The following is a 57671-nucleotide window of genomic DNA, read 5'->3' on the forward strand; positions in this document are numbered from 1 at the left end:
CGAGGCTCGCCCGTTGAAATCGTTGCTGCATAGCTGATCCTCCGATGAACCAGCAGAAGCATCATCCTCAACAGCAGCAAATGTGAGTCAGAGCCGAAAATCCACCCCTTTGTTTCACTCTGTACACGTTACATTTATTCGTCACTCACGGGTGTACCCTGAGGTGTTTTGGGCAAAATGCGGTCGCGAAAGTCAACCGCTTCAGCCAGTGAAAAAGTCAGGACGTGCGCAACAAATTAAGTCTTTCCCCCTCCGGGTCATCCCTGAAGTAGGATTGGAGGCTTGATAGAAACCTTGATGTCTCCGACCTCAGCGCCTCGACCAATTGAATAGAGGCACCAGCATTCTCGATAGCCGTTTGCAATTCGGCCAATCTCTGCCGATCGAAGGATGAGAGAGGAAGGATCTTCGCCTCCCTCAGCAGCAACAGACATTCGTGCGCCCGCAGGACGGTGGTGAATGCCTGACACATTGGACCCAACAGCGATCGGTCTTCTATCCAATTGCGACCTTTGAAGATTTCTTGGGTGACACGCTGCCCAGCGCCTAAACAGTCAAATTCAATGCATCCGCGAAAACCAAGCTCGGCGCGTCGGAGATGGATGGTGCATGCGGCGCAGTCGTCGAGATGCGGGCAGGGGTGACCTGCCGCTTTGTCGATGGCGAACAAGCTGGATCGGTCGAAGGAGAGAGCGAGGCAGCAAAGCCCGGCGCATCGCGCACAGTCGGCGCGAAGATCAAGATTTTCCATTGTGAGATTCCCAGACGCACAATCGACGTCGCAAGCCGGGACGACTGCGCTAGATCGAATCTGCGATAGGGAAAATTTCCTCGCCGGGCGCGAGGCACGGCGAAGTAGAAGTGTTCTATCCGGCGTCGGTAACGATGTCCAGTCTTCCGCTCAACCAATTCACCCGCTCGAACATTTCAAACGAAATAAAAGCGAATTACTCCTGTCTCCACGTAACCGGGTGACCGAAGTCTCTTCGAGAACCAAGTCGTGGTCTGGCGGATGTGTTTGCGGATCGGTCCGCTATACGTGCGTCGGCGATCAGCAACGCGTTACCGTCTGCCACTGCCTCTGGTGCCAACGCCGCACCGGTTCCAGGTCCGGGGTGGAAGCACTGCTCCAAGAAGGCAATATCGAATTTTCCGGCATCGAACCTGCGAGGTATCGTCATTTGTCCGACGAGTCGGGACGATGGCTGGACGATTATTTCTGCCCACGGTGCGGTTCGAACCTGGGTCTCACGCCACAAGCCGTGGCCGGGTATCCGGACCGTGCCTGCCGGCACGCTCGACGATTCCGGTTCACTCGATTCAAAGCGGACGAGCTGTCGTCACCTATTCACGCGCTCTCGACGGAATAGGAGTGATCTCAGCGCCGAAGTGGAGGCATACGAACGATACTTTCGAGCTTAGCCGCTCATTCGAGCCGCTTTCTAAATTGTCGCAGGGCCCCAATAAAGGCCGGACACTTGCGCCCCGAGTTTTGCGGCGCGCAATTAAATTTTCATATCATCGCCCCACACCGGCACATCAGTGCTTCAGAGCTCGCGTCGCAATAAAGCTGGGAACGTATCGCTCCAAAGCAAATCTGGGCGTCGGATGATACTCTTCAAAAAAGCCATCGATGACGAAGCCGGCCAATATTTGGCCGCCGATCTGAGTTTGAAGATCATGCCCGAAGATAAGAGGGGCGCTACGCTCTCGTTTGTTGGTCAGCTCTTCGGTATTCAAGTCAGCTATATCGGAATATGGGACCTTGTACCGAAGACGGATACAATCGTCACTCACGTCAGCTAGGCTTCTTGCCGCGACGAATAGTACGGGATTGAAGAAGCTGGCGAGAAGCACTCCGCCCTTACGAAGAACTCTGTAGCTTTCATTCCAAACAGATTGGATATCCGGTACATACTGATTTGATATCGGATGCAGAATCAGGTCAAATGAGCCATCTGAAAAGATCGATAAGTCGCGCATATCACCCTGAACAATCTTTAATGTCAGGCCGTCTCTAACGGCAACCTCGGCATCCTTGGCAAGCTGTTTGCTGGACAGGTCGAAGACCGTCACCTTTGCACCGGCCGCCGCAAGAACCGGCGCTTGCTGTCCGCCGGCAGATGCAAGGCAAAGAATCTCCTTGCCTGCGACTTTGCCAAGCCAATCAGTTGCTAGAGGCGAGGGGGTCAGATGGACTTTCCAATCGCCACGGCGCGCGAAAGCAACGGTTTCAGTTGCGACGGGTTGGGACCAGGGCCCTTTGCGGTCTGCCTCCAGGTCCCAAGCTGTCTGATTATGCATAAGTACGTCATATTGGTCAGATGAATGATTACTCATGGGGAGGGCCTTTCATCGATCGTGGAGATCATTGGAGGTCGGCAGCCAGTTGCCTGATGGGCATGTTTGCGCCCATTCATGACGCCGCGGATTTCAGTTGCAGCTTGATGAAGTTGCTGGTGCTGGGAATGTGAGGGTTACTTTAGCCGGCTGTGATGGTATAACTACCTTAAATTTGCCAAAATATACCGTGAAATCGCCATGCGCCGACCCACCTTGACCCAAAATGCGATAGCGTCATTTCCTGACGATGAGATGGTGCTGGCTGTCGAATGGCACGAAGACGCAGCCCGCAAAACTTCTATGCATGCGCATGCGGCAGGCCAGATTATTGGAAGCCGGGAGGGGCTACTGTCTGTTCGAACGACATCGGGCTGGTGGATTGTCCCGAGGACCCATTCCATCTGGATGCCGCCCCATGTTCCTCATGCAGTTCATTCGCATGGGCCCTTCCGTGGGTGGAGTATCTATGTATCGCAGCGTCATTGCGAAGCGTTGCCAACCCTGCCGAAAACACTTTATGTCAGTTCTCTTCTGGAGGAGCTTGTGCGAAGAGCTGTGCGATGGGATAACTCAGCGCGCACACCGTCTCAGCGTCATCTCGCGCAGGTCATTGTCGATGAAATTGCGGAGCTTCGGGAGGATCCTCTTGGCTTGCCGAACCCGAGCAGCGGCCCTATCAGCCGTGTCACGGATCAAATATTGGCGAATTTGTCTGACGATCGTTCGATCAATGAGTTGGCGGCCTTGGGAGGTCTGAGTGCGCGGACCCTGGCGCGTCTGTTCACGCGGGAGACGGGAATGGGGATGGTTGCGTGGCGTCAGCGCGCGAAGGTCTTAAGTGCGATAGCAATGTTAGCGGACGGCGCTCCAGTCACGATGATTGCGTTGGACCTCGGCTATGACAATGTCAGTGCCTTCATCGCGATGTTTCGCAGGGTGATGGGCGTGACACCGGGTCAATATCAGAGCAGCGGTGGGCTTCACGAGATGCGTGGTCGGAAAAGCGGGTTCTAGGCTCGAATCTCATCAAGAGCAGATGCTCCAAAAGCTGAGAGGCCGGTTGGTATCGGACTTTGTTAAGATGACGGTGGGCGTTGCTGATCCATCCAGGCTTCGCCGGCTCGAGAGCATAACGCCGGTCCTCCGATACCGCGATTGCTACAAGGTTTTTCGCTGGCTCGTGCAGTCGCGCGCGCATTTTCTCTCCGTGCAACGGCCGGCGATGACCCGTCATAATGATCTCAGACTCCAAATCTTCCAGTAGCCACACCGATTTCTCGACCTCGTCCCAGTTGGGCGTCAGATAGCGCGGCGGTCCATGCATTTCAGGTCTTTGTGTGATAATTCCGTAGACTGACCCCTGACCAATGGTGACCATTGCTTCGCCGGCTATCAGAGGGACACCGTTTGTATATGGGTCAGAATGCGGACATCATGCTTTAACCGTCTACAGATCGACCGCAATCCGACGGCTGGCATCGAAGCGGACGGTACTGCACTTTATATGGACCGGATGACACCGTGCTCGCGCTGGTCGGTCTTGAACGGTACCGCACCCGAGTGGCACTAATTCCCAAACGCTATTTTATCCTGGGAGCGCTTGTGCTTGCGCCTTAATTGTCCTTCTGCTCGCGCATGGATTTTGTGCGCCAACCGGGTGACCTGCTTTCTCGGGTTCGACGCTGTCGCCCACGTCGAAGGTGGTTGCCCCCTCGGGATAGTCGCCGCTCAAGGCACGGATACGATCAGTTACGTGTCGAACCCGAGCGCCCCTGTCGATCAGGATCAGGGTTCCGGCCTACCGCGGGGCAGTTATACCTCTACGGGTTGGGACGTGATCATCAAACAGTTGAATCAGGCTCAACCTCCTCTGAGGCCGCCGACGCTCTCGAAAAAGCTGGCGCTGCCGCCACCGATCCAGAGTGGGTGGATGGCGCTTGCCTCCGACATGATATCCGTCAGCGCTCAATCGCAAGGCATGCGAAGCCAGGACGAGGCAGTCAAAGGAGCCATGGCGCAGTGACGAGCCAAGAGAGGAAAGGCATGTCGGATCATTACATCGCAGTATCCGGCCTCTGTTCCCGCCGCTGGCGTGCAATAGATGGCCGATAACGAGCAGCACCTGCTTCCCGCAAACCCTAAGAGGTGTCAATGCATTTCGTCGTTAGAAGTATAGCCGTCATGTGCGTGGCTTCTCTGTTCGCGGGGTGCACCACCGCGGGTCCGAGGAACACCGGAGCACAGGCCGCGAATGCAAGTGGCAGCCCTAATTCTGCGGCCATAGCGGGTATAACGGAGACTGACCGAAAGATGGTCGCTGCGGGCCTCGATCCGCCCGAAATCCTGAAGTACGACGCAGAGATTGCCGAGATGATTCCGGAGGGCGAGGATATTATCGCCAAAGGCGATAAGGTGCGTGGTACGGCATGGAAGAAAAAGTACAACGCCGTTATGAAGGCACGATACAATTCGATTCAACGGTTTTCTGCGAATTCAATCGCGGCAGCTCATGCCATAACGAACACTTTTGGTGGCATAGGTCGACCAGTTGATCAGTCTCCAGGGCCAGCTCAATCGGACTCGCGGGACCCCAATCTTCCTGATGGGTTCAGCGATTGGTGCCAAAATCCCGCCGACCCTACCCAGTTGGTGCCCTGTAATCATTAGGGCTCGTCGCCTGCGGCAGAGTGCGGCGTCATTACGTCGGCTTGCGACAAACAGTGCATGCAAGCCGGCAATCCAACTTACATAGAGCGTAATCCTGTCACCAGGGTCGCGGCCAGCACGATCGTCGCAATGGTTCCGCAGTGATGTTGAAAGAAATATCGATCACAGAAATGGCCAACGTCCGTCATGCCGGATCCGCCCGAGGTGCGCGAGGAACTGTTCATGCTATGACAAGAGCGTCGGAAGTATTGCGCTATGAATACAGAATGGAGAGACGATGACGATATTTGGTAAGCTCGCAGCGGTAGTGCTGACCGTGTCAGCGATGACCACACCTGTCATGGCCGGCCCGGCAAAAACAATTGCTTCGCTCGATCTGTCGAAGCCGTTCGCAACGCCTTCGCCGTGGCGCTTCGTCGCCACGCAGGAGCCGCCAGTGAACGACACACCTTCCGGCGATATGGAGGACGGGCTCATCACACTGTGCCTCAGTAAAGATGACGGCCGAACTTGCCTACCTCAGCTTGATATGCTCCTGTTACCGCCCGGCGGTGATGCCAAGAGCGATTTCGTTCAGCCGCACTATATCGGAACGCCGACCCTCGTACATCCAGCAGACGGTGTCGTGCTGCTCCGCCTCGACGTGAGCAGCTTGTATGCGGCGAACGGAGACCAGCTGCGTGCCATGGCGTTGTTCGGTTACGATCGCACCCGTGACGTCTTCGTGCCTGCTTACCGATCTGTGGTCGGGCACAATAATAACCAAGAGATTCGCTACGTCGACACAGGGCCGCTTCGGGGCTACGTCATCTCCGTCGAGCCAACCCAAAACGCGCCCTTTGGCTATTGGGTGACCGTGAGCCAACTCACGGGCGCCACCTACCGGGATGTGCTGCACTTTCGCAGCGCGACGCGTTATGGCGACAACAATCAGCTTGCCGTCATCGATGCGGAGATGCCGAACATCCAGCAGCGCCTCGGGCTGTGGCATCCGGGCCAGCCTCTACCGCTGCCGGCCAAAGGCTGTGCCCGGCCACATATGGCGAAGGGGGCGCTATGGTGTTCTTGACGCGGTGCGCGGTCAACCGAGGTGTCGTTCTGATCACCGGCTGTGAATCGGCGTCGCCGAATGACCCCACTCATCTTTGAAATATCAACTGCTTGTCACGCCGATTAGCTCCTAATCATCGCGCCGATTCACAAACTGCCATTCGGCAGACGCCTCGTCAGATTAGTTGCGCTGCAGTTGCTGCAAGGGTGATAGTAGCTTGTCTTCTCAGTCACGTCCGTAGCTCGATATCATACGAGCGTCTTGCTGATTGAAATAATATAACCCGACGACAGACGCTGCCGAGGCCGCGAAAGAAGCAGGCGCAGCCTCGGAGGAAAACGAAACATCTGGAATAAAAATAGCTATTCATACTGGATGGCAGCGAGAGCTGGCGACAGCGCTTTATTCGGCTCAATGCCGCGGCCCATGTATCTCAAGAACGGCCGGGGCGTCATGCCGCGCCGGCAATTTTCTCGGATCGATCACGGATGACCTTTAATACAACGCTATGGAAATCGTTCAGGAACACTTTCCCCCAAAAATCGCAGTAAATGTTGATTGGCGTTGCAATTCGATAACGCGTCGTCAAGGTGAGACGCGTTCTGCCGCCCGGGAGCGGCTGGAGATCGTAGGCGCCGCCCGTCAGTTTGAGATAGGCACTGTCGACTTTGATGTGCGCTTCCACTGCGGCGGGGATGGCGTCGGGAGCGAAGTGGAACTTCCAGGCAAGTGAACGATTCTCGTCCCAATGCGTGATGATTTCCTGAAACCTGATGCCTCGTGTCCATTGCAATTGGCGCACCCCGTCGACGCCGCGGCTGTCCAATCGTGCGTCCACAGGCTGTGGTAGACCAAGCAAGTTATGAGAGAACGTCCATGACAGCTCCTCCGGCCGAACATTCGGGATTTCTATCGTCTGATTCCATACGAGATCGGGTGGCGCAGCAATATCAATCGTCGTCGTGACCGAGCCTTCATGCGGTTCATAGGAGATATGCGGCTCCATCGGTAGAACGATCAAAGGCAAAGCGATAACCAAAGTCGATGAGCGCCGGGAACGGAAGAAACGGATGGTGACCAGCGTCAAGGCCGATCCGAGTGCCGAAAAGCCCATGAAAAAAGGAGCTGCCATCACCACGCACATGCCAGCTTCATTAAAGAAGATTATGGTGAGGACGATAAGAATGGCAATAATCATCCAGATTACACGGACATGATGCCAAAGCTTGCTTTTGGCACGTGGATCTAAAATGCATGATCCCACGCTTGCGATCGCCATTGGCATGAATATCAGCCCCGCAAAAAAGGGCAGGGCATCCCAGTAGTCCGACGCCCAGATCACAATATAGAGCAACAGGCCGTATACCAGCGCCGCAAGCGTTGCGGCGAGCAGCCTTTCAACTGCTGCCGGGTGCGGACTTTTCGATGACATCGTCATGTGGGAACCGTTCAACTTCACGAATAGCCAGACTAGGAGGACGGGACGTTATCTCTATTGACCTGACGAGGCCTGCGCTGACCGGCTGCAATTATTGATTTGGGCTTGTTTGTCCACAGGAGTCGCAGATGGGGCAGAGTTCGTGGATCCCGTTAGCCTCCCATCGGAGAAGCCCCCTCTTCGATCTTCTTGAGAGCATCGAGGATCGTACGCGCCGCTCCATTGTGATTCCGCGCCGCGACGGAACCCCTACAGCATGAGGAATTACAAACAGTTATTATGCGTCTCGTTGTCATGACCCCTTGCCGATTTACATCTCTGGTCCGGCACGCTGGACTATGGCCACGCCAGCTAAACGAGCCGGTCGCTGTGAATCGGCGTCGCCAAATGACTCCACCCATCTTTGAAATGTCAATTGTTTGTCACGCCGATTGGCTCTTAATCACCGCGTTAATTCACCGCTTAGCGCTAATGTGTATCAGCAACGGCGGCAACATGATGCGCCACGTCAGCGACCAGCGAAGGCATCAATTTAGCGTCTGTCCTCGTCATGGATCGCTTTCCATGTGTGCAAAAGCCGCTAAAACTTAAGAGCGGTATCAGAAAAGAAATCAGCGAGAGGATGCATGGCTTTCAAAATTCTCACGATTGCCCTTCTGTGTATCGCCGTCATAATTCTGGCAGCGCTATATCTAATGTTCCAACAACCTCGCCAGTCCTATCGGGTATCATCGCCATCTCCTCTATCGCGAGAAGCTGCAGTTGGTCGCGTTGTTATCAACGCGGCCCAACGCGATCCGGCACTGGCGGCGTTGATGCGTTCAGCCCTTCAAGCCGCGCCAGAGGAGGACCGCGCTCTAGCTGCCGACCTCATAGTAGCGCTGCCGAAGCAATAACTCTTAGATTGATTATTCTACTTCACGCAATCCAAAGTTATGAAGCGCCGAAAAGGCAGGGTCATTCGCTGTAGAGAGCAAGTATGTGGCTTGGGCAACAGGTTCATCTACTTCTGATATCGCATCAGCGGTGAGAAAATATGTTACCAGCACAAGCATTTAGCTTCCCGCAGCGCCAGCCAAAGGTTCAACGGTGGTTCGAGTCCGTCAAGGGGTTTCATTGTGACTTCCGCGCTCTACTTTGGAAAGATTGCCGTGCTCGTTCTCAGGAGCTGGGCCGGGTCTTGTGTAAGTCCTCACGAGCGGTAATCGACGTGGCTCGGGCCGGCGAGGGTTTCTTATTGACCTGTTCATCGGGTTGGAATCCCAACTTTCTGTGAGAGCCGCGCGCAACCATGATCGAAACAGCACGCCTTACGAAAGGCAGTCGCAGGAGGCCGCGGCTAGGAGATCACAGTAGAGCGGATCGCCGCCGCAAGCGTCTTGAGCGAACCGCGTGCTGGTCGATCAGTCACGGCCGAATAAAGCATCACATCGCGCGACGGCAGCGATGGCAATCCAAGCTGGGAGCCGACGTCCACCGTTCCGATTGGCGCCACGCGCCGGCCGAGTGGCGCAACTGCTAGACCAGCCGCAACTGCAGCACCAATGGTCGGAATGCCACCGCCGACGAACGCTTCAGTCCAAGAAATTCCGGCCGCGTCGAGTGCTGCCGTTGCCATGCTGCGCACACTGCATGGTTCAGCCTGTGTAGCGAGGCGGAGCGGTTCGCCGGAGTGGTGCTCAAAATCTGGTGCAGCCATCCAGCCAAATGTCTCTTCAAGGATGATCTCACCGTCGCGGCGGCGATTGTCGCGAAGTAGCACGATCGCCGCATCGAGCACACCGCGATCGAAATCATCGAGAATCTCCCGCGACATCGAGACTCGCATTTCCATGACCAGTCCAGGCTCGGCGCGGCTCATGCGCTTCAGCAAGCTCGGCAATTCGGCTCCGACGACATGGTGGCTTATCCCCACAACCAATCGGCGCGGCTTGATTGCGAAAGAGCCAACCGCGCCTTGATGTGCGGCTACCAGCGCCCGCGCCGGTCCGAGGAAGGTGGCACCGTCCGCTGATAACCGTACCATACGTGGTGTGCGTTCAAGCAGCCTGCGACCGAGCCTATCCTCAAGCCGTTTGATTTTTAGGCTCATCATGGACTGCGTACTCTCCATCGCCTCGGCCGCGCGGGTGAAGCTCTTGAGATCGGCCACCAACACGAATGCCTGCACTGCCTCTATATCGAGTGCCTTCATACTCACACCATTGGAATTCCGTATTTCTGAAATATAATGTCATGTCATTTTCGAATGATCAATCTGTCGTTATCGTGAAATCACTATGGCGGACGGGCGGCAGGTGCCGGTTGTTCATGTCTCGTTCCGGCATCCTTGCCGTTTAGAAAGGCCACCAGCATGACCAAGCCTCGCGCGCTTCTCTTTGATACGTTCGGCACCATCGTGGATTGGCGCACGAGCCTGATCGACGAACTGACGGCATTCGGCCTTGAGCGAGGCGTCGACGCCGACTGGACTGGACTGGTCGATGCTTGGCGCGGAAACTACGTGTCGTCGATGGATGAGGTCCGAAAGGGGCTGCGCCCGTGGACGAAGCTCGATGATTTGCATCGTGCAACGCTGGACAAGCTCGTGGCGGCGTTGGACATCAGCGGCCTATCGGAAGGCGACCTCCGCCACATCAACAAAGGCTGGCATCGTCTCCGTCCGTGGCCCGATTCCGTATCGGGGCTAACTCGACTCAAGCAGCACTTCATCATCGCGCCGCTATCGAACGGCAACGTATCCCTGCTGCTCAACATGGCGAAGCACGCAGGACTTCCCTGGGACATGATCTTCGGTTCGGACCTGTTTCATTATTTCAAACCCGACCGCGAGACTTATCTTGGCGCATGCGAATTGCTTGACCTAGAGCCGGGTCAGGTCATGCTCTGCGCGGCCCACAATAGCGATTTGCGTATGGCCGCGTCCCTCGGCTTGCGAACGGCCTTTATCGCGCGACCGACGGAATATGGACCACATCAGAACCAGGATTTCGAGGCCGACGGCGCCTGGGATTTCATCGTGACCAGCGTTGAGAGCTTGGCGGATCAACTGACCGAAGGGTTTCGGTGAACGCTACGCGCCTGCCCGATATCGCAAGTTTGTCAACGGCATCTTTGCGATAGAATCGATCAGCCCCAAGTGCAATTCTGGTCAAGGCGTTGCGACACTTAACACTGCATGAACTCTAGCGAGCGACCTGCTTCTCTGCAGGCAAAGCTCCGCCACTACCGCGTCCTCGCGACGACAATTTTCAGATGTGAGGGTCGGTAAGCTTTCATTCTCACCGCGAAGTCCGTCGCAAGTCACCCTGAGCAGAGCTATGCGGTATTTCAGTCTAACGAGATCAGCCGAGGCTAATCTTCTGCCTCTGTATTTCGCATCCTGGCATCAGCAGCTTTAAGCCGTTCGCCAGCATGTCTCCGGCCTCGTCGAGCGCTTCCTCCGGCATGCTCCTCAAGCTCTCCAAAATGAACCACATGCGCCCCCCGTTAGGGCGGCCCAGCCTGGTCCGCGTACCTTGTCGCCAGTTCCAGCGCCGGCAAGTGACGCCGACATCATCTCGCCAGATGACCTCTCCCTTGGAGGGGGTCTCGATCACAGCTTCGCCGTTCATCACGGTGTCAAATGGCTCTGTTCCATCGGATACCGATAGCCTCGGCTTTCCGACATATGCATCGAAATTCTCGCCGCCCACCGGAATGGCAAACCGCAGGCTGATGGCATTGTAAAGGTCGACGAGCGGATTGATGGACGGAATTCGGCCGTCTCTCTCAACCCGCTTCCTCAACGCCTGAGCCGAGCACGGCGTTCGATTGGGCTTTGCACCAAATCTAGCGTAGACTTCGTTCCAGCCGGACAGATGAGCTTCGCTCCAGGCGGGACCGCCTGCCTGCACGAGGTCGCAGGCCTCTTCCAGGAGGTTGGGCCCCATGCTGCCCTGACCGGCGTTCGTTGCATCGACAAGTATGCTGATTGCCCGAAAGTCGGGAGCAATGTCTGCGATTTGCTTGTCGATGATCGGAAATTTCAACATGCCGTCTAGCTCTTATTGACCAATTTGGTCTACAATAATGACCATGGAAAAGAAAATCAATATATCGACCGAATCGGTAGCTGATATTGAACGCGTCAGCGTCACCGTATCCCAAAACCTCAAGCTGTTCAGACGTCAGAGTGGGTTTACCCTTGATGAATTGTCTAAACGCTCCGGGGTCAGCAAAGGGATGCTTGTCGAGATCGAAAAGGGTACAGCCAATCCCAGCATCGCCACCCTGTGCAGAGCAGCGACGGCCTTGGGGGTTTCTGTCGCCGATTTCGTCGGTGTCGCGTCTACAGTCCCAGTACGAATTGTTCTGCCGGAGGACGCATCGACGCTTTGGCGTGGGCCAAACGGAGGAAGCGCAACTCTTTTGGTGGGAACGCATGGGCCGGATGAAATCGAGCTCTGGCGCTGGACGATGTATCCCGGAGAGATGTTTGAATCTCCAGGGCACTCCCCGGGAACCCTGGAACTCCTCAACATAGAGTTCGGTGAGCTAACCCTGCGCGTCGATGACGACGAGTTTCTCGTTCAGTCAGGCTCGTCAGTCCTGGCTCGGACCGAGGGCAGGCATGCGTATCTCAACTGCGGCAAGACGGAACTCCGTTTTGTGATGGCAGTGGCCGAACTTCAACGTCCGCGGGTGCGTACAAGCCTCTAGAGGGAGTCTAAGAGACATGCCGATGACGTCTCGCCGACGTTGCCATGAACCATCCATCTCGGGAAAATGCAATCAAGGGGCGGATTCCGTGACGTTGGAGGGCGCGAATGCCCTCCAAGCGCTCGACATTTCGTCAATCGTCGTGCTCCTGCGATCCTAGGTCGTCTTAACGACGAACTCCTTAGAAGTGTCAGCGATCGTGAGCGCTGTCGTGACCTTCAGAAGGGATAGTGCTGAGCGGAATCTTCAATCGTGATCCACCGAAGATCGGTGAATTCGGCAATCGCCGCCTTACCGCCAAAGCGGCCATAACCACTGCCTTTGACACCACCGAAGGGCATTTGTGCCTCGTCATGCAGGGTCGGGCCGTTGATGTGGCAAATGCCTGACTGGATGCGGCCAGCCACAGCAAGCGCCCGCTGCACGTCGCGGCTGAAGATGGCGGACGAGAGGCCGTACTCCGTATCGTTGGCAACGCGCACCGCCTCATCCTCGTCCGCCACGCGGATGATCGGCTTTACGGGACCGAAGGATTCCTCCGAATAGACCCGCATGTCAGGCGTGACAAAATCGAGCAAAGTCGCTTCGACCACGGTACCGCTGCGCTTGCCGCCGGCAACCAGCTTGGCGCCCTTGGCCTCAGCGTCGGCGATCAACTCCTCCATCTTCTTGGCGGCTTCAAGGCTGATCAGTGAGCCGAGGACAACATGGCCGCGCGGATCGCCGGCGGGCAGAACGGCTGCACGCGCCGCAAGCTTGGCGACGAAAGCATCCGCGATCGCCTGATGCACGATGATGCGTTCGGTCGACATGCAGATCTGGCCCTGGTGCATAAAGGCACCGAAGATCGCCGCGTTGACGGCGCCATCGATATCCGCATCCTCAAGCACGACGAGCGGCGCCTTGCCACCGAGTTCCAGAAGAGCGGGCTTCAGGTGCTTGCCGCTCAGCTCGGCAATGATTTTACCGACCTTGGTCGAGCCGGTGAAGTTGACACGACGGACGGCGGGATGGGCAATCAACGCCTCGACGATACCAGGCGCGTCTTCCGGCGCATTGGTGATGACATTGATGACGCCGGCGGGCAGACCCGCCGCCGTCAGCGCCGTCGCGATCAGCCGCTGCGTGCCGGGGCATTGCTCGGAGGCTTTGAGGATCACGGTGTTGCCGCAGGCGATCGGCATGGCAATGGCGCGCGTTGCCAGGATCACAGGCGCGTTCCAGGGTGCGATGGCAAGGCAGACGCCGGCGGCCTGACGCACGCCCATGGCAAGCGTGCCGGGCTTGTCGGATGGGATGATCTCGCCACCGATCTGCGTCGTCATGGCCGCGGCCTCACGCAGGATATTGGCCGCGAGCATGACGTTGAAGCCGGCCCACGGCGCCGTCGCCCCCGTCTCCTCCATCATCAGCTTGGTAAACTCGCCGACCTTGGCATCCATGATATCGGCGGCCTTGGCGAGGATCGCACGGCGCTGCCCGGGGCCTGTGCTCGACCATGCGGAAAAGGCGCTGGAGGCAGCCTCGACCGCGGCGGCGACATCCTCAGGCCCTGCCGCTGGCGCCGTGCTGGCGATCTCTCCCGTAAAGGGATCTCGGCGGTCGTAGGTGCGGCCGCTGGCGGCCGGCTTGTCGACGCCGTTGATGAGAAGGGAAATGTTCATCTCTTGTCTCCTGATGAGGATGGTATTTAAAGCGCATTGCGATCTGTCAGATTCGCCATTTGCGCTTTAAGTTATTGATTTGTCGTATGTCGTTATCGAAAGACCGCTACGCATTTTTGCCCGACACGTTTCAGAAGCCGAGCACGTCCGCATTGATGGAAGCTTCCAGCCCGCCATCAACAGGCAGGTTGGCGCCGTTGATCCAGCGCGCGCCGTCCGAGCAGAGGAACAGGATGGCGGGCGCGATATCAGCCGATGTGCCAGCGCGGCCGACACGGGTGATATCGCTGTCGACACGGGCATCGCCGAGCACGGCTCGGAACTGTTTCAGGATCGGCGTCTCGACCGGACCGGGGCTGACAGCGTTGACGCGAATGCCGTGCTCCTTGAAGAGAGGCTGATGCGCGGCGCGCATCGTCCAAAGCAGCAGCAGTTCCTTGGAAAGCGGATAGCCCTCCTCGTTCTTCAGTCCGTACTCGCTGACCAGAGAGGCCACATCCGGAAAACCTTCGATTGCCGTCAGGTTCTTGGCCCGTTCCAGATTGGCGCGCCAGCCATAGCCGGCGATCGAGGCGACGTTGACGATCGCTCCACCCTCACGCAGCCGCGGTGCAACGGCTTCCGAAAGAGCGCGCAGGCCGTAGAAATTGACGGCGAGCGTCGCAACGACGCCGGTGCTTCCCGAGAGGCCGGCGACGTTGGCCAAGGCATCGATGCGACTGGGCAATTGCCTGACGATGTCCTCGACGCCGGCGGCGGTTGAGATATCCCCCTTGATGAAGGAGCTGATGCTCGATGTCGGCTCCCGGACATCGACGCCGATGACATCGGCTCCCATCTGCCCCGCAAGCTCCGCGGCACGCGCGCCGATGCCCGAAGCAACGCCGGTAATGAGGATGGTCTTGCCGAAAAGCATGATTTTACCTTTCCCATGAAACGCAGCGAAAGTTCGCCGCTATTGCTTATCCTTGAAGAGATCAGAAAATGTCAGTCGGTAGCCCACGGGCAGGAGCTGCAGATCGAAGCGTCGCTCGATCTCGCCCCAGAGGCCGCGCGGCAAATAGAGGGAGAAGAGCACCGCCGTCGCGCCAAGGCCGACCAGATACCAGACCCCTGTTCCACCGAAGACAGTCTCGATGACGAAGAAGAGAATGGCTCCGAGGATCGCGCCCTCGAACTTGCCGATGCCGCCGACCAGCACCATGAAGATCATGTAGGCGGTCCACTGCACGCTGAAATAGGTCTTTGGCTGGAAGGTGACGGCCGTTGCCAGCCACAGGCCACCCGCAACGGCAATGCCGAAGGCGGCGAGAACAAAGAGCAGGCGTTTCGTCGCCGCCACGCGGACGCCGACGGAGGTTGCCGCATCCTCATTGTCACGGATCGCCTGCATGGCGGCTCCTGCCTTGCTCCGCATCAAAGCAAAGAGCGCGCCGAGGAGAGTGACCATGGCCGCCAGCGCCAGCCAATAGATCGCGACGCGACGCATGGAGCTGTCATAGCCGTTCAAGGAAATCAGCGAGGTCCCGGTTTCGCCCTGAATGAGCCGGTCGAGATTGACGAGCAGATGAGCAAGCTCGGCCAGCACCCACATGCCAATGGCAAACTCGCCCCCCTTCAGCCGCAACATCAGCCATGAAAGCGGCAGCGATATTACACCGGTAACGACTGCGGCGGCGACGAGCGAGACGAAGGGGTCGAGCCCCGCATCAGCCAGGCGAATGGTGAAATAGGCGCCAAGGCCGAAAAACACCTGCTGGCCGACGGAGACGAGGCCGCCGAAACCCGCTAGCGCATTCCACATGGCCGCCAGGATCACGTAGATGAAGAGAGCCGTCATGCGATCGGTGACACCGGCACTGGAGACGGCTGGCACTGCGGCGAGGAGGCCGATCGCCACCATCATGGCAGCCAGGGTCAATCGTGAGGATGCGGTCCAGCGCTCGACGGAAATTCCGGGTGCGATCGTGCTCATGACGGGCTCCGAAGAAGCGTGCGGATTTTACCGAGGCGCAGGAAGCCGAACTGGTGCAGCCGCACGAAGAGAACAAGAAGGAAAGCGATGTGGCCGCCGATCAGAAAGCCCTGCGGGTGGATCTGGGCGCCGATCGATTGCGCTAGGCCAAGCACGATGCCGCCGAGCAAAGTTCCCCAGAGCGAACCGGCGCCGCCGATGACGGCTGCCTCGAAGGCAAACAGCAGCTGCGGTCCGCCCGAATAAGGGTTGAAGGTCGCCCGCATGGCCAGAAACGCACCGGCAATGCCGACTGTCACCATGGTAATCGCGGTCGCAATGGCATTGACGCGGCGTGCATCGATGCCGACGAGGCCTGCGGTATCCGCATCCTCCGCCGTGGCGCGGATGGAGCGGCCGACGGCGAAACGGCTCAGGAAGAGCTGCAGCCCGCCGATGATGACGATTGCCGTCACCATCATCAGGACGGCAAGCTTGCCGACGAAGACGTGACCGGGCAGCTGCCAGGACGCATAGGAGAGATTGCCGATAAATGGCGCGAGCGAGCGCGTATCCGCCCCGAATTGCTCGAACAGCAGGTTATCGATAACGATCGACAGGCCGAAGGTCGTCAGGATCGGCAGCAATGTTCCACCGCGCGCGCTGCGCTCCAGCACGAAGCGCTGCAGCAACCAGCCGAGCGCCGCCATGAAAGGCAGGATGATCAGAAGGCCATAGAAAGGCGGAATGCCCAGTTTTGCCGCCAGCAGCCAGAGCCCATAAGCGGCAACGACGGCAAGGCTGCCATGCGCGAGATTGATGATGCGCATGACGGAGAACATGAAGGACAGGCCGCAGGCAATGACCGCATAGTAGCCACCGAGCAGAATGCCCTGGATGAGGGTGTTGGTCACGAAACGCTCCTCTCGGCTGTCGCCCGGTGCAGGCCGAAATAGGCCTGGGTCACTTCCGCGCGCGTGACGCCATTCGCCGGCCTGTCAAGCACTATACTACCCTCCAGCATGCAGATGACACGAGTTGCGACGCCCATGGCGCGCGCCAGATCCTGCTCGACGAGTAGGATAGTCGTGCCCGAAGACAAGAGCCCTTGCAGTTGCTGGTAGACCCGATCGACGACGAGCGGCGACAGGCCGAGCGAGACTTCGTCGAGCAGGAGAATGTCGGGGTTGCTCATTAACGCCCGCCCGATCGCCGTTGCCTGCTGCTCGCCGCCCGACAGATGGCCCGTCTTGGCGTGTCGGCGCGGCTTCAGGTTCGGAAAGGCATCGAAGACCCGCTCGATCGTCCACTCACCCTTGCGGCCGGCGCTGGTGCCGAGCAGCAGATTTTCCTCGACCGTCATCTGTGAGAACAATCGCCGTCCTTCGGGAACGAGCGCAATGCCCCTGGCGATGCGCTTGTGCGCGGGGACAGCCGTAACATCGTCGCCATCGAGCAGGATCTGGCCGGCATCAGGCAGATGCGCACCGGCGATTGAACGCAGCAGCGTCGTCTTGCCCGCGCCATTGGCGCCGACAAGCGCCAGTACCTCGCCCTTGGCAAGATCGAAACTGATGCCGCGCACCGCCTGCAGCAGACCGTGCCGGACATCAAGGTTGCGAATGGAAAGAATGCTCATGCAGGCGCTCCCCCAAGATAGGCGCGCACCACTTCGGCATCGCTCATGACCGCCTTCGGATCACCATCGGCGATGATCTTGCCGGCATCCATGCAGATTAGCCGTTCGACGACCTGCAGGAGAATGTGAACGATATGCTCGATCCAGACGATGCCGATGCCGCGCCGCCGCAGTTCGAGAATAGTGCCGACGAGTTCGCTCGCTTCGCCGTCTGTCAGCCCGCCGCCGATTTCGTCGAGCAGCAGTAGCCGCGGACCGGTTGCAAGCGCGCGCGCCAGCTCAAGCCGCTTGCGATCGAGCAGGCCGAGTGTGTCGGCGCGGCGATTGGCGACGCTGAGCATGCCGCAGAGTTGTAGAGAATCGACAGCGCGCTCATAGGCCTCGTCACGGTTCGATGTCTTCCCATGCGACGCGGCGACGAAAACGTTCTCGAATGTCGTCATGCCGCTAAAGGGTTTGGGAATCTGATGCGTCCTGACGAGGCCCGACCGGCAGCGGTCCGCCGCCGTCAGTGCAGTCACGTTGCGGCCGTTAAAGGTGATCGTTCCGGCATTTAGCGGAAACGCGCCTGCAAGCGCACTCAGCAGGGTCGTCTTGCCCGCTCCGTTCGGGCCGACGATGCCGACGGCATCACCGTCTCCCATGGAAAAGTCGAGATTTTCGAGGACCACAAGCGCCCCGAAGCGCTTGTGGATTCCCTTGGCCGAGAGAAACTCCCCTCCCAGCCGATGTCCTTCTTGTTCCTGCACGATAGCCTTACCCATTGTAAGCGATGAGCTTGGCGGCAACCGGGACATTCGGATCGGTGGCGTGTTCGGTCACAACATAGTCGAGTGCGAATTTCGAGCCGGTCGGCGCCTTGACCCATTGCGTGCCGATGATCGGGCCAGGGGAGACATTGGCGACGGGACCGCTGGTAAAATCCACCTTGCCAGCAATCGTCGTCGTCTTCAGCGTGCTCATCGCTTTCGCAACAGCCTCCTTGCTCTTTGCATCCGAGGCGGCTTTGAGCGCATCGAAGCCCGCATCGATAAGCGACAGGCTCGCGCCAAGCTGCTGCGTCCATTGCTTGCCGCTTGCCGCCTCGTAGCCATCGGCAAGCTCAGGCCCGGAAACGCCCGTCAGCGACGACTTATAGGGGAAAGCCTTATGCCAATAGGCGGCACTGGCGATATTCATGCCGAGATCGCCGAGCGCCTCGATATCGGACGGGAACAGTCCGGTCTTGGCGACCTGGCAGATCTTGATCTGCTGGATGAGGCCCTGCTGCGCCGCCTGACGCCAGAATGCCGCAAAATCCGGGGGAATCGGGAAGCTGTTGAAGATCTCGACGCCTTCCTGACGGAACAGCGCGATCTGGGAGGAGAAATCCGTGGTCCCCGTTTCATAGGCGCCGGGATCGACGATGGTAAAGCCGGCCTTGGCAAGCGCCGGCGCCAGATTGGCGCGGATGGCGTTGCCATCGGCATCGTTCGGATACATGACCCCGACCTTCTTGTTGGTCTCGATCAGGTTCCATTGCGAGATGTAGGTCTTCAGGAATTCGCCAACACCGAAGCCGAAGTGATAGGTCCATTTGAACGGCGACGGCGCGCCGGGCTTGGCGCCGCGCCCGAAATACCAGGCCTCCCATGGCATGACCGTCGACAGGCACGGCACCCCCGCAGCTTCGCAGGCATCGGCGACAGGATTGATGGTTTCAGGCGTCGAGACCGCCAGCATCAGGTCGACGGCCTGGTTGTTAATCAGATCCTTTGCCAACTGACCGGCGCGCGACGGATCGGACTGCGTGTCGCGATCGAGGATTTCGACCTTCCAGCTCTTGCCGCCGGCCTGCAATCCATTGGCCAGCGCCTTGCGTGCGAGATCAAGCACATAGCCATCTGTTTCGCCAAAGCCGCCGAGCGGCCCGGTGCGCGGGCTGATGAAGCCGACCTTCAGCGTGTCATCGGCCGCAAAAGCCCTGCGCCCGCCGAAGGCCAATGCGCTCGTACCGGCTGCAGCCGCGGTCATAAAATCGCGCCGCGTCAGTCCCGCGCCCAAAATCCTTCCCTTGAAACCAGTCATTGCAATTCCCTCCCTCTTTGGCGGAGCCCTCTTAACTCCGTGTTCCCTTGTATTTTACCGATCCGTAGCGGTTCAGATCGGATAGTCGCGCTTGCCCGAGGCAAGCGTGATCCAGCGCAATTCGGTGAATTCGTCGATCGCCGCCCTGCCGCCGAAGCGGCCATAGCCGCTCGACTTCACGCCGCCGAACGGCATTTGCGGTTCATCGGCGACGGTTGCTTCGTTGATGTGGCAAATGCCGGTCTCTATACGTCGAGCGACAGCAAGCGCCTGGTTGATGTCGCGGCTGAAAACGGCTGACGACAATCCATACTCATTGTCGTTGGCGACGGTTATCGCTTCGTCGATGCTGTCGACGCGGATGATCGCCGCCAACGGCCCGAAGCTTTCCTCGCGGTAGATGCGCATGGCTGGCGTGACGTGATCGATGACCGTCGCGTCGATCAGCGTACCGCGCGCGTGACCGCCACAGACGATGACCGCGCCTTTCTGCGCGGCATCCTCGACCAACGCACGAACGCGCCGGGCGGCTTCGGCCGTAATCATCGTTCCAAGCGGCGTGTTGCCGTTGCGCGGATCGCCGGCAACGAGCGTTTCCGCCTTTGCCCTCAATTTTTCGACGAATTCATCGGCGATTTCGTCCATGAGAATGATCCGCTCGGTCGACATGCAGATCTGGCCCTGGTTCATGAAAGCACCGAAGGCGGCGGCGCGGACCGCTTCGTCGATATCGGCATCGGCAAGCACGATGAAGGGCGCCTTTCCGCCGAGTTCGAGCAGACAGCGCTTCAAATGCCTTGCCGATGTCTCGGCAATGATCCGCCCGACGCGCGTGGAGCCGGTGAAGTTGATCCGCCGCACAGCGGGATGGGCGATCAGTGCCTCGACGATGACCGCGGCATCCTTCGGAGCATTTGTGACGACATTGACGACTCCAGGCGGAAATCCCGCTTCGCGCATGATTTCGCCGATCAGGCAATGGGTCTTGGGGCAAAGCTCGGATGCTTTCAGAATGACGGTGTTGCCGCAGGCAAGCGGCATGGCGATCGCCCGCACGCCAAGGATGATCGGTGCGTTCCAGGGCGCGATGCCGACGCAGACGCCGGCGGGCTGACGCACTGCCATGGAGACGTTGCCGGGAATGCCTGAAGGGATGATCTCGCCGGCGATTTGCGTGGCCATCGAGGCCGCCTCGCGCAATATGTCGGCGGCAAGATCGCAATTGATCCTGGCCCAAAGGGCGGTCGCCCCGGTCTCTGCGATCATCGCCGCCACGAAATCCGCCGATCGCGCAAGAAGAGCATCTGCGGCCCGATTGAGCATGGTGCGGCGTTCACCCGGTCCTAGTTCCGACCATGCGGGAAAGGCAGCGGCCGCGGCGTTGGCTGCCCGCGCTGCGTCCGATGTCGAGGCCGCCGGCGCGATTGTCGCGACATCGCCGGTCGCCGGATCGAGGCATTCGAAAGTGGATGCATCTGACGCATCCACCGTCTCGTCATTGATCAGAAGCTTTGTCACAAACATCGCGGTCGTCCAGTCCTGCGCGGGTCTTTCCCTCAAATCCATCAATGGGAGAAAGCGCGCACAGACACGCGCCGCCGGGATCGGCCTCGCAATCGGCATCTGCTGTGTGGAGTCCTCCTCCCAGAGGCTCATGAGATGAAACTACGCCATTGCAAATAGGAAGGAATGTGTTTTTCTGGGTTAATCTTGTAATTATCTGGCATTCCCGGCGACGATAGCGCGGTGCCAGCAGGAGGAGAGCTTCTTGGTTTCCGATGGCGGCATCCATCATCATGCACACGGCGAGTGGCGGGAGCCATCACTGACGCACCGGACGATTCACTTCCAGAAAGGCATCTATGCCGATTTCCACCATCTGTTCCTGCTCCAGGCTGGAACGACTACCTTGTTGTTCGAGCCGGAGGACCAGCAATCGCTACAAGGGCCGGCGCTCGCTTATCTGCCACCGCAGGCGAGGTGCGAGCTGCGCATGGCTGCGGGTGCCGCGGGCTTCCTGATCGGCGCGTCACCACAGATCATGGTGGACGCGATCGGCGACCAGGCGGAATCCTATGCGCTGCGGACTTTCAGCGAGCGGCCCTGGCTGACGGACGAACCGAAGCCGCACGCCGTCGAAGAGACGCAGCCGCTGGTGGCGGGCTTCGTAAGGGAGCTTGGCGACCCCTCTCGTGCCTCTTGGATGGTCATCTCCGCCTATTTGCGGCTGATCCTCATGACGCTATGGCGCACAGGCGGCAGTGAGGCGACCGAGCAGCGCGGCCGCGGCGGCGGCGCCTCGACCCTGCAGCGATACCGGCAACTGGTGGAGATCTGGTTCCGGCAGCATCGGCCGATCAGCGATTATGCGCGGGAGCTCGGCGTCACCACCGACCGCCTGCATTCCATCTGCAGCAGTGCGCTTGCGCGCTCGCCCGTACAGCTCCTGCATGAACGCGTCGTCCAGGAGGCGAAGCTGAGGCTGGAACGCTCCGCTAGGACCGTCCAGGAGATTTCGGACAGTCTTGGCTTTCGGGACCCCACCTATTTCAGTCATTTCTTCAAGAGAAAGACCGGATTTTCTCCCGCCAGGTATCGCGATTTCGCCAGGAAGGCGGAAGTCGCTCGTAGCGACATGCTTTCGTCGGGCTATTCGGACTGGCCGTGATAAGATTTCGAAGAGGGTTGCTTTGCAGCTCAGGCATGGACAGGTTCGGCTGCGGTCAGCATCATGTGAATCGGCGCCGTCGAATGACCCAGCATCTTCAAAATATCAATGGCTTGTGATGCCGCCTTGCCGCTTGCCCCCGCGCCGATTCACACAGCGGCATCGCATCGGCCAGCGACGTATCCTTTCGCTGGGCTCGTCCGTCTTAGCTGTTCATGGGCGGTCGTCTTCAACATCGCCCTCCTCAGCGAATAGGAGCGCGACAATGGTGAGCAGACAGAGCTTAGCGAACAAGGCACACTACGAGATCCTCGCGGAGGCCTGGCGCAGCGGTCGAGAATTGCCGCCAGAAGTTTCCGAGTGGTCTGTTTTGACGGCGGAACCTGGCGGCGTTGATTACGTCGAGGCGAATCTCGGTGACAAGACTGCGCTATGGGTTCGGCCAAAGCTCGCGGCCGAAGATCGGGTCATGCTTTACCTGCATGGCGGCGGCTATGTTGGCGGATCGATCTGGACCCATCGCAAGATGGTCGGGCACATCGCCAAGGCGATTGGTTGTTACGCTTTGCTGGCCACCTATGATTACTCGTTTCAGAGCAAGTTTCCTCGTCAGATCGAGCAGGCCGTGACCGCGTTCGAATGGCTGGCCGAGCAGGGTATCCGGCCGGAGCAGATCATAGGTGCGGGCGATTCCGCCGGCGCAGGACTGATCATCGCGGCGGCTATGAAACTCCGTGATATAGGACGTCCACTACCGGCCGCAATTCTCAGTATCTCCGGCTGGCATGATCTGTCGGCGAGCGGGCTCTCTTACGAAGCGAACCGCGAGAAGGATGTTTTCTTCCAGAAGGCGACCGTGGATATGCTGGCATCGCAGGTGCTCGCCGGGGCCGATCCCCGGCATCCATTCGCGAGCCCGATCTTTGCCGATCTCAAGGGCCTGCCGCCGATCTATCTGCAAGCGGGTGAAGACGAAACCCTGCTCGACGACAGCCGGGCGCTCGCCGACCGGGCTAAGGCCGACGGTCTCGAAGTGCGATTGGATGTGTTTCCGGGGATGCTGCATTCGTTCCAGATGATGGCTGGTCGTGCGCCTGAAGCCGATGAGGCGATCGAGCGGTTCGCACAATGGGTTCGCCCCAAGCTCGGTCTGACCGGAACCACGGCGACACGCGGTGAAGGGCAGGAGGTTGCATGACCCGCAAATTGAGAGCAGGCGGTTTCTTCTCCCGCCCTGGGGCGAAAAGCAAGAAATACGCAGATCGCCTCGACGGCACGAAGACGCTCGTCGCCGCCTGGATGCTCACGAAGCTGGCGCGGAACGGCAAGCAGGAGTTTTTATGACGTTGACCATGAGGTCGCCCGCCTTCGTGGTCCTCAATGACGCTGAGATGTGATAGGTGAAGGACATGCCCAAACGACCGATCGGCCTATTCGACGCGCGATATCGAGCCTTCCTCGCGACGGTGTCGGACGCCCGGCCGCAACTGCATCGCTACTGCGCCCGCATGACAGGTTCTCGGCTCGACGGTGAGGATCTCATGCAGGAGACGCTGTTCGAGGCCTATATGAAGATCGAGACCCTGGATGATACCCACAGCCTAAAACCCTGGTTATTTCGCATTGCGCACAATCGCTGCGTTGACTTTCTAAGGCGGCGCAATGCGCGCAAGCGCGCGGAAAGCACCTATTCGGACGATATCGGCGTCGTTGCCGCGGAGCCGGCGACGACCGATGCGCATCGCGCCATCGAACGACTGGTCGGCCACCTGCCGCCCAAGGAGCGGGCCTGTGTCCTACTGAAGGATGTCTTCGACTACTCGCTGGAAGAAACCGCAGCGCTCGTGGGCTCGACGGTTGGCGGTGTTAAATCCGCCCTCTCTCGCGGCCGGGCAAAGCTCGCCGGCCTGCCTGCTGAACCCGCCGGCGAGCCGAGCCGTCCTCTTGATCCCGACACCACGCGGCTGTTGCAGCGCTATGTCGACCTCTTCAATCGCCACGACTGGGACGGCGTGCGGAGCCTCACGAGCGCCGACGCCCGGTTGCGAGTCGCCGACTGCTTCGACGGCCTGCTCGCAAGCTCCATCTATTTCGCCGAATATGAGCGAAACCCAGAGAAGTGGACCATGGAGCTCGGAGCGATCGACGGAGAGCCTGTCCTCCTCCTGCTCTTCCAGCGAGGCGATCGGTGGGAGGTCGCATGGCCGGTTCGCGTCCATGTCGCCGGTCGCGTCATCGACCGCATCGAAGACTACTATGCCTGCCCGTGGATCATTGGAGACGCGCAGGGGTGACTGTTCGGTACTGATTGACAATAGACTGGCCTGACCAATATCGCTTGCAGTAATTGACAATCGAAGCCTTGTTCTGGACTACTTAGGTGCGGAGATTGGTGATCAGCTCACAGAGGCGCCTAAGCTTGTTGGTGGTGTCGCGCAAGCTGGGACGCCGATCCAATCGAGTGAGCATCTATTTTGCCGTTCTGGTCGCCTCCCGGACATATTCGCTCCAAAGGAGATGCCGCAACCTCGGTACGTGAACCGTGACGTCGCGAAGATAGACGTTCATATCTTGCAGGTGCCTGATGCCCTCCCAGGCTCGCTCGAGGTGCCGAAGCCGCATCGACAGATGGAGCCAGTCAAGAATATGCGTCACAGGCTGGCGCGTTGCGCTTGACACGATGCTTTGCAGGAAGCAGGTTGATAATACTGGCCCGGATCATCGCGGAGCGCGAGCACCCATTGAAGCTCTGTCTGAGAAATTGTGCTGTCCTTATGCCATTCCTTCGTGCCGCGCCCAAGCAACAACCAATCGAGAGAGACATCCAGTAGTTGGGCAAGCGCATAGGCACTGTCCAGTGATGTATGACCACCACTCTGCCAACGCGAGACAGCGGCGACGGACACATTTAGTTCAGCGGCGAGGGCGTGCATTTTCCGGATCTGGCGCTGAGCGATGGCTTCTCGAACGCGTTTGCCGCGGGCGGCATTGTGAGCCATTATGAAATCTCCCTGTGTTTGCTTTGTTGAACAAGGCAGCCATAGCTAATTTTAGTGAATTAAAATATTAGGTGGTCTTATGGTTATTGGGCGGCAACTCAAAACGAGCGCTGCTCTTCATCCACTCGGTATGCGGGAAATCTAAATAATTCCCCGGTCATCCTAATTGCTCACGCAGAATTCGGAGTGAGGCCGCCAGATCGATGCGGCCTCGACGGTGAAGTGAGGACAAGCTGTCAAATCCCACCACAATTCCAGTCGTGCCTCTCATTGCACGAAATGGGAGCAAACCGTTTCTCTTCGATATTGATTACGCAGGATGTGCCAAAAAGGGGACCCGCGAAATGAAAGGCGTTTGCGGGGTCTATGGGCAGCAAAACGCTGTCTTGGCCGACCGTCATGGATTGTCAGTGTGAACGGGAGTGTCTGTTGCAACGCCAGCCAACGCTTTACCACGTCGATCAGGAGGCCCCTGATTTCCGGCAATGCTGCAACATTGGGTCTGCGGTTTGATTGTCCCAAGTTCTAATCGTCCCCGTTTGTAACTTGCTTCCCTTTCATGATCTCGGTAGGTGTTTGGCACAAGCGTAGAGCGATTCGCGGTATGGCAATCTGCGTTCAAATACGTCTCACCGTCTTCCTCAATCGCTATATTGTTGTCTAGGTCCTCGAGTATCGTTGAGAGTTCTGACCGGCGCTTCGCGTCGGGCAGCGGAAATTTCTCGTCTTCCAACAATGCGATCGGGGGGTCCCTTCCGCGGTCGCGACTTCGTCTCATCGACCGGCCGCAACGTCATCGAATGAGATGGTCAACCCTGACAATGAATGCAACATTCCTGTCGATTGGTACGCGATAAACCGGCTTTGGCCGGCTGTTTCTCGGAGGTCATTGGCTCCAGCCGATGACTTATTCAGCTAAGGTCACATTTTGATGTTTGCTCGACTGTTCCGCTTCCTGGAAAGCCGTATCGATATTTTTAGCGCCTTTGATGAGGATGAAACGCCGCCGACGGGCGTATGGCGTTTCATGTGGCATCATCTCAAGGGAATCAAGGGATGGCTTGTCGCAATCATGCTGATCGAACTTGCCTTCAGCGGTGTCGAAGCGGCGATCTATCTGATGGTCGGCTGGTTTGTCGACCTGCTCAACAAGCAGTCCCCGCAAACGATTTTTCAGGACTACGGCTGGCTCCTTGCCGGCGCTGCGCTCATCATTCTGGTGTTACGACCTATCCTGTTCTTCGTGACGCAGGTGGTCACCAACCAGATCGTGGTGCCACCCCTTACCAACCAAATCCGCTGGCGCAATCACATCTACACACTCGGCCACTCACTAACCTATTTTCAGAACGATTTCGCCGGCAGACTATCGGCGCGTGTCATCCAGGCTGGACAATCCATACGCTCGGCCGTCATCGCCGTGATCGGCGATCTCTGGTACGCTCTGATCTTCGCCTCGGTCACGATTGGTTTCTTCGGATCCGTCAACGTCTGGTTGATGCTGCCGGTCATCATCTGGCTGGTAGCCTATGCGGTGCTGCTCAGATATTTCGTGCCGCGCGCCCTGGAACGCTCGGAGGCCAACTCCCTCGGCCGCTCCTCAACTACGGGCCGCATCGTCGATTCCTATACGAACATCCTGACGGTGAAACTCTTCGCACGCGGCGATCTCGAACGCGCGGCCGTACGAGATTCCCTCAAACATTGGAATGATACCTTCCTCGACCTGATGCGATTGATCCTTGGCGCGAGCCTCGTCCTGCAGATCCTGAATAGCATCCTGATCGTTGTTACCGCAGGCCTGACCCTCTATTTATGGAGCCGTGGTGCCATGACGGCCGGCGCAGGCGCTGCCGCGATCGCCCTTGTGCTGCGGCTCGTCCAGATGTCAGGCTGGCTGATCTACCTGATCCGCGACGTTTTCGACAATATCGGTACCGTGCAGGAGAGCATGCTCACCATCGCCAAACCGCATGATCTGATCGATGCGCCCGATGCCGGCACATTGGCAGTTCCAAGAGGTGAGATCGTTTTCGATCATGTCCATTTTCGCTACGGCGGTGCCAAGCCCGTCTTTCCGGAACTGTCGCTCGTCATCCGTCCGGGTGAAAAGATCGGCATCGTCGGCCCCTCGGGTGCGGGCAAATCGACATTGGTCAATCTCCTGCTGCGCCTTTATCCGATCCAGTCCGGGCGCATCCTCATCGATGGGCAGGACATTGCAAACGTCACGCAGGATAGCCTGCGGCGGCATATCGGCGTCGTAACGCAGGACAATTCGCTTCTCCATCGTTCCATCCATGAGAACATAGCGTATGGCCGCACTGGAGTGGACCGGGAGGCAGTCGAGAACGCGGCCCAGCAGGCGGCGGCCCATGACTTTATTGTGGGACTTTCCGACCAGGAAGGTCGCGCTGGCTACGATTCCCGTGTGGGGGAGCGCGGGGTGAAGCTATCGGGCGGCCAACGCCAACGTATTACGATTGCTCGCGTCTTGCTCAAGGATGCTCCGATCCTCGTGCTCGATGAAGCGACCTCGGCGCTAGATTCAGAAGTCGAAGCCACGATCCAGGCTCAGCTTCAGCGGCTGATGCGCGGCAAAACGGTGCTTGCCATCGCGCATCGTCTTTCCACAATTGCGGAACTCGACAGGCTGATCGTTCTCGATCAGGGCCGGATTGTAGAGGAGGGCAGGCATGAGGACCTGATCGCGAAAGGCGGCCTCTATGCAAGGCTTTGGCGGCGACAATCGGGAGGTTTTCTGGCTCTGGAAGATAGCTCCGTGGCGTAGGGCGCGGTGCTGGCGGCGTCGGCTGGTAATGCTGTGCCTTTTACACAGGGCGACGCCCGGCAGGCTTGACTTGCCGTCGACGCCCGGTGTTTCTACCGCCTTCATGGTGCGAGCGCGAATGCTCGTCCACCATCAAGTGGTTGCCTCGCCAAGTTCTACCCGGAGATGTGGTCAGCAATCATAGCCAGTAGCGCGCCGGATTGCGGCCCGACATTTTGCCGATTGGCCAATGTTTGCAACCCCCTGCGCCTCGGCGAACCCTCAACAGTCTTCGAGGCGCCGCCGTCCAGTTGAAGCCTTGTCTGCCGCGGCGGTAGTCTAACATGCTTTGCTTTCAGTAGCGCAGTCACGAGCAAGCATTTTTCATCAGTGAAAAATACCCTGCGGATTTGGCTGTTTATCGTCCCGGCGTCTGCCCCTATTTTCCGCCTGTGATGCAGACAAACGTGGAGGACAACATGCTGAAAAAAGCTGACACAGCTACCACAATCATTCTATGGAACGGTCGCGAAATTCCGCGCCTGGGCATGGGGTGCTGGGCTATCGGCGGTCCGTTTTATGCCGGCGACGTGCCACTTGGCTGGGGCGAAGTCGATGACGATGAATCAATCCGCGCCATTGAGCGGGCGCTTGATCTTGGTATTCGCTTCTTCGACACCGCTTCGAATTATGGGGCTGGGCATTCCGAAGCGATTATTGGCAGGGCGATCGGCAATCGAGATGATGTCGTGATCGCCACGAAGTTCGGCTTTGCGACGGACGAGAAGACCAAGCAAGCGACGGGCGCCTTTGCTGATCCTGCGTTTATCCGGCAATCCACTGAGACGTCATTGCGCCGCCTGCGTCGCGATCGTCTGGATCTGCTGCAATTCCATCTCAACGATTTTGCGCTCGAAGCGTCGGACGACGTATTCGGGACACTCGAGGCGCTTAAGGTCGAAGGCAAGATTGACGCTTTCGGCTGGAGCACTGACCATCCGGATCGTGCGGCACGTCATGCGCATCGCACAGGATTCGTCTCTATTCAGCATACGATGAATGTCTTCGAGCCGGTTCCGGCGATGGTCGATGTCATCGAGCGTGATGATCTCATTTCCATTAATCGCGGTCCGCTTGCAATGGGCCTGCTCAGCGGCAAGTTCACGCCAGACAAAGTTGTCGGCGAGAAGGATGTGCGCGGTGCAAGTCTCGATTGGATGGTCTATTTTAAGGACGGGAAGATCGCGCCTGAATTTGCCGCTCGCCTGGAGGCGGTCCGCAATCTGTTGACAGAGGATGGCCGCACGCTCACGCAGGGTGCGCTTGCTTGGCTGTGGGCGCGCTCGCGGCGCACGCTACCAATTCCTGGCTTCCGTACGGTTGCCCAGGTCGAGGAAAATGCTGGTGCTCTCGTGAAGGGGCCGCTGCAAGCCGATGTGATGGTGAAAATCGATCAAGCATTGGCGGGTCTTTAACTACCGCTTGGCAGATAGGGCGGCTGGAAGCGAAGGTCGGGGCTTTTCTTCCAGGGCATGGCGGGTATGATAGCTGAGGACGTTGTTTTATCTATCTTTAATCAGAATTTTGCATTTTGACCGCCCCAACGGAGCGAAAGCTCTAGGTCGCCGGTTCAATTCCCCTCAAGAGCTTCGAAAGCTACTCGGCGTTAGCCGCAGTTTGGTCGCAGCAAGGACGGCCAGACTTCGCCCATGGCCGCCGAGCGTCTTCGATCGGACGCAGCTATGCTCGTAACCAGAGGTTATATGCAGCGCGCAGCAGGGATGCGAAGTTTGCCTGCGCGCGCGTCGTGTTTTCTATTGCAATTGCGGCAGCGACGCCATTAGCGCCTGCCGAAAGCGCGCAGAAAGGTCTTCGTAGCCTCTCCTGCCATTCGGTGAACCTCTTCCTCCTGAGTTGGGCGGCCGATCTGTTGATTGATCCGCAGATCTGTTGCGAGCAGCGCCATGTATTGGCGTGCGGCAAGTGCCGGATCCTCTATGTCTAGATGGCCAGCCAGCGCGAGCTGCGCCAGGCGCGCCGCGATGGCAGGGTATTTCTTGCCCGGTCCGTATTCCTTCCAGGTCTCAAACAGTTCGGGAAATCTGCCGCCTTCGGTCTCGAGGAGCTTGCGTAGCCAGCGACCATTTGGATCGCAGACCGCCTTGCGCAGGAGAAGCGCTGAAAATTCGGTCAGTTCCCTTTCGAGATCGATAGGCGCCACGGGAAATGTGTCCAACACCCGAAAGAAGTCGGCGCTCGACTTCTCGGTGATCTCCGCAACCACAACTTTGAACAGATTATCCTTGTCGCCGAGTTGATTGTACACCGTTTGACGAGACACGCCGGCTCTTGCCGCGATGGCATCGATGCTCGCCGCCGCAAACCCGTCCTCGGCAAAAACATCCGCGGCCGCGTTCAGGATTGCCTGACGTTTGCTGGTGATGGGCGGGCAACTCTCTGTCTCGGAAGAAGCCGCTGTGGGCGAAGTTTTCATGACACCACCATATAGGACTTGACCAATTGGACAATACTGTCCAAAATATTTTACAGGAATGACGGACTGTGCGTTGGAACCATCTTCGTCTTTCCACTGTCACATCTATAATCGCCCACTCAATCCCCGTCACATGCTTTTTACACGAGGCTTTGCTTTGTCCGGGGAATGGTGTGCGGGAAAGGCTTTTTCCGTGCAAAGCAAGAATTCCGTTTCAGCCACAGGGGCCAGCGGCTCCCACCATGCCATCGTCCTTGGCCTTCTTTCAGCCGTCGGTCTCTTCGCCCTCGACATGTATCTACCCGCGTTACCGACGATCAGTCTGGATCTTCACGCTGACAGCCATGCAGTTCAGGCAAGCCTGATTTCCTTCTTCGCCGCCATGGCTGTGTCGCAGATTATCTATGGTCCACTGTCGGACATGTTTGGCCGCAAGCAGCCCCTATATGTCGGTTTGGGGCTCTACATCCTCGGCGCGATCGGCTGCGCGCTCTCCACCGATATTGGCTGGCTGATCGCCTTCCGTTTCATTCAGGGCACCGGTGCCTGTGCCGGCGTCGTGATTGCCCGCGCCATCGTGCGCGACCTGCACACGGGGGCCGCTGCTGCACAGCTGATGTCGCGGCTTATGTTGGTCTTCAGTATCTCACCCATCCTGGCGCCGCTCGCGGGCAGCATCGTGACAGTGTTCGGGAACTGGCGGCTGATCTTTTGGGTTATGGTCTTCGCCGGTGTTGTCGGCTTCGTTGCAGGTCGCTTCTTCCTTGAAGAAACTCGTCCGATGACGGCCCGTAGCGAAAGCAGTCTCGCTGGGGCACTGAAAAGCTATGGAACGATTCTCAAGGACCCGTACTATCTCGGACTGGTGCTGATGGCCTCTTTCGGGATGTCCAGCTACATGATCTATGTCGCCAACTCTTCCTTCATCCTGATTGACCATTACAGGCTCTCGCCGACCTTCTACAGCGTGGTCTTTTCCATGAATGCCGTCGGCTTCATCGGCATGTCGCAGTTGAACGGCTGGCTTGCTCGCCGTATCGGCTTGCGCAAGGTCATTCGCGGTGCAGTTGCCGGTTACGCGCTGACGATGGTGACGCTGGCCGTTGTCATGGCTGTTGGCGTCGACCGCCTTGACATCATGGCGGCGTTCCTGTTTGCGGGCTACGCTTTCCTTGGCATGATCGTTCCGAATGCGGCTGTCCTGGCGCTGGAGCACCATGGGCGCATCGCTGGCACGGCCTCGGCTATGATGGGGACGCTCCAGTTCATGACGTCCGCGCTGGTGGTGGGCATCGGAGGTATGTTTATGGACGGTACGGCGCGACCGATGGTGATCATCATTGCTATCTGTTCGGGTATCGTCCTCTTGCTCTCACTTGCAGTGCTGAGGAGCAGGCATGTAGTGGCGGCTGAATAGCTCTTGCTGTCACCGATTGCAGCGGCTTGTGCGGATCGCTCGCACTGAGGCTTCGTCAGTGCGAGCGAACTGCGCCTGAGCTTCAAAATCTTCGGACAGCGGTGCTGCGGGCTTACATCTCTTCTTCCCACCAACCGCGGGTGTTCACGTCAGCGGCGTCAGCGAGGGCTTCCAGTTCTGCAATGTCATCGCCGGTGAGGGTGAGGCTGCTGGCTCTGATCAGGCCTTCGACATGATGGGGTTTGGTGACACCGATGATCGGCGTTGTCCCTTTGGCGATGGCCCATGCCGTCGCGACATCGGGTGCTGCCGCACCCTGCTTCCGGCCGATCGAGGCGAGCTTGTCCGCCAGCGCCTTTAGCCGAGGTAGCATGCCATTGTAAGCCTCTGCGCGGCTGCTTCCCTTAGGCAGCGGGTTCTCCGGACTGTACCTTCCGGTCAGGGCGCCCTGTTCAAGCACCATGTAGGCGAAGAATGGGATACCCTGGTTGCGGCAATAGTCCAGAATGCCAGCTTGCTCGGACCTGCGGTAGAGAAGACTGTAGTGGTTCTGGATGGCCTCGACCCGGAACCCTGCTTCCCCGAGGACCTGATTGGCGAGCTTGATTTCGTTCAGATTGTGATTCGAGACGCCGACATGTTTGACCTTTCCACTTTTCAGCAACGCAATCAGGTGCGGAGTCCAGCGCGCTACGTCGGCTGGATTGTGAATCCAGTAGAAATCGACATAGTCGGTGCCGAGGCGTGCCAAGCTCTGCTCCAGCATGTCCGCCACAGGATCATCGCTGGTCCCCGCTGCCTGCGGGGTGAACTTCGTGGAAAGCTGGTAGTCGCCGCGAGCGTAGCGCTCTAGTACCTTCCCGAGTACGGTCTCTGAACGACCCATTCCGTATACCGCGGCGGTGTCCCACAGTGTGAATCCGGCCGTAAATGCCTTTTCCACGAGCTCTTCCAGACCGGCTTGAGTGAGGCTGCTGCCAAAGTAGCCATCGCCAGTCTCTCCGCTGTCGCCCCAGGCCCAAGTCCCCAATGCGACCGTGGGGACCTTCAGATAATCGATTGTCATGTTCGCTCCAAACTTGTTCTGCAGCCGGGCTTGCTTTGACCCAGGCGCTGCAGACACTATGATGCGCGCCGACGCCGAACCGTTAGCCTGATGCACCGCGTTTATTGCCCAATCCTCCAGAAGCCGCGCCGATCCGCCTTGCTGCCCTCCCGCACGCGTGCGATGGTTCGAGTCATGGAAACATTGACCGAAATCTCTGCGGCAATTGCCCGGCACATCTCGAAGGATGGCTTCCAGGCCACCTCCATCGATCGTGTGACGCTTGCTCGATCCTCCACCGTCACGATGCCGATGCCGAACGTATACCGACCGCAACTGTGCCTGGTCGCGCAGGGGCAAAAGGAGGTCACGCTGGGCGACCGCGTGTTCAGATATGCGCCTGGCCGTTACGGGGTCGTGACTTACGACCTGCCGGTTACCGGCCAGGTGGTCGAGGCGACGCCTGACAAGCCCTATCTGTGCGTGTTCCTCGATTTCGATCCGGTCATGCTGGGACAGTTGGCGTTGCACGTGCCGTCGCCGGGAGTGCCTTCGCGGCCCATAGGCAAGACGGTGTCCGACGCCGGTGCGAGCCTGCTCGATGCGGTGCTGCGCCTGCTGCTTCTACTGGATGATCCTGCAGCGCTGCCCGTACTCGGGCCACTTGTCGAGCAGGAAATTCTCTATCGCTTGCTCGCCGGCCCGGATGGCGCGAGGATGCGTCAGATCACCTCCAGCCAGGGACGGGTGGCCCAGGTCGGCCGCGCCATCGCGTGGATCGGGCAGAACTTCCGGGAACGGTTCAGCATCGAGCGGCTTGCCTCCGAAGTTGGCATGAGTCCGTCGAGCCTGCATGAGCATTTTCGCGCTGTGACGGCGATGACACCGTTGCAATTCCAGAAGCAGCTAAGGTTGCAGGACGCGCGCAGCCTGATGCTGGTCCAGGACATCGATGCCACGACAGCCGCCTTCCGCGTGGGTTACGAAAGCCCGTCGCAGTTCACTCGCGAATATCGCCGCCACTTTGGAGAACCGCCGGCACGCGACATAGCCCGCTTGCGGGCTTTGCCAAGCTTGGCGGTGATAGTTTGACTTTGTGCATGCAGCATCAAACAAGGTCATCTGCACCAAAGGCACACACAATTCCCGCAGGCAGCGCTGTCAGCACCGTCTTGCTGTCCACGTGTCCGTTGGTGTCGAGATTTCACCGAGCGTTGTGAAATTCGACAGGGGAGCCCTGTTAGCCGTGGCTAGATCAAGCGATATTGCGATTATCGGTGACGCCACATCCAAGATGTGGGCAATAGTTCACGCGCCCTCATGCGGTTGAGCTCTGACCGTCAGCAACGCGATCACCAGGCCGCCGCAAATGATGACCAGCGACCAGCCGAAGGCATCACCGTTGCGTGCGTAAAACGTATCTCCTGAGCCTATCGGCACGTCACCGACAAGATTGCCTTGCCCCTTGGCCGAAGAGGCTTCCGCCAAGACTCTGCCATTGGCATCGCTTAGCGTCAGCATGCCCTGGCTTGCAGCGCGCGCGACCGTGAAGCCGTTTTCCACGCCGCGCACGATCGCCATTCTGCTGTGCAATCGTCCGTCGGCAAAGAAATCCCATGCCGGTACGAGCAACAGGCCGATGTGCCGGCGGGCATAGGTCCGAAGGAAGCGAGGAAAATCCATGTCCTTGCAGATTGCGATCCCGACCCGATCGAGGCTCGCAAGATCCCTGCCGGGAATATATTCGGCTTCGAGACCCGGAATGAGGTAGTGCTTGTCATATCGCAGCGGCGACAGACCTGGCCCGGTCAGCTCCGCGGTGTTTGAGCGGCGGCCATCACCAAGCGGCTGGTCGTAGCCGGCAACGATCCTCGTGCGCAAATTCTCGGAGAGTTTGGCGAATTCGACCGTCGGCAGAAACATCTTTTCCGGCGTGACAATATAGGCGGTTTTCGTGCCTGAGAGCTCCCCGATCCTCTGACGAAAGTCGGCAATGATCGCGTCGTTGCGATCCGGCTCATCGGTTGCGACACCCGCAAACGCATCGTTGCTGACCAGTCCGACGCGAATGGTCTCGCCTTCTGGCTGCGCCAATCGCCAGAAACCGAAAACGAGAGCAGCAAGAACCGGTAAAATGCAAAGGGAAGCAGCAAAATAGTCGGTTGGTCTCCGGATCTGCATTGCAATACCGGCAGGGACGATCGCTGCAAGGAAGCTGAGACCCGGGACGCCCGCAAGCGACGCAACCTGCAACAGAGGAAGGACATCCGTCAGCGCATAGCCCAGCGCGCCAAAGCTGCCATTCGGCGAAACATAAGAGTAGAGAAGTTCAATTGCCCCTGTCATCGCCCCATAGCCGAAGGCTGCAAGGGTCGGGCTGCGCGGATACAAAGCCCACATGAACAGAACCGCGAGGGCAAAAAACAGCGCCTGCAAGGCCACGATCCCGTAAACCATGGGGATGATGCCGCCATAGAAATAGAGCGGGCCAGCCTCGCCGGCCAGGCCAACCAGACAGGCGAGCACAAATATGTAAAGTGCCCGCTTCTCACCCAAAGCCCAAACAAAAAACGGTATCGGGCCGAGCAAAACCAGAAACCCCAAATGACCCGTGTCGCGACTGACCGCAAGAACAGCGCCGGAAACCAGCGCTGCCACTACCCCCCTCATTCTCATCGGCTAGTCCTTGTAGATGATCCGGGCGACGGCCCTTAGGCACATGCCGGTAAAGTCCTCACGAGAAAGATTGAAGCGACCGGAACGATGCATTCCGACCAGCCCTTGCAACAGGCCCCAACACATCATAGCAATCTCAAGCGCATCGCCCTGGCGCACCAGGCCGCGCTGCTGACCGCTTGCCAGGCGAGCCGTAAAGGCACCGATCACCGGAGATCGGCCCTCTATGAAATCGTGCGGATAGATACGTTCGGCGCGGGTGCTGAGTACGAAAGCGGCATCGAACAGTGCGGGCGAATCGAGCGCGAACTCTACGAATGCATAGGTGACTGCATTGAACCAGGCGCGAAGATCGGCTTCCTCAATCTGCTCGACGCGCGCCCGCCATTGGGAAAGCGCATGCTCGCCGAGCGCATGCAACAAGTCGGCTTTGTCCTGGAAGTGCCGGTAAACCGCCATAGGGGTTATCCCTACTCTCTTTCCAACGGCGCGCAGGCTGAGCTTGTCCAGTCCGACCGCCTGCAATTCATCAAGTGCACAATTTATGATAACGATTCTGGTGCTCATGTATACAGTGTATCCGTCGTCGGACAGAGCGTCAACAAGCATGCCTGTCGACTATGGCGCGTGTTGTTTGGCAGCCAATGCGAGAATGCGCTTGTTGCGGCAGTTTCTGGTAGTCAAATTTTGAGATCGTATGCCCACGCTTCATGGGCACTAAAGCAAGACTGGAATCTCTCGAACCACAGCACGTGCGGTCGAGAGCCAATAGAAGGGAGCTGAGCGATATTCGATCGCTATCCCTTCTTGCCTTTCTTTTTTGCTTTCGGCGCTGGTCCTAGCTCCGCCTCTTGCGCCAAACGAAGCGCACGAAGCCTATCCGTCTTTTTCTGCCGAGCAGACGCCTCATTGGCCAGGATATCCTTGGCAACCGACGTCGTTTGCTCGGACTTGGCCAGCGCAGATAGCTTTTCAGGTTTGAAGAGATCGTCCTTCGACTTTGTCATGCTTCTCCATTATCAGTGGGCGCGTTTGTAAGAGACGGTGGACGTCCACGCCCTGACGTCATGACTTTCTTCTTCGGTGCCGGCAACAGGCCTTCACGCTGAGCCTGCTTACGGGCAAGCTTTCGGGCGCGGCGGATCGCATCGCTCTTTTCACGCGCACGCTTTTCGGATGGCTTTTCGTAGGCGCTGCGGGCTTTCATTTCCCTAAACACGCCTTCACGCTGTAACTTCTTCTTGAGGACGCGGAGCGCTTGATCGACGTTGTTGTCTCTTACCAGAACCTGCAAAGTGTCTCCTTCTCAGCTCACGCTGCGTTTATTTCTTGGTACGGATTGAATTCGAGTTGATCCAGCTCGATTTCGATGTTTGCGGTATCTCGACTTGCGCCGGCGAAAGCGACGAGGGTGACGCTTCAACGTCAATATCGTCCTGACGGATGCTCCGCTCGAAATTCTCGTTCTGAAAGCGGACGCGGTAGTGAACAACGCCTTGTGAGACCGGCAGGACGGACATGATGCTGCCAGCGGGTTGGACGTTTCCAAAAATTCCAGGCTTCAGGACGATGCTGTCGCCCGGCTGGTAACGACCATACGCCATGTCGTTCTCCGTTCGAAATGAAAAACAAAAGGCCGGGATGTATCCCGACCTTCCTAGGTCATGGTTTCAGCGCGCCAGTACATCCGTGGTCGCGCGAACCGGTGACAAACTTATGCGGCCCGAAGGTTGTCAGCCGAGCTCTTGCCAGATCTGCGATCCTGCACGATGTCGTAAGAGATCTTTTGACCATCGTTCAGCGACCGCATGCCGGCGCGCTCTACCGCCGAAATGTGGACGAAAACGTCCGTGCTGCCATCGTCAGGCTGAATGAAGCCGAAGCCCTTGGTGGAGTTAAACCACTTCACAGTACCAGTGTTCATAACGATTTCCTTTCGCAGTAACCGTTGTTGCTCCCGCGATGCCTTGCGGGATTAGATCGATTATTTGAGAGGAAATCCGACGAGAGCGTAGTGGCTCTTCAGCGACGTCACAAGCAATGGTCGATAGACCCTTATATAGGTTCAATTCAAACTTTGGCAACAGCGGCACTCAGAATGGCAGTTTTCGCGCTGCAGCTTTCCGAGGTGAATTTCGGTTTACTAGGCCGTTAGCGGGCCGGTCATCAAATTAACAACGCGTTCAGCGAAAGCGTGTTGATGTGCTTAGGTACTAGATTCGATGTGTACTCCAGGCGGCAGTTACGTCACCGCCCAGCCGAGGATTGATAAATGGTCGACGCTGAGCGATCACGGCGACCAATCGGGGGTCTTGGAAACGAGCTTGATACGGCTCCATCCAGGCGAGATCACCAGCGAAGGTCCAGGGAAACAGCTGCTGCGGCGTCGAGGTATAGGCTGAAAAGCTGTTTTGATCGAGCACGGCGCTGATCACCAGGTTTGCCAGGCGCCGAATTGCTCCGTTATTTTCCGAATAGAGGTCGACGCCCTGTGCCTGTGCCAACTCTGCGGTGAAGACCAATGGAATGAGAGCAAAGTTGTGATAGTGAAGAGCCCGGTCGCCCCGCTTCAACTCGCGCTGCAGTGTACCGTTCCGCTGGATATCCTTGATGCCCTCTCGTGCCCGGGCAATGCCAGCATCGATCAGATCGGACCGTTTCGTCAGCGCTCCCGTTGCCGCAAGATCAAGACCTGCCCAGTAAACCAAGTTGTTGTGCAAGCGGTTGATGGCGTTCGCATCTCGAGTGGAGGCAGCGATGTCGATAAGCCATCTGGAAATTGCCGGCGGAACGACAGGCGCATCCTTCTTCGACTGTGGAAAGAACCTGAGCAACGCAAAAGCGAAATCGGTGCCGGCCCACGAGCGTTCATAATATCCCTGATAGCCTTTGATAGGTGCCATGAGGGCATTTGTCCGCGCCCAGTCATTCAGAAGCTCAAGCAGGCAAGCCTTATCGCCGCTGTCTGCTGCCTGATTGACGCGTTCAATAAAGCCATGGAGCGGCTTTATCGCTTCACTGTAACCATCGGGGTCATCGTAGAATCCAGGCGGATCGATCGCTGAAATCGGCGGCGGAACCTTACAGGTGTCTGCTCGCGCGAAAAACGGATGAGAACAGATAAGTGCGATACCAAGAAGGATGATCAGAAACCCGCCGTTTCGGTTTACTATCATGTGCGACGATGCAATCATTCCCACTCTCCAGCATCGGGTCGAGATATGCCAGACCCAGACAGGCTTGGTCGTTCACTGCTCTTTCCTGACTTGCGTTGATTGAACGGAGAGACGAACGAAAGCCGTCGCTGAATTTGAAAGAATCTTCGTTGCAATGGATGGCTGCAGGGCAAGACGCCGCCGGACGTGAAGTTTGTCTCTAAGCAAAACCTGTTTCCTTCCCTGATAGCCGGTGAAGAGCGGTTATTTGCGACCATGGAGCGGCGCCACTAACCATGGCTTACTATGCCGCTCGAGTGTTGCGGAAATGACACACTCAGTCCGAGACTTCTGCTTCCGCCGTAAACTTCAGCAGGATCAGGCAGTCGGGAATTGTCTTAGGTAAAATGATGAGTAAAATAATCATGTTTTAGCCTAATGCGTGCCGGCAAATCAGCGTTGGATGGATTTGGTTCATAAGGCACTTTATTGAGCCATGAATCTGATTTTATTAGGTAGGTCTATTAGTATTGCAGTCAATTATGATGGGAGATCTTATGCGTAAAGCAATAAAAAGTCGAAATCGAAAGAGTTAATTTGAATTGGTCTGGGATCTGCACAATCTCTTTCGGCGACACGCAAGAGAAATTGCCCGCTCGCTGAGGCAAAGGGGTGTTTCACCCGAAGACGCAGCGGATCTCACGCAGGATGCGTTTTTGCGTGTGCTCGCGACGCCTCCCCGGGAAGCTGGGAGTAATCACAATCCGCGAGCCTATCTACATAGGGTCAGCCATAATCTTGCAACGAACCAATTGCGCCGAAATCGGCTGGTTCCAATGGTGGAGCTTAGTGAGGAAATCGTTGCGCAGGTCGCCGACCCGTTTCCAGATCCTGAAACGGTTGTTTATTCACGCCAGTGCCTGGCGCGGACAGCTGCCGCGCTTACCACACTCCCCGATCGGACGCGCAAGGCGTTCGAACTGCATAGACTATCGGGTCGGACGATCGCGCAGGTGGCCGAAGAACTCGGACTGTCGACAACGCGGACATGGGCACTCATTCGCGACGCTTATCGTCATCTGTTGAACCATGTCGGCGACATCTGAATTCTCGTCCTTACCTGGGAAAAAACATTCGTTTCGATTGTAGAATAAGTTAGGGCAGCCGAGCGCGCACGATGACGAGACGATTGGAACGATTTTGATGGGCATAGATCAGGCAGAGCATGACCGGCTTGTCGATGAGGCGATCGATCTTGTCATCCGCCTTCAGAGTGATTCCGACAATCTGGTTGCTATCGAGATGGCGCGGCAATGGTGTTCTCGCAGTCCGGAACACGAGCGCATCTGGCAGCACATCACGAAGATACACGGTGCGTCGGGTAAGATCTTGACGGAGAAGCGCAAGAGTGAGCAGCGGGAGAAGCTCGGCCTTACCAGACGCAATCTCATGATCGCCGGTTCAATCGGCATCGGCGCGGCCGCATCCGGCTCCTTGTTTTATCCGAGAGTGATGCGGGACATTCGCGCAGATTACATAACCGCAACAGGCGAAATCCGCTCCGTTTCACTGCCTGACGGAAGCGTTGCGACGCTTGGGCCAGACAGTGCCATCGCTGTGCAATACAGGAATGGTGCCCGACGGATCGAGCTCCTAGATGGAATGTCGTTCTTCGATGTTGCCCGGGATCCGAACACGCCGTTCAGTGTAGCGGTGGGCGGCGTGACCGCGACGGCGCTCGGCACTGCCTTTGATGTATCGAGCGACGCCGGCGTCGTAACCGTCGATGTCGATCATGGCCTTGTCGACGTGCGGGCTTCGACACCGTTACTGGCCGCAGGCGAAAAGCTCACTGAAAACGACTGGGTTTCTTATGACGCCTCGTCCGGTGACGTCGACCGAGGCAAGCATGAGCCGGGACAGGTGGGGGCCTGGCGCGAGCGGCTTGTTATCGCCGAACGGGAGACTGTCGCAGCGCTGGTTGCCCGCATCGGGCGTTGGATCCCGGGCAAAGTTATCTTTGCAGACCCTTACATCGGTTCGGCGCGCGTGAGCGGTGTATTTGATCTCTCCAACCCTCAACGTGCGCTTGAAGCAGTGGTGCACCCGGCCGGCGGGCGCGTGCGCAGAATGGCCTCGCTTATGACCGTTATTTCGCCCATCTAAAAAACTTGAGAAAAAGGGGAAAATTTCAAGGCTCCGTTTGTAGTAGCTGAGGGACTTGCTTTGCGACGCGATGCGAGCCCCTCGGCACAATCGAATTGGAGTAGCAGGGCATGGGGACCGGGTATCGAAACACAGCATTTATGAAGCAGCTCATCAAGGCGTCGATGACGGCCCTGATGATGACGACGGTGATCGGCGTCAGCCTTTTCACCACGAACGGACAGTCCCTTGCCCAGGCTTCAGCACAGGTCAAGTTTGCGGTACCAGCCGGTCCGCTCAACCAGGCTCTTGCCACGTTTGGGCGGCAGGCTGGCCTGCAGGTTTCCTATCTTGCCTCTATTGCAGCAGGAAAAACCACCAAGGGCTTTTCGGGCAGCGCCAGCGCGCAGCAGGCTATCGCGCAGATATTGAGCGGATCAGGCCTTCGATACTCATTCACCAATTCAACAACGGTTGCGATCGCGGCATCGCCCTCGTCTGCCGACGGGGCCGCGGTTGAGGGTGCGACGCAACTGGCGCCCATTACTGTTCAGGGCGAACAGTCCGCAACCGGACCCGGCGATGGCTTCGTTGCGGAGAACACGCTGGCAGGGTCGAAGACCAGCACGCCTCTCATTGAAACGCCCCAGACGGTGAGTGTCACGACCCGCGCCCAGATCGATGCACAACAGGCAACCAATCTGACGCAGGCGGCCCGCTATATGCCGGGTATTTATTTTGGCGACAATACCGATACCCGCGATGAATACTTCAAGGCGAGAGGATTTACGCTCGATCAATATCAGGATGGTCTCAAACTCCAGACTCAGGGCGCCTGGATCGAGAACAAGATCGATCCGTTCTTTCTTGACCGCATCGATGTTCTCGAAGGTCCGTCATCCGGCCTCTATGGCCAAGTTTCGCCAGGCGGGCTGGTCAATCTGGTGAGCAAGCGGCCGACTGATACGCCCTTTGGCCATATTCAGCTTCAGACGGGTTCTTTCGATCGCGCGCAGGCCGCGTTCGACTTTGGTGGTCCGGTGACAGAAGATGGCGCCCTGCTATACCGCCTGACAGGTCTCGGTCGGACAACCGGAGCGCAGGTCGATGACATGAAGGAGCAGCGTCTTGCCATCGCTCCTGCCTTGACCATCAAGCCCGACGAAGACACGTCGCTGACCATACTCGGCAGCTACCTCAACGATCCCAAAGGTGGCTTTTGGAGTTCCTTGCCTTATTCCGGCACCTTGAACTACAACTCAGCCTTGCCTGGCGGCAAGCTTGCACGCGATTTCAATACCGGGCAGCCGTCCTTCGAGGAATTCAAACGCGAGCGCGAGTCGATCGGATACGAATTTGCACATCGCTTCGACGACGTCTTCACCTTTAGGCAAAACTTCCGCTTTTCGCACGTCAATTCCGTCTATAACGCCCTGCAAGCCTATGACTTTGTAAAGGGAACCTCCATCCTGCAGCGTGATACCTACATGTATCGAGGGCAGGCCAATAGCGTCGGATTGGACAACCAGCTGGAAGCTGATTTCGATACCGGCCCGCTGCAACACAAGGCCCTGTTCGGTCTCGACTATCAGTATCTCAATCGGAACGATTTTTCGCGATATGGTGTCGGACCAAACATCAACGTCCTCAATCCGAACTATGACCTGACGGTTGGAGTGCCGAAGGTCAATCTCAATCGCCAGCAGAGTTTCAATCAGCTCGGCGTCTACGCGCAAGACCAAATCAAGTTCGATCGCTTCCTGCTGACCTTGACGGGTCGCCAGGATCACGCCTGGAGCGATACTCTCAACAAGTTGACGTCGGCGCAGACCGATCAGAGCGATAATGCGTTCACCGGTCGCGTTGGCCTGACCTATCTCTTTGACAATGGTTTGGCGCCCTACGTCAGCTATTCGACGTCCTTTACCCCTTCCACCGGATTGTCCTTTGATGGATCATATCTTGATCCTACGACCGGACAGCAATTTGAAGGTGGCATCAAGTTCAAGCCGGAGGGGTGGAACGCGCTATTTACAGTCGCAGCCTTCGACCTTACCCAGCAGAACGTTCCAACGACAGACCCCCTCCACAGTGGCTTCCAGGTCCAGACCGGCGAGATCCGGTCTCGAGGGGTCGAGCTTTCAGCTGTTGCAAGCCTCACGGATGCTTGGAGCATGCAGGCGTCCTATGCGTATCTTGATCCGAAAGTGACTAAGGACAACAGTGGCCTGGTGGGCAATGAACCGGCGAATGTGCCACGCAATGTCGCCAAGCTGTGGATGGACTACACCGTCCAGTCCGGACCGCTTGCCGGCCTCGGCATCGGGGGTGGGGCGCGCTACATCGGCGAATCCTTTGCCAACACCACCAACACCGCAAAGATACCGGACTATGTTCTGTTCGATGCGGCTGTCCGCTATGACTTCGGTAATTTGGACCAGAAATACAAAGGCCTGACGGCGTCGGTCAACGCCTCCAACCTGTTCGACAAGGTCTATGTTTCGGATTGCTCCAATATCAATTGCCGATGGGGACAGGGTCGGACCGTCTATGCGACGCTTGACTACCGCTGGTAGGGATGTCCGCGTTGATCTCCAGACACTCCTATTGGGACGGGCCTTTGGCCCGTCCCCGCATGACACGAAGGGCCTTCCTGTCTGGCGTTGCAAGCCTTTACGCATGTCATGTCGCAGCGGCAGAAGAGTTTGAGCAAACTGGGACCACATCTGAGCGCATTGCTGTCCTCGATTGGGGGCTTGCCGCCACTCTGCTTGCACTTAGGATCGTCCCTGTGGGAGTGCCGGCAGTTGCTTATTACATGCGCAATGTTGTCACACCGGCAATGCCTGAAGGTGTCGTCGATGTCGGCCTGTTATTCACGCCGAACTACGAACTTCTCTATGAACTTCGTGCCGACCGCATCCTGATCCCGCCAGAGCTAGAAGTCGCACGCCCGCAACTGGAGCGTATCTGCACGGTTTCGTCCTTCGCGTTGCGCGATGGCACTGGCTTTTCGCTGGACGCGGCATCAACGACGACGCAGGGCATGGCCACAGAACTGAGACAAAGCGAACGCGCAAAGGCGCTCATCTCGTCGACATCGCAATCAATTTTACAGGCGAAAGAGAGGCTCTCTTCCCATGCCGGGCGCTCCATTCTCCTGATAGGTTTCGTTGATGACAGGCACGTTGCAATCTTTGCTCGCGGAAGCCTTTACGACGACGTGCTGCATCGTCTCGGGCTGGTCAATGCGTGGCGGGCGCCTGTGGGATTTTCAGGCAGGACCATTGTCGGCATCGAGCGACTTGCTGTCTTTTCCGACATCGACGTCATCGTGATCACGACTGGTGGAAGAGGGGTGCCCAAAACGACGGAGGGCATGCGGTTCTGGCAGGCCTTGCCGTTTGTTATAGGGCAGCGGGTGAAGGAAATCGCTTCCGTCTACGATCAGGGCGGCCTGCCGTCGATCAGTCGCTTTGCAACGCTGCTGTCAATCGCGCTTGTGGAGGACCATGATCGTGATTAGCAAAATCGCAGCGGCCGACAAGCAGACGCAATCTGTGCGTTCGCTTGCAATCATCTTGGTGCTTGCAATCATAGCGTTTGCATTATGCCTTAGCAACCTCTCGCATCTTCTGCCGCCCGATGAATGGTCGACTGCGCTGTTTCACCCAAGCGACACGGATATCGCTCAATTGGTTGCGCACGAAACCTTCTTTCCGCGGCTTGTGATGAGCCTCTTGGCCGGCGCGGGCTTGGCCGTTGTCGGCGCGCTTTTGCAGCATGTGCTAAGTAATCCGCTTGCGGACGCTGCGACGCTCGGGATTACGGGGGGAGCCTATGTTGTCGTGGTCGCAACGACGTTCTGGCTGCCGTCAACCTTCCTTTTCTCGACAGAAACCGCAGCGCTTCTCGGCGGATGCGGGGCTGCTGTTCTCGTTATCGGCATTGCCTGGCGGCGCCGGCTTGAGCCCCTCGCCGTTATTCTCGCCGGGCTCGTGGTTGGCCTCTATGCCTCGACCCTGGCAAGCACGATGATCCTTTTTCATGGCGGCGTGCGCAACGTCTTCATCTGGGCGGCCGGTTCGCTCAACGTCCAGGGTTGGCATCGCGTCGTCGAGATCATGCCCGGACTTGCCATCGCGCTTGTTCTGCTGATCTTGCTTCGAAGGCCGCTCGTGCTTCTCTCGTTGAATGACGAGGGAGCAAAAAGCCTCGGGTTGCCGCTATCGCTCGTGCGTTTTCTCATCCTTATCATTGCGATCGTTGTTGCCGCCCAAATCGTAAGCACCGTAGGGCCGATTAGTTTCATTGGCCTCATCGCTCCGGCACTCGCGCGTCTTTCCAATACCAGAACCGTCGGGCGGCAATTGTCTTTGTCTGCACTAATGGGCGCGATGCTCCTATGGCTTGTAGATCAGTCTGTGCAGGCGATTTCGACAGCGCGCGAAATTCCCACGGGCGCTGCCGTGGCGCTCATCGGCTCCCCGATCTTGCTGGTATTGTTGCCGAAAATGCGATCGGCTGGCTGGGCGACGGAGGTGAGATCTGCGCGTGCCCCGGAATCCAGGAAGAGGTTCGGTCCGTTCTTTTTTTCAATTGCCTGCCTGATCCTGCTCGTCTCATGGCTATCACTATCGCTCGGCTTAGCTCTTAAGGGGTGGCATTGGAGCCACGGACAAGAATTGGTCGACTTGTCTTATTGGCGCGGGCCACGGCTGATCGCAGCATTTTGCGGTGGGGCCGCGATCGCTCTTGCTGGCGCTATCATGCAACGCGTAACAGGCAATGCAATGGCAAGTCCGGAGGTCCTTGGGGTTAGCACCGGAGCGGCACTCGGGGTGATCATCATGTTGCTTTGTGGCTTTGGCCTCGACCGTGTCACGCAGACCGGCGGCGCCTTCGCCGGGGCGTTCTTCACGATGGCAACGCTTCTCCTCCTGTCGCGCCGATCGAGCTTCTCGCCCGATCGCATGATCTATGTCGGCATCGCGCTCACCACGCTCTTCAGTGGCTTGGTTTCGGTCCTGATGGGGACCGGCGACCCGCGCATGGCTATATTGTTCCGCTGGTTATCGGGTTCGACCTGGCTCGCGCAGCCGATCGACGCAGCCATTATGGCAGCCATCCTCGTGACTGCAGCGCTTTCTTTGCCCTTCATGCTGCGCTGGCTCAATATCCTGCCGCTTGGTGCATCATCGGCGGGGCAGCTCGGTGTCGATCTCGACAAGAGCCGCTTCTGCCTTCTTCTCGTGATTGCATTGCTCGCTGGGGCGTCGACCCTGATCGTCGGCCCGATGAGCTTCGTCGGTGTTATTGCCCCGCATGCTGCCCGTATGCTGGGGCAGGTGAGAACCGCAGCTCAGCTGACAGCGGCCGCTCTAATCGGCGGCCTGATAATGATGAGTGCCGATTGGTTGGGGAGAGTTGTCTTGTTTCCGGATCAAATGCCCGCCGGCCTTTTGGCAGCATTGATCGGTGGTCCGTATTTTCTGTGGCTGATGCAACGACGGCCCAATTGAATGATTTACTCGCCTAGATTCAGATAAAGTCTGCCATGAAACCCTGGATGCCCGATATCTTAATGTGGGGTCGGGACAAGAACAGCGTAAAATCCCGCGCTAGGATCTCATATAATGTGAACCTCACGCGGCCCGCAGCAGACTTCTGGGGAGCCGTAGAGATCTGAAGCCTTCTGGCATTAATAACTCCAACTGAATCCCGTCAAAAGTGACCTCTCAAGTGTGGCGGCAAATTCGTGTGTTTGTTACATCGCCCACATAGGGGGAAAGGGCTGAATGGAGACTGGAATGCCCGTGTTGGAAATGAAGTCTGACGCCAGCGAAGATGACCGCAAGGCAATCGCGATCCCCCTGCTTGCCTTCAATGATTCAAAGGCGGGACAAGATGGTTACAAGCCGCTCGCAATTTTACTGCGCGATGATGCGGGCGAAATCCAAGGTGGCCCATGGGCCAAATACTATTATAATTGGCTGTTCGTTGGGTTGCTGTTTGTGCCCGAAGCTATGAGGGGCCAGCAATTGGGAGCAAAGCTTCTGGCTCAGGCGGAGCAAATGGGCCAAAGAAGAAAATTGCGTCGGGATTTGGCTCGATACCTTTAGCTTTCAGGCTCCAGGCTTCTATGAAAAGCAGAGATACTCTGTGTTCGGAACGCTGGAACGCTATCCTGCCGATATAAAAAGAGTATTCTTGCGAAAATTGTTGTGACCTTCCATGTAAAGTCCGTTCTTGCGCCGCTTCCCGCGTTCGCTGGAAAATGCCAAACGCGGACATCGGCGCGCTCGTGATCGATCATATAGTCTGGACCGGAATGCGTGGCGACGTCACAATCGCGTCTTTCAAAGTTTCGCGTGCTTAACCTTCTGCCGCAATGAGGCCGGCAAGCGGCGGGTTGGTCCTGCTGCGGACGGCGAGCCGATCGCCGAGGCGGTGATAGAAAGACAGACCGAGCTTTTGGCACGTCTTCATGAGATCGGCATACTGTCATGAGTACCCGGCCATCCTGGCTCATTGGCCGCCGGAGATTATTCGCTTGGTGACGAAGCTCCGCAAATCGCTCTCGGACGCCTGAGTGCGCAGTGATTTCCGGCGGCTGCCCGAGCACGCGCAGTAGTTCAGCATTCCGACGGTGCGGCCGCATGAGCGATGCGTCGAGCGCGTCTTAACCGGTGCGCAGCGTAAAGATGTCGAACGCCGTCGGAAGGCCGGAATTGCTTGCGGGGAGGGCTTCGGCTTCCAGGCCTTCAGCGCCTTGTAAGATTGCCAGACGCGAAATCGAACCGGAGCGACCGATAGCGCCTCTTTCGCTCTTGCCGGTATCAGCTTCTGTAACAGCCGCTCGCAATAGACCCAACATCGGGCGTGATTGTTGATCCTGAACTGACCAGCATCTTCAGAGACAATCACTATGTCGCCGACAAGACCATGATGGCGGATATTCCCGGAGGCCGGCTTCGACCGGCAAATCAACTTCTTGCCTGTCGAAGGTCTCGGCACCCTTGCTCTCGCCAGGTGCTCCAAATCGGCACCTCGTTACATAAACGTTGCGGTTCAAAATGAACACAGTGCGGCTGCAAGACCTGGATCGGGACGACGGCCGTCCAGACAATCAAATTGACATTATTGAGGATGTAATCTCGATAATTGCCGCGTGGCAAGAACAGGAAGTTCAGCCGCGACTTCGACCTCACGGTGCGGAAGACCGTAAAATGCGCATCGCCGATCTGGGTGGCAAAAAGAGTTGGAATGAGCATGGCGAGCACCGGTGTCGTCGACGGTGATGATAACTTCAAGAGCCTACTTAATGCCTTCCCCTGGGTGGACCCTTAATCCCATCGCACGCGAATCGAAGGTTCATGTGGGATAGGTTGTTGGGGATACCTTGCGGATGGCCATCGCGACCTTGGATGTTAGCGTCATCAAAAGTTCCTCTGACCCCATCGTGCGTGCCATCGTGTAGGGAGGAAGGCAGCCAAACGCCGTCATCGTTCGATTGCGGGAGGTGTTCCCAAATACCGAGCTCCCGTATGGACCTTTCGAAGATAAAAACACTGATCGATTTCGTTGGACGATCCAACGTTACTGAGCTCACGGTAACGGAAAAGGACGTTAGTGTGCGGATTTTCCGCGCAGCCCATCCGGCTGTTCCCATCGCCCCGGCGCAAGTGTCTACAGGCACGACGAGCAGCCGTGCGCAAGATGACCGCGATGCCTCGGGAGTGGCGCAGGCCATGACCGTAACCGTGAAGGCGCCGATCTTCGGCATCCTGCATAGAGCGCCGGCGCCGGGGCAGGAGCCTTTCGTCAAGATCGGTGACATGGTGGAGGAGGGGCAGACCCTTTTCATCATCGAAGCCATGAAGGTTTTCAACAAGATCGCAGCGCCGCGAGCCGGCCGCATCAAGCAGCTTACCGACGTGGATGGCGGCGAAGTCGAGACGGGTGCCATGCTCGCGGAGATCGCGTGATGGCGGACCCTGTCAATGAGGTTTATCTGGCCGATCGACGGTTCGACAGGGTGCTGATTGCCAATCGCGGCGAGATTGCCGAGCGAATTCAGCGCGCCTGCCGCGAGCTTGGCTTGAAGACGGTCGCGATCTGCTCCGAGGCGGACAGGCAGGCATCTTATGGCAAGACGGCGGACAGCTTCCTATGCATCGGTCCTTCGAATGCCGCGGGCAGTTATCTCAATCAGGATGCGATCCTCCTGGCAGCGCATCTGATCGGAGCCGGTGCGATTCATCCGGGCTATGGGTTTCTGTCGGAGAACGCCGCATTTTCCGAGGCGGTCGAGAAAGCCGGGATCGCATTCATCGGGCCTGAGGCCCCTTCGATCGCGACCATGGGCGACAAGATAGCGGCAAAGCGGGCGATGATCCTTGCAGGCGTGCCGTGCGTTCCCGGCCCCGACACGGCCCTTCCGGACGATACGGCTTCGGTCGAGCGGATCGCGCGAGAGATCGGCTATCCCGTCATCATCAAGGCCGCGGGCGGCGGCGGCGGACGAGGGATGCGGGTTGTTCACGAGGCTGAGCAACTGCATCAGGCCATTGCCCTGACACGGGAGGAGGCCCGCCAGGCTTTCGGTTCTGCCGCACTTTATGTGGAGAAGTTCCTCCAGCATCCGCGTCATATCGAAATTCAGGTACTCTGCGATATCCATGACAATGCCGTCTGGCTCGGGCATCGCGACTGCTCGATGCAGCGCCGGCATCAGAAGGTGGTGGAAGAGGCGCCGGCTCCCGGAATTTCTGCGGACATGATCGGGCCGGTCGGTCTGGCCTGCGTCGAAGCTTGCCGGCAGATCGGCTATCGCGGTGTCGGGACCTTCGAGTTCCTCTATGAAAATGGAGCTTTCTATTTCATCGAAATGAATACGCGCCTGCAGGTCGAGCATCCCGTCACCGAGATGACCAGCGGGATCGATATCGTTCGCGCCCAGATAATGGTCGCTCAGGGTCTTCCCCTCGAAATGCGGCAGGATGAGGTGGAGTGTGCTGGGCATTCGTTCGAATGTCGGATCAATGCCGAAGATCCTGAAAGCTTTCTGCCTTCGGCGGGCATGATCTCCGATTTGGCTCTGCCGGAAGGGCAGGGTATCCGCGTCGACACTCATATCCATGCCGGCTATAGGGTCTCGCCCTATTATGACTCGCTGATTGCCAAGCTGATCGTCCATGCACCGACTCGGGCGGATGCGATGGCGAAGATGCGCGAGGCGCTTTCCGCCACTCGAATAGAGGGGATTTCCACCAACCTACCATTGCTGAGGGCCTTGTTCGAGGATGAGGGTTTTGCTCGTGGGGAGACTGATATCCATTATCTGGAGCAATGGCTTCGGCAGAGGAGGGGGCAATGAGCAGGGTCGACTTCAGCGATCCCTCGACCATCGCGGCCCTGGCCGATGCGCTGACCGTGGCAGGCGTCGAGGGCATGGAAATCTCCTGGCCCGCCGGCAATCTGCGCATCGTGGTTTCGAAGGAGGCGGGTACCCAAGTCAGCATGATGGGAAACGCGCAGCCAGGTCCGGCTGCGTTGGCAGCGGCGGTCAAAGCGCCGTTGGCAGGCCACTTCTATCCATTACAGCCCTCTGATTGCAACGGAGCCGAGCGTCTGCCTCGCACGGTCTCAAGCCAGGACGTGATCGGTTTCATCCGCGTCGGTTTTGTCCTGCTTCCCACTCCCGCCGGCAAGGCCGGTTTGCTGACCAGGCAACTGGTGGAACCCGAAGCCCTGGTCGGATTCGGCGACCCGCTGTTCGAGATAGAGCCGCTATGATGATTGCCACGTCGAACACTATCACCTCGTCGGGCAAAATCGCTGTCGTCACTAAGGGCAGGGCACGGATTTCCTGCATCGGCACCCGGTCTTTCCTGCTCGAGGCACCGGGCGAATTCGATCTGCCCGCGCAGCGGTGGATCTGGGCTTTGGCGCAGACGGTAAGGGGGTGGGCCGATATAGCGGAAGTGATCCCCGGAATGACCAATCTTCTGGCGATCTTAAAGGAGACGCCCGAAGACCCCGAGTTGATCACGATCCGGCTTCTAGAGGCATGGAACAGTGCCGAGAGCCTCGATCTCGCGGGGAAGACCATCGAGATCCCGGTTCACTATGGCGGCGCTCATGCAATCGATCTTCCCGCCATCTGCGATTTCTGCGGCTTGAGCGACCGCGAGGTCGTGCGCCTGCATCACGAGGCGAGCTACCGCGTCTTCGCCTTGGGCAGTGCTCCCGGCTTCGGCTATCTGCACGGGCTCGACCCGCGCATCTATATGCCGCGCAAGACCGTGCCGTCGCTCAGGATGGAGAAGGGCAGCGTGACGATCGGCGGAATGCAGACAGGCGTTGCGATGCTGACAGGGCCGAACGGGTGGAATTCCCTCGGCCACGCAGAGCTGCAGATGTTCGATCCCACTTCGGCGACGCCGGCTTTGATGATGCCCGGGGATATCGTCCGCTTTCTGCCGGCAAGGATCGAGCTATGATCGAGATCATTGAAACCGGCCCGTTCAACACGATCCAGGATTTCGGCCGCCCCGGCTATCGCGACATCGGCGTCACAGCCAGCGGCGCGATGGACCCTCTTGCGGTGAAGGTCGGCAATATCCTCGTTGGCAACGACGACGATGCGGCCGCGATAGAGGTTCAGACCTTTCCGTTCAAACTGCTGTTCGTGACGGGCGGCGTCTTTGCGGTCACGGGTGCAGACGGCTGCCCGACATTGGATGGCCGGGAACTGCTTGCCTGGTGCGTCCATCGCGCCGAACCGGGTCAGATCCTCCAATTGAGACAGCCGCCGACATTGGCGCGCGCCTATCTCCTGTTTGCCGGCGGACTGGATGTGCCGGTTCTCATGGGCTCGCGAAGCACGTCGCTGCGCGGCGGCTTCGGCGGAAATGCCGGCCGGCCGCTCATCAACGGCGACAGGATTGAATTCGGCCAGTCTTGGGATGCACTTACCTTGCCGGCAAGCGGCATTGCGGTCATCGAGCCGGCTGTCGCTTTGCGTGATGTCTTCCCGGCTCCCATCGACGGCGCATTGCCGATCCGTGCGATACAGGCCGGCGAGCATGAGTTGTTCGCCGGGGATGGTAAGGCCTTCTGGAACCAGACCTGGAGGATATCGTCGAGCAGCGACCGCACCGGTTATCGCCTGTCCGGCGAACCGATCAAAGCAAAGGCGACGGTCGAGATGCGCTCGCATGGCGTTGTGCCCGGCGTGATCCAGGTTCCGCCAGCCGGCGAGCCGATCATTCAGATGAGCGATGCCAATACCGCGGGTGGCTATCCGAAAATTGCCGGCGTCATCGAGTGCGATCTGTGGCGGCTTGGCCAGGCGCGTATCGGCACCCGGCTTCGCTTCGTCCGCTCGACACATGCCGAGGCGCGCGCGGTCGAACGGGCCGTGGCCCGCTACGTCGAGGACGTCAGGCGGACGTCGCAAATGGTCAAGCGTGCCTTGAAGGCGATGGCCTGATCAGAATGGCGGGGACGAAGAGGAGGAAGCGGTGAAGATCGATCTGAATTCCGACATGGGCGAAGGCTTTGGCCCCTATCGGCTATGCGATGACGAAGCGATGATGAAGATCGTGTCGTCGGCCAACATCGCCTGCGGCTTTCATGGCGGTGACCCGGAGACGATGGCGCGCATGGTGCGTCTCGCGAAGGAGAACGGCGTGGGTATCGGCGCGCATCCAGGCTTGCCGGACCGGTCCGGCTTCGGCCGGCGCGAGATGCCGTTCCAGCCGGACGAGCTTCGGCAGCAGATGCTTTATCAGCTCGGCGCGCTCATCGCGATCGCCCGGAGCGAGGGCATGACTGTCGGACATTTCAGCTTTCATGCGGCCATGGGCAATATGGTCAACCGCGATGCAGCGCTTGCCGATCTGATGATGAATGCCATTTCTACCGTCGATCCGCGTCTGGTCGTCTTCGTGACATCGGGCAGTGAAATCGAAAAGGCGGCAAGGCGCGCGAAACTGAAGACGCTGGCGCTGTTTCTGGCCGATCGTGCCTATGATGCCGACGGCAGGCTCGTCACCCGCGGTCTGCCGGGCGCGCTGGTCAAGGACGAGGTTGCGGTCCGCAAACGGGTGCGTCGCTTTCTGACGGATGGGACCGTCGAGGCGATCGATGGCAGCACGCTTGAAATGCCAGCCCGATCCATCCTCGTTCACAGCGATACGCCCGGTTCACTTGAGCTTGCCCGCATCGTCCGCAGCGAAATCGAGGCTTCCGGCGCGACGCTAGCGCCTGCAACCGAGCTTGCATCCTGATCGCTTCTAGCCGTCAAGTTTTCAATTTCAGCGAAAGATCACATCAATGCCTTCGACAGCTGACCGTCTCAAAAATGTTTCCATCTCCGCCTCCGCCGCCATGACCCAACGCGCCCGCGAACTGGCCGCCAAGGGCATCAAGGTTGTGAGCCTCTCCTCCGGGGAGCCGGATTTCCCGACCCCCGCCCATGCGATCGAGGCAGCACATGCCGCCGCACTTGGCGGCGACACCAAATATCCGCCGATGGATGGCACGCCAGCGCTGAAGGCGGCGATCAGCCGAAAATTCAAGCGTGACAACAATCTCGACTACGATGCAGGCCAGATCGTCGTTTCCGGCGGCGGCAAGCAGGTGATCTTCAATGCGATGCTCGCCACCTGCAATCCGGGCGACGAGGTCATCATTCCCACGCCGTCGTGGGTCAGCTACGCCGACATCGTCAAGTTTGCCGGCGGTGTTCCGGTCGCTGTCCCCTGCTTCGAGCAGGCCGGGTTCAAGTTGCGTCCGGAGGACCTCGAGGCGGCGATCACGCCGCGCACCAAATGGCTTCTCCTGAATTTCCCGAACAATCCGACGGGTGCCGCCTGCTCGCGTGCCGAAATGGCCGCGATCGCCGAGGTCATGCTGCGCCATCCGGATGTCTGGATACTTACCGACGATATCTACGAGCACCTCGTTTATGACGGGTTCGAATTCTGCACGATCGCCGATGCCGAACCAAGGCTCTACGAGCGGGTCCTGACGATGAACGGCGTCTCGAAAGCCTATGCCATGACCGGCTGGCGCCTGGGATATTGCGCCAGCGGATCGAAGGAATTGATTGCCGCGATCAGCAACGTCAACGGCCAGAACAGCGGCGGCATCGCAACCGTCACGCAGGCAGCGGCGATCGCAGCGCTGGACGGACCGCAGTATCTCCTGGCCGAACGGGCGGCGATCTATAGGGAAAGACGCGACTTCGTGCTCGATCAACTGTCAAAGGTCGAAGGGCTGCGCTGCCACAAGCCGGAAGGCGCCTTCTACATCTATCCCAACATGTCCGGCTTGATCGGCAAGACCACCAAGGGCGGACGCAAGATCGAGACGGACGTCGATTTCGTCATGGCGCTGGTCGATGAGCACCATGTCGCGACGGTGCAGGGCTCCGCTTACGGTATGAGCCCATATTTCCGCATCTCCTATGCGACAAGCATGGAAAAGCTTGGCGAGGGCTGTGTCCGTATTGCCGAGTTCTGCCGCGATATGCGCTGAGCGTTCATCCCGCCGCGCGCGCGGCCTGGCTTTCGGGGTCGCAGGCCATTGGCGTCTGCCTCCAAGCTTTAGACCTTCAACTGCTCGGTCAGCTCGACGAGGATGTCCTTGACGGCAAATGCGGGCTCCGACAGCGAGTTCTGATCGGACGTGCAAAGCGACAGCGTTTCCTCGATGCGCGGCGAGATCAGCCGGCAGACGAGAGGTTCGCTCGATTCCGAGACGATACGGTCGGCAATCGCTTTCGGCATGATGGTCGCGCCAAGCCCGCTGCCGACGGCGCGTGCCAGCGTTCGCACGATCTCCACTTCGGCCACGACTTTGAGATTGATGCGGCTGCGCGAGAAGGCGGCATCGACGGCCCGGCGCACGAAATTGTAAGCCGGCGGCAACAGCATCGGCATCCCATCAAGTGCGCTGACAGGTACGGGCTTCAGGTCTGGATCGATCGCGAAATTGCGATGAGCAACGAGGTAGAATTCCTCCCTCAGGATCGGCTCGAACCGCACGCCCTTGATCGGCCCCGTGCCGTGGATCAACGCCATTTCCAGTCGGCCGGTCATGATCATCTGGCTATAGGTCTGACCAACGCTCTCCGTCAGATGAAGCAGAATGCCCGGATGTCTCTTGCGTGTTTCGGCCAGGAGATCGACCGAAAGTGTGGCGGCGCTGCTGAAGGGCACGAGGCCGACCGAGACGCGTCCGGCAAGCGAATTGCCGGCGGCTGCCGCATCCGCCTGCGCCTGTTCCATCTGGCGCAGGATGATCTGCGCATGCCGATAGACGGCGTGTCCTGCGTCGGTCATGCTGACGCCCTGCTGGCTTCGGATCAGGAGCTTCTGGCCGAAATGTTCCTCGAGTGCGGCCAATTGCTGGCTCAGAGCCGGCTGGGCGAGATGCAGGATATCGGCGGCTCGCGTAATGCTGCCGCTGTCGACGATGGCAATGAAGGATTTGAAGCGTCTGATATCCATGGCATCGATTACTGTTCTGTCTTGGCGAGACATGTTTGCAGACGCGCATCTGTTTTGCAACGCGCGCCGATGTGGGAACGCCATGCGGATCGCTGCAAAAGTGGCGCGATGCCCCTCGGCCGAGGCCGGTTCGCTTGCAGTCGGCCCATCTCCATAAAACTTGCTTATTACTCCAAAAGTAATCGGTCTTAGGCAAGGAGTTGAAGCTCCGCTAATGTCCACACCAACAAAAAGGGGATCAGAATGCCATTCTCCGATTATAAAACCGCGCTGGTCACAGGCGCTTCCTCCGGTATCGGCGCCGCGGTGGTGGAGCGGCTTTGCCGCGAGGGTATCGAGGTGCATGCGATCGCTCGCAGCGCCGGTGCCCTGCAGGAACTGGCCGAGCGCACGGGATGCATCGTCCACGTCATCGATGTGACGGATCGTGCCGCAATCGCCGATCTTGCGAACCGGGTTCAGTTCGACATTTTGGTCAACAATGCTGGCGTCGACCGGCCGAAGAAATTCCTTCAGGCTGATGAAGAAGACATCGATCTCCTCATCGATGTCAATCTTCGCGCTGTGCTGCACATCTGCCGTCTGGTCGTGCCGGGAATGGTTGCTCGCGACCGCGGGCATGTCGTCAACATCTCCTCGATTGCCGGCAATTACAATTTCGGCGGCAATTCCACCTATCATGCCGTCAAGGCCGGCGTCGCCATGCTGTCGAACCAGCTGCGCATCGACGCATTCGGCAAGCGGGTCCGCGTCACCGAAATCTGCCCCGGCCGCGTCGCGACCGATATCTTCAACCACGTTCATGGCGACGACCCCAGCGTGCGCGAGCGCTTCATCGACGGGTTCGAGCTGCCGCAGGCGGCCGATATCGCCGATGCGATCGCCTTTGCGATTTCAGCGCCGGTCGCAGTCAATATCGGTCATATGGAGATCACCCCGACATTGCAGGTGATGGGTGGCCTGCAGACGGCAAAGCCCGAGACATCTGCCGCCATCTATGATGCGGAAGGTGCCAAGCAGTGAGCGGGTTCGACCTGTCGGCCATCCTCAGAAATCCGGACTACGTTGCGATGCTCTTGCAGGGCGTCGAGATGACCTTCGTCATCTATATCTGCTCCTGGTTCCTTGCGATGACGCTGGCCATCCTGCTTTTTGCCCTGCGGGTCTCGCCGCTTCGCATCGGCGAGCCGATCGTGAAGGCCTACGTCTCCTATCACCGCAACGTGCCGACGCTGGTGCAGCTGATGTTCTGGTATTTCGGGATCTATACGCTGATGCCGCAAGGCGTCACCGACTGGCTTGCCGATCACAATGCCGAGGCGATCTTTGCCATCATAGGTCTTGGGTTGTGCCAGGCCGCCTATTTCAGCGAGGATTTGCGCTCAGGCCTGCGGTCAGTCAGCCCAGGACAAATGGAAGCCGCCAAGGCGCTCGGGCATGGCTACATCTCGGCCATGCGTTTTGTCATCATGCCCCAGGGCGTGCGCAATGCCCTGCCGCCGCTCATCAATCACAGCGTCTCCCTCTTCAAGAACAGCAGTCTCGCGATCGTCGTAGGTGCATCTGAACTTACGCATGCCGTCAAGGAAATCGACAATGTCAGTTTCCGCACTTTCGAGATCTATCTGATCGGCACGGTCATCTATCTGTTCTTCTCCCTCATCATCATGGCTTTCGGCGCCTATATCTCCCAGCGCAGCGATCCGTTGCGGAAGGCGCGCGCATGATCCAGGACATCATCAAGATCGTCCACGATTATTGGCTGCTGCTGCTGATCGGCCAGTATCCCAATGGCCCGCTGGGCGGCCTTGCCAATACGCTTATCCTTTCAGCGCTTGCCATCGCGCTCGCATTCCCTGTCAGCATATTGCTTGCTATGGCCCGCCTCTCCAAATGGGCGGTGCTCAGATGGCCGGCAACCGGCCTCGTCTACATCACGCGTGGCGTTCCGCTTCTGATGCTGATCCTGTGGTGCTATTTCATCGTTCCGCTGTGGACGGGGGCGGATGTCCCGAGCTTCCTTATCATGCTGGTCACGCTTGTGATCTACGAGGGCGCGTTCTTGAGCGAGGTCGTGCGGGCCGGCATCGTTTCGCTCGGGCAAGGGCAGATGGATGCCGCAAGAGCGCTTGGCCACAGTTACATCGGCGCGATGCGCTTCGTGATCCTGCCGCAGGCGCTCTACAACATGATCCCGAGCATGATCTCGACCTTCGTCTCGACGATCAAGGACACGACGCTTGGCTACATCATCAA

General features: G+C 58.3%; 53 protein-coding genes and 1 pseudogene (1 of these 54 running past the window's edge). 29 read left to right on the plus strand and 25 right to left on the minus strand.

Annotated elements, in window-relative coordinates; translation table 11 throughout:
* Positions 1–217: 217 nt before the first annotated feature.
* Positions 218–751 (minus strand): hypothetical protein, encoded by a 534-nt coding sequence (locus BJ928_RS38965; RefSeq protein ID WP_183079477.1) that lies wholly within the window; start codon positions 749–751, stop codon positions 218–220.
* 788 nt (positions 752–1539) lie between these two features.
* Positions 1540–2340 carry a class I SAM-dependent methyltransferase gene (locus tag BJ928_RS31120; protein WP_047634167.1) on the minus strand — a complete coding sequence of 267 codons (801 nt, stop codon included), beginning with the start codon at positions 2338–2340 and terminating at the stop codon, positions 1540–1542.
* 201 nt (positions 2341–2541) lie between these two features.
* Here BJ928_RS31120 and BJ928_RS31125 point away from each other — a divergent pair, with 201 nt between their 5' ends.
* From BJ928_RS31125 to BJ928_RS31145, 3 genes are all read left to right on the plus strand, one after another.
* On the plus strand, positions 2542–3357 hold the full coding sequence (locus tag BJ928_RS31125; protein ID WP_047634168.1) for a helix-turn-helix transcriptional regulator: 816 nt from the start codon (positions 2542–2544) through the stop codon (positions 3355–3357).
* Positions 3358–4653: 1296 nt separating this feature from the next.
* A complete protein-coding gene (locus BJ928_RS31140) occupies positions 4654–5010 on the plus strand; it encodes a hypothetical protein (RefSeq protein ID WP_147413961.1) in 357 nt (118 codons plus the stop codon).
* Positions 5011–5287: 277 nt separating this feature from the next.
* Positions 5288–6079 carry a hypothetical protein gene (locus BJ928_RS31145; protein ID WP_052227833.1) on the plus strand — a complete coding sequence of 264 codons (792 nt, stop codon included), beginning with the start codon at positions 5288–5290 and terminating at the stop codon, positions 6077–6079.
* Between the two features lie 433 nt (positions 6080–6512).
* Here BJ928_RS31145 and BJ928_RS31150 read toward each other — a convergent pair whose 3' ends face one another.
* Together BJ928_RS31150 and BJ928_RS31160 are read right to left on the minus strand one after the other, a co-directional pair.
* Positions 6513–7499 carry a hypothetical protein gene (locus tag BJ928_RS31150; protein ID WP_047634172.1) on the minus strand — a complete coding sequence of 329 codons (987 nt, stop codon included), beginning with the start codon at positions 7497–7499 and terminating at the stop codon, positions 6513–6515.
* A 1339-nt stretch (positions 7500–8838) separates the two neighbouring features.
* Positions 8839–9693 (minus strand): LysR family transcriptional regulator, encoded by an 855-nt coding sequence (locus BJ928_RS31160; protein WP_047634174.1) that lies wholly within the window; start codon positions 9691–9693, stop codon positions 8839–8841.
* 159 nt (positions 9694–9852) lie between these two features.
* Here BJ928_RS31160 and BJ928_RS31165 point away from each other — a divergent pair, with 159 nt between their 5' ends.
* A complete protein-coding gene (locus tag BJ928_RS31165; RefSeq protein WP_047634175.1) occupies positions 9853–10569 on the plus strand; it encodes a haloacid dehalogenase type II in 717 nt (238 codons plus the stop codon).
* A gap of 274 nt (positions 10570–10843) precedes the next feature.
* Here the strand turns inward: BJ928_RS31165 and BJ928_RS31170 are convergent, their stop codons facing one another.
* Positions 10844–11533, minus strand: a complete 690-nt coding sequence (locus BJ928_RS31170; protein ID WP_120296746.1) for a B3/4 domain-containing protein — start codon at positions 11531–11533, stop codon at positions 10844–10846.
* Between the two features lie 43 nt (positions 11534–11576).
* On the opposite strand from BJ928_RS31170, the gene BJ928_RS31175 reads away from it, so the two are divergent.
* Positions 11577–12200 carry a helix-turn-helix domain-containing protein gene (locus tag BJ928_RS31175; protein WP_047634262.1) on the plus strand — a complete coding sequence of 208 codons (624 nt, stop codon included), beginning with the start codon at positions 11577–11579 and terminating at the stop codon, positions 12198–12200.
* Between the two features lie 218 nt (positions 12201–12418).
* On the opposite strand, the gene BJ928_RS31180 is transcribed toward BJ928_RS31175, so the two are convergent.
* The 8 genes from BJ928_RS31180 to BJ928_RS31215 form a co-directional block, all read right to left on the minus strand.
* Positions 12419–13864 (minus strand): aldehyde dehydrogenase, encoded by a 1446-nt coding sequence (locus BJ928_RS31180; protein ID WP_047634176.1) that lies wholly within the window; start codon positions 13862–13864, stop codon positions 12419–12421.
* A 130-nt stretch (positions 13865–13994) separates the two neighbouring features.
* Complete coding sequence (locus BJ928_RS31185; protein ID WP_047634177.1) at positions 13995–14780, minus strand: coniferyl-alcohol dehydrogenase; 786 nt, start codon at positions 14778–14780, stop codon at positions 13995–13997.
* A gap of 39 nt (positions 14781–14819) precedes the next feature.
* Positions 14820–15839 carry a branched-chain amino acid ABC transporter permease gene (locus tag BJ928_RS31190; RefSeq protein WP_047634178.1) on the minus strand — a complete coding sequence of 340 codons (1020 nt, stop codon included), beginning with the start codon at positions 15837–15839 and terminating at the stop codon, positions 14820–14822.
* Positions 15836–16732: a branched-chain amino acid ABC transporter permease gene (locus BJ928_RS31195; RefSeq protein ID WP_047634179.1), complete on the minus strand. Its 897-nt coding sequence runs from the start codon at positions 16730–16732 to the stop codon at positions 15836–15838. The genes BJ928_RS31190 and BJ928_RS31195 overlap by 4 nt, the downstream gene beginning before the upstream one ends.
* Positions 16729–17457, minus strand: a complete 729-nt coding sequence (locus tag BJ928_RS31200; protein WP_047634180.1) for an ABC transporter ATP-binding protein — start codon at positions 17455–17457, stop codon at positions 16729–16731. Before BJ928_RS31200 ends, BJ928_RS31195 begins: the two co-directional genes overlap by 4 nt.
* Complete coding sequence (locus tag BJ928_RS31205; RefSeq protein ID WP_082011941.1) at positions 17454–18221, minus strand: ABC transporter ATP-binding protein; 768 nt, start codon at positions 18219–18221, stop codon at positions 17454–17456. Before BJ928_RS31205 ends, BJ928_RS31200 begins: the two co-directional genes overlap by 4 nt.
* Positions 18214–19524 (minus strand): ABC transporter substrate-binding protein, encoded by a 1311-nt coding sequence (locus tag BJ928_RS31210; protein ID WP_047634181.1) that lies wholly within the window; start codon positions 19522–19524, stop codon positions 18214–18216. The genes BJ928_RS31205 and BJ928_RS31210 overlap by 8 nt, the downstream gene beginning before the upstream one ends.
* A gap of 72 nt (positions 19525–19596) precedes the next feature.
* Positions 19597–21048: an aldehyde dehydrogenase gene (locus BJ928_RS31215; protein ID WP_047634264.1), complete on the minus strand. Its 1452-nt coding sequence runs from the start codon at positions 21046–21048 to the stop codon at positions 19597–19599.
* Between the two features lie 244 nt (positions 21049–21292).
* Between BJ928_RS31215 and BJ928_RS31220 the strand changes: the two genes are divergently transcribed.
* The 4 genes from BJ928_RS31220 (at position 21293) to BJ928_RS31230 (ending at position 24486) form a co-directional block, all read left to right on the plus strand.
* A complete protein-coding gene (locus tag BJ928_RS31220; protein WP_047634182.1) occupies positions 21293–22192 on the plus strand; it encodes a helix-turn-helix transcriptional regulator in 900 nt (299 codons plus the stop codon).
* A gap of 22 nt (positions 22193–22214) precedes the next feature.
* Positions 22215–23390: an alpha/beta hydrolase gene (locus tag BJ928_RS31225; RefSeq protein WP_245432633.1), complete on the plus strand. Its 1176-nt coding sequence runs from the start codon at positions 22215–22217 to the stop codon at positions 23388–23390.
* Positions 23387–23536 carry a hypothetical protein gene (locus tag BJ928_RS38975; RefSeq protein WP_156151452.1) on the plus strand — a complete coding sequence of 50 codons (150 nt, stop codon included), beginning with the start codon at positions 23387–23389 and terminating at the stop codon, positions 23534–23536. The genes BJ928_RS31225 and BJ928_RS38975 overlap by 4 nt, the downstream gene beginning before the upstream one ends.
* Before the next feature lie 65 nt (positions 23537–23601).
* On the plus strand, positions 23602–24486 hold the full coding sequence (locus BJ928_RS31230; RefSeq protein ID WP_052227851.1) for a sigma-70 family RNA polymerase sigma factor: 885 nt from the start codon (positions 23602–23604) through the stop codon (positions 24484–24486).
* 344 nt (positions 24487–24830) lie between these two features.
* Here BJ928_RS31230 and BJ928_RS39825 read toward each other — a convergent pair.
* Positions 24831–25191 (minus strand): annotated as a pseudogene (locus BJ928_RS39825) (helix-turn-helix transcriptional regulator).
* 931 nt (positions 25192–26122) lie between these two features.
* On the opposite strand from BJ928_RS39825, the gene BJ928_RS31245 reads away from it, so the two are divergent.
* Both BJ928_RS31245 and BJ928_RS31250 read left to right on the plus strand, forming a co-directional pair.
* Positions 26123–27982 carry an ABC transporter ATP-binding protein gene (locus BJ928_RS31245; RefSeq protein WP_047634186.1) on the plus strand — a complete coding sequence of 620 codons (1860 nt, stop codon included), beginning with the start codon at positions 26123–26125 and terminating at the stop codon, positions 27980–27982.
* A gap of 458 nt (positions 27983–28440) precedes the next feature.
* Positions 28441–29436 carry an aldo/keto reductase gene (locus BJ928_RS31250; protein ID WP_047634266.1) on the plus strand — a complete coding sequence of 332 codons (996 nt, stop codon included), beginning with the start codon at positions 28441–28443 and terminating at the stop codon, positions 29434–29436.
* 365 nt (positions 29437–29801) lie between these two features.
* On the opposite strand, the gene BJ928_RS31255 is transcribed toward BJ928_RS31250, so the two are convergent.
* Positions 29802–30455 (minus strand): TetR/AcrR family transcriptional regulator C-terminal domain-containing protein, encoded by a 654-nt coding sequence (locus BJ928_RS31255; RefSeq protein WP_047634187.1) that lies wholly within the window; start codon positions 30453–30455, stop codon positions 29802–29804.
* A 193-nt stretch (positions 30456–30648) separates the two neighbouring features.
* Here BJ928_RS31255 and BJ928_RS31260 point away from each other — a divergent pair, with 193 nt between their 5' ends.
* A complete protein-coding gene (locus tag BJ928_RS31260) occupies positions 30649–31872 on the plus strand; it encodes a multidrug effflux MFS transporter (protein ID WP_052227835.1) in 1224 nt (407 codons plus the stop codon).
* Between the two features lie 112 nt (positions 31873–31984).
* On the opposite strand, the gene BJ928_RS31265 is transcribed toward BJ928_RS31260, so the two are convergent.
* A complete protein-coding gene (locus BJ928_RS31265; RefSeq protein WP_047634268.1) occupies positions 31985–32938 on the minus strand; it encodes an aldo/keto reductase in 954 nt (317 codons plus the stop codon).
* Between the two features lie 174 nt (positions 32939–33112).
* On the opposite strand from BJ928_RS31265, the gene BJ928_RS31270 reads away from it, so the two are divergent.
* Positions 33113–34009 carry an AraC family transcriptional regulator gene (locus tag BJ928_RS31270; protein WP_047634269.1) on the plus strand — a complete coding sequence of 299 codons (897 nt, stop codon included), beginning with the start codon at positions 33113–33115 and terminating at the stop codon, positions 34007–34009.
* Between the two features lie 216 nt (positions 34010–34225).
* On the opposite strand, the gene BJ928_RS31275 is transcribed toward BJ928_RS31270, so the two are convergent.
* From BJ928_RS31275 to BJ928_RS31305, 7 genes are all read right to left on the minus strand, one after another.
* Positions 34226–35593, minus strand: a complete 1368-nt coding sequence (locus BJ928_RS31275; protein WP_120296748.1) for a nitrilase-related carbon-nitrogen hydrolase — start codon at positions 35591–35593, stop codon at positions 34226–34228.
* 3 nt (positions 35594–35596) lie between these two features.
* Positions 35597–36202 carry a TetR/AcrR family transcriptional regulator gene (locus BJ928_RS31280; RefSeq protein WP_082011942.1) on the minus strand — a complete coding sequence of 202 codons (606 nt, stop codon included), beginning with the start codon at positions 36200–36202 and terminating at the stop codon, positions 35597–35599.
* A gap of 188 nt (positions 36203–36390) precedes the next feature.
* Positions 36391–36600 (minus strand): hypothetical protein, encoded by a 210-nt coding sequence (locus BJ928_RS31285; RefSeq protein WP_047634189.1) that lies wholly within the window; start codon positions 36598–36600, stop codon positions 36391–36393.
* Positions 36597–36887: a 30S ribosomal protein S21 gene (gene rpsU / locus BJ928_RS31290; RefSeq protein ID WP_052227837.1), complete on the minus strand. Its 291-nt coding sequence runs from the start codon at positions 36885–36887 to the stop codon at positions 36597–36599. Before rpsU ends, BJ928_RS31285 begins: the two co-directional genes overlap by 4 nt.
* 28 nt (positions 36888–36915) lie before the next feature.
* Positions 36916–37197, minus strand: coding sequence for a hypothetical protein (locus BJ928_RS31295; protein ID WP_047634190.1), 282 nt, complete (start codon positions 37195–37197; stop codon positions 36916–36918).
* 110 nt (positions 37198–37307) lie between these two features.
* Positions 37308–37517 carry a cold-shock protein gene (locus BJ928_RS31300; protein ID WP_047634191.1) on the minus strand — a complete coding sequence of 70 codons (210 nt, stop codon included), beginning with the start codon at positions 37515–37517 and terminating at the stop codon, positions 37308–37310.
* Positions 37518–37806: 289 nt separating this feature from the next.
* Positions 37807–38787, minus strand: coding sequence for an alginate lyase family protein (locus BJ928_RS31305; RefSeq protein WP_197070142.1), 981 nt, complete (start codon positions 38785–38787; stop codon positions 37807–37809).
* 563 nt (positions 38788–39350) lie between these two features.
* On the opposite strand from BJ928_RS31305, the gene BJ928_RS31310 reads away from it, so the two are divergent.
* From BJ928_RS31310 to BJ928_RS31335, 6 genes are all read left to right on the plus strand, one after another.
* Positions 39351–39854 (plus strand): RNA polymerase sigma factor, encoded by a 504-nt coding sequence (locus BJ928_RS31310; protein ID WP_047634192.1) that lies wholly within the window; start codon positions 39351–39353, stop codon positions 39852–39854.
* A gap of 97 nt (positions 39855–39951) precedes the next feature.
* Positions 39952–40914 carry a FecR domain-containing protein gene (locus tag BJ928_RS31315; RefSeq protein WP_047634193.1) on the plus strand — a complete coding sequence of 321 codons (963 nt, stop codon included), beginning with the start codon at positions 39952–39954 and terminating at the stop codon, positions 40912–40914.
* A 140-nt stretch (positions 40915–41054) separates the two neighbouring features.
* Positions 41055–43469, plus strand: coding sequence for a TonB-dependent siderophore receptor (locus BJ928_RS31320; protein WP_052227838.1), 2415 nt, complete (start codon positions 41055–41057; stop codon positions 43467–43469).
* A 59-nt stretch (positions 43470–43528) separates the two neighbouring features.
* Positions 43529–44419, plus strand: a complete 891-nt coding sequence (locus BJ928_RS31325; RefSeq protein WP_245432644.1) for an ABC transporter substrate-binding protein — start codon at positions 43529–43531, stop codon at positions 44417–44419.
* On the plus strand, positions 44412–46415 hold the full coding sequence (fhuB, locus tag BJ928_RS31330; protein ID WP_183079480.1) for a Fe(3+)-hydroxamate ABC transporter permease FhuB: 2004 nt from the start codon (positions 44412–44414) through the stop codon (positions 46413–46415). Before BJ928_RS31325 ends, fhuB begins: the two co-directional genes overlap by 8 nt.
* A gap of 288 nt (positions 46416–46703) precedes the next feature.
* Positions 46704–47015 carry a GNAT family N-acetyltransferase gene (locus BJ928_RS31335; protein WP_245432636.1) on the plus strand — a complete coding sequence of 104 codons (312 nt, stop codon included), beginning with the start codon at positions 46704–46706 and terminating at the stop codon, positions 47013–47015.
* Between the two features lie 864 nt (positions 47016–47879).
* Here the strand turns inward: BJ928_RS31335 and BJ928_RS38980 are convergent.
* Positions 47880–48167, minus strand: a complete 288-nt coding sequence (locus BJ928_RS38980) for a hypothetical protein (RefSeq protein WP_183079481.1) — start codon at positions 48165–48167, stop codon at positions 47880–47882.
* 273 nt (positions 48168–48440) lie between these two features.
* Between BJ928_RS38980 and BJ928_RS31345 the strand changes: the two genes are divergently transcribed.
* Genes BJ928_RS31345 through BJ928_RS31375 form a run of 7 tightly spaced genes read left to right on the plus strand, consistent with a single transcriptional unit; the run spans position 48441 to position 54441 of the window.
* Entirely contained in the window at positions 48441–48881 is a 441-nt protein-coding gene (locus BJ928_RS31345) for an acetyl-CoA carboxylase biotin carboxyl carrier protein subunit (RefSeq protein ID WP_047634195.1), read from the plus strand.
* The gene (locus BJ928_RS31350) at positions 48881–50272 is read left to right on the plus strand and encodes an acetyl-CoA carboxylase biotin carboxylase subunit (protein ID WP_047634196.1); all 1392 of its coding nucleotides are present in this window, start codon (positions 48881–48883) and stop codon (positions 50270–50272) included. Before BJ928_RS31345 ends, BJ928_RS31350 begins: the two co-directional genes overlap by 1 nt.
* The gene (locus tag BJ928_RS31355) at positions 50269–50691 is read left to right on the plus strand and encodes a hypothetical protein (RefSeq protein WP_047634197.1); all 423 of its coding nucleotides are present in this window, start codon (positions 50269–50271) and stop codon (positions 50689–50691) included. The genes BJ928_RS31350 and BJ928_RS31355 overlap by 4 nt, the downstream gene beginning before the upstream one ends.
* Positions 50691–51398: a 5-oxoprolinase subunit PxpB gene (pxpB, locus tag BJ928_RS31360; protein ID WP_047634276.1), complete on the plus strand. Its 708-nt coding sequence runs from the start codon at positions 50691–50693 to the stop codon at positions 51396–51398. The genes BJ928_RS31355 and pxpB overlap by 1 nt, the downstream gene beginning before the upstream one ends.
* Positions 51395–52390, plus strand: a complete 996-nt coding sequence (locus BJ928_RS31365; RefSeq protein ID WP_047634198.1) for a biotin-dependent carboxyltransferase family protein — start codon at positions 51395–51397, stop codon at positions 52388–52390. Before pxpB ends, BJ928_RS31365 begins: the two co-directional genes overlap by 4 nt.
* Positions 52391–52421: 31 nt before the next feature.
* Entirely contained in the window at positions 52422–53189 is a 768-nt protein-coding gene (locus BJ928_RS31370; RefSeq protein WP_047634199.1) for a 5-oxoprolinase subunit PxpA, read from the plus strand.
* A 46-nt stretch (positions 53190–53235) separates the two neighbouring features.
* Positions 53236–54441 carry a pyridoxal phosphate-dependent aminotransferase gene (locus BJ928_RS31375; protein WP_047634200.1) on the plus strand — a complete coding sequence of 402 codons (1206 nt, stop codon included), beginning with the start codon at positions 53236–53238 and terminating at the stop codon, positions 54439–54441.
* Between the two features lie 68 nt (positions 54442–54509).
* Here BJ928_RS31375 and nac read toward each other — a convergent pair whose 3' ends face one another.
* A complete protein-coding gene (gene nac, locus BJ928_RS31380; RefSeq protein ID WP_047634201.1) occupies positions 54510–55415 on the minus strand; it encodes a nitrogen assimilation transcriptional regulator NAC in 906 nt (301 codons plus the stop codon).
* A 243-nt stretch (positions 55416–55658) separates the two neighbouring features.
* Between nac and BJ928_RS31385 the strand changes: the two genes are divergently transcribed.
* The 3 genes in view from BJ928_RS31385 to BJ928_RS31395 are tightly spaced (each overlapping or abutting the next) and all read left to right on the plus strand, a layout consistent with a single transcriptional unit that may run on beyond the window.
* Positions 55659–56438, plus strand: coding sequence for an SDR family oxidoreductase (locus BJ928_RS31385; protein ID WP_047634202.1), 780 nt, complete (start codon positions 55659–55661; stop codon positions 56436–56438).
* Positions 56435–57142 (plus strand): amino acid ABC transporter permease, encoded by a 708-nt coding sequence (locus BJ928_RS31390; protein WP_047634203.1) that lies wholly within the window; start codon positions 56435–56437, stop codon positions 57140–57142. Before BJ928_RS31385 ends, BJ928_RS31390 begins: the two co-directional genes overlap by 4 nt.
* Positions 57139–57671, plus strand: partial view of an amino acid ABC transporter permease gene (locus BJ928_RS31395; protein ID WP_047634204.1) — the 5' portion only. The gene runs 226 nt beyond the window's last position; the window shows 533 of its 759 coding nt (coding positions 1–533); its start codon is at positions 57139–57141; the stop codon falls past the right edge of the window. The genes BJ928_RS31390 and BJ928_RS31395 overlap by 4 nt, the downstream gene beginning before the upstream one ends.

Origin of the sequence: Rhizobium sp. WW_1 (assembly GCF_003610155.1) — a bacterium.
In the GTDB taxonomy this organism is placed as follows: domain Bacteria; phylum Pseudomonadota; class Alphaproteobacteria; order Rhizobiales; family Rhizobiaceae; genus Rhizobium; species Rhizobium tropici_A.

Coding starts and splice junctions, on each gene's coding strand:
- BJ928_RS31185 (WP_047634177.1), bottom strand. CDS start 14,780: ATGCTTTTCGGCAAGACCATCCTCATTACCGGCGTTGCTTCGGGCATC.
- BJ928_RS38965 (WP_183079477.1), bottom strand. CDS start 751: ATGGAAAATCTTGATCTTCGCGCCGACTGTGCGCGATGCGCCGGGCTT.
- BJ928_RS31250 (WP_047634266.1), top strand. CDS start 28,441: ATGCTGAAAAAAGCTGACACAGCTACCACAATCATTCTATGGAACGGT.
- BJ928_RS31295 (WP_047634190.1), bottom strand. CDS start 37,197: ATGGCGTATGGTCGTTACCAGCCGGGCGACAGCATCGTCCTGAAGCCT.
- BJ928_RS31190 (WP_047634178.1), bottom strand. CDS start 15,839: ATGAGCACGATCGCACCCGGAATTTCCGTCGAGCGCTGGACCGCATCC.
- BJ928_RS31385 (WP_047634202.1), top strand. CDS start 55,659: ATGCCATTCTCCGATTATAAAACCGCGCTGGTCACAGGCGCTTCCTCC.
- BJ928_RS31175 (WP_047634262.1), top strand. CDS start 11,577: ATGGAAAAGAAAATCAATATATCGACCGAATCGGTAGCTGATATTGAA.
- BJ928_RS31275 (WP_120296748.1), bottom strand. CDS start 35,593: ATGAGAATGAGGGGGGTAGTGGCAGCGCTGGTTTCCGGCGCTGTTCTT.
- BJ928_RS31315 (WP_047634193.1), top strand. CDS start 39,952: ATGGGCATAGATCAGGCAGAGCATGACCGGCTTGTCGATGAGGCGATC.
- BJ928_RS31300 (WP_047634191.1), bottom strand. CDS start 37,517: ATGAACACTGGTACTGTGAAGTGGTTTAACTCCACCAAGGGCTTCGGC.
- nac (WP_047634201.1), bottom strand. CDS start 55,415: ATGGATATCAGACGCTTCAAATCCTTCATTGCCATCGTCGACAGCGGC.
- BJ928_RS31160 (WP_047634174.1), bottom strand. CDS start 9,693: ATGAAGGCACTCGATATAGAGGCAGTGCAGGCATTCGTGTTGGTGGCC.
- pxpB (WP_047634276.1), top strand. CDS start 50,691: ATGATTGCCACGTCGAACACTATCACCTCGTCGGGCAAAATCGCTGTC.
- BJ928_RS31335 (WP_245432636.1), top strand. CDS start 46,704: ATGCCCGTGTTGGAAATGAAGTCTGACGCCAGCGAAGATGACCGCAAG.
- BJ928_RS31180 (WP_047634176.1), bottom strand. CDS start 13,864: ATGAACATTTCCCTTCTCATCAACGGCGTCGACAAGCCGGCCGCCAGC.
- BJ928_RS31325 (WP_245432644.1), top strand. CDS start 43,529: ATGACACGAAGGGCCTTCCTGTCTGGCGTTGCAAGCCTTTACGCATGT.
- BJ928_RS31230 (WP_052227851.1), top strand. CDS start 23,602: ATGCCCAAACGACCGATCGGCCTATTCGACGCGCGATATCGAGCCTTC.
- BJ928_RS31305 (WP_197070142.1), bottom strand. CDS start 38,787: ATGATTGCATCGTCGCACATGATAGTAAACCGAAACGGCGGGTTTCTG.
- BJ928_RS31350 (WP_047634196.1), top strand. CDS start 48,881: ATGGCGGACCCTGTCAATGAGGTTTATCTGGCCGATCGACGGTTCGAC.
- BJ928_RS31215 (WP_047634264.1), bottom strand. CDS start 21,048: ATGTTTGTGACAAAGCTTCTGATCAATGACGAGACGGTGGATGCGTCA.
- BJ928_RS31205 (WP_082011941.1), bottom strand. CDS start 18,221: ATGGGTAAGGCTATCGTGCAGGAACAAGAAGGACATCGGCTGGGAGGG.
- BJ928_RS31265 (WP_047634268.1), bottom strand. CDS start 32,938: ATGACAATCGATTATCTGAAGGTCCCCACGGTCGCATTGGGGACTTGG.
- BJ928_RS31150 (WP_047634172.1), bottom strand. CDS start 7,499: ATGACGATGTCATCGAAAAGTCCGCACCCGGCAGCAGTTGAAAGGCTG.
- BJ928_RS31140 (WP_147413961.1), top strand. CDS start 4,654: ATGGTCGCTGCGGGCCTCGATCCGCCCGAAATCCTGAAGTACGACGCA.
- BJ928_RS31345 (WP_047634195.1), top strand. CDS start 48,441: ATGGACCTTTCGAAGATAAAAACACTGATCGATTTCGTTGGACGATCC.
- BJ928_RS31170 (WP_120296746.1), bottom strand. CDS start 11,533: ATGTTGAAATTTCCGATCATCGACAAGCAAATCGCAGACATTGCTCCC.
- BJ928_RS31165 (WP_047634175.1), top strand. CDS start 9,853: ATGACCAAGCCTCGCGCGCTTCTCTTTGATACGTTCGGCACCATCGTG.
- BJ928_RS38975 (WP_156151452.1), top strand. CDS start 23,387: ATGACCCGCAAATTGAGAGCAGGCGGTTTCTTCTCCCGCCCTGGGGCG.
- BJ928_RS31145 (WP_052227833.1), top strand. CDS start 5,288: ATGACGATATTTGGTAAGCTCGCAGCGGTAGTGCTGACCGTGTCAGCG.
- BJ928_RS31125 (WP_047634168.1), top strand. CDS start 2,542: ATGCGCCGACCCACCTTGACCCAAAATGCGATAGCGTCATTTCCTGAC.
- BJ928_RS31210 (WP_047634181.1), bottom strand. CDS start 19,524: ATGACTGGTTTCAAGGGAAGGATTTTGGGCGCGGGACTGACGCGGCGC.
- BJ928_RS38980 (WP_183079481.1), bottom strand. CDS start 48,167: ATGCTCATTCCAACTCTTTTTGCCACCCAGATCGGCGATGCGCATTTT.
- BJ928_RS31375 (WP_047634200.1), top strand. CDS start 53,236: ATGCCTTCGACAGCTGACCGTCTCAAAAATGTTTCCATCTCCGCCTCC.
- BJ928_RS31245 (WP_047634186.1), top strand. CDS start 26,123: ATGTTTGCTCGACTGTTCCGCTTCCTGGAAAGCCGTATCGATATTTTT.
- BJ928_RS31120 (WP_047634167.1), bottom strand. CDS start 2,340: ATGAGTAATCATTCATCTGACCAATATGACGTACTTATGCATAATCAG.
- BJ928_RS31320 (WP_052227838.1), top strand. CDS start 41,055: ATGAAGCAGCTCATCAAGGCGTCGATGACGGCCCTGATGATGACGACG.
- BJ928_RS31280 (WP_082011942.1), bottom strand. CDS start 36,202: ATGCTTGTTGACGCTCTGTCCGACGACGGATACACTGTATACATGAGC.
- BJ928_RS31355 (WP_047634197.1), top strand. CDS start 50,269: ATGAGCAGGGTCGACTTCAGCGATCCCTCGACCATCGCGGCCCTGGCC.
- BJ928_RS31285 (WP_047634189.1), bottom strand. CDS start 36,600: ATGACAAAGTCGAAGGACGATCTCTTCAAACCTGAAAAGCTATCTGCG.
- BJ928_RS31255 (WP_047634187.1), bottom strand. CDS start 30,455: ATGAAAACTTCGCCCACAGCGGCTTCTTCCGAGACAGAGAGTTGCCCG.
- BJ928_RS31365 (WP_047634198.1), top strand. CDS start 51,395: ATGATCGAGATCATTGAAACCGGCCCGTTCAACACGATCCAGGATTTC.
- BJ928_RS31200 (WP_047634180.1), bottom strand. CDS start 17,457: ATGAGCATTCTTTCCATTCGCAACCTTGATGTCCGGCACGGTCTGCTG.
- BJ928_RS31270 (WP_047634269.1), top strand. CDS start 33,113: ATGGAAACATTGACCGAAATCTCTGCGGCAATTGCCCGGCACATCTCG.